At 68.7% G+C, this 54226-nt stretch carries 55 protein-coding genes, 1 tRNA gene and 1 pseudogene; 20 read left to right on the top strand and 37 right to left on the bottom strand.

What is annotated here, in order from left to right; translation table 11 throughout:
- Positions 1–125 precede the first annotated feature (125 nt).
- The gene (locus tag FED44_RS36985) at positions 126–443 is read right to left on the bottom strand and encodes an NAD-dependent epimerase/dehydratase family protein (protein ID WP_244301647.1); all 318 of its coding nucleotides are present in this window, start codon (positions 441–443) and stop codon (positions 126–128) included.
- An 87-nt stretch (positions 444–530) separates the two neighbouring features.
- Here FED44_RS36985 and FED44_RS00805 point away from each other — a divergent pair, with 87 nt between their 5' ends.
- Complete coding sequence (locus tag FED44_RS00805) at positions 531–983, top strand: MarR family winged helix-turn-helix transcriptional regulator (protein WP_138459425.1); 453 nt, start codon at positions 531–533, stop codon at positions 981–983.
- 134 nt (positions 984–1117) lie between these two features.
- Here the strand turns inward: FED44_RS00805 and FED44_RS35530 are convergent, their stop codons facing one another.
- The 4 genes from FED44_RS35530 to FED44_RS00785 form a co-directional block, all read right to left on the bottom strand.
- Positions 1118–1309, bottom strand: coding sequence for a hypothetical protein (locus tag FED44_RS35530; RefSeq protein ID WP_167521349.1), 192 nt, complete (start codon positions 1307–1309; stop codon positions 1118–1120).
- Positions 1310–1376: 67 nt separating this feature from the next.
- Positions 1377–2405: a glycosyltransferase family 4 protein gene (locus tag FED44_RS00795; RefSeq protein WP_167521348.1), complete on the bottom strand. Its 1029-nt coding sequence runs from the start codon at positions 2403–2405 to the stop codon at positions 1377–1379.
- A complete protein-coding gene (locus FED44_RS00790; protein ID WP_187406032.1) occupies positions 2380–3816 on the bottom strand; it encodes an O-antigen ligase family protein in 1437 nt (478 codons plus the stop codon). The genes FED44_RS00795 and FED44_RS00790 overlap by 26 nt, the downstream gene beginning before the upstream one ends.
- Positions 3817–3855: 39 nt before the next feature.
- Positions 3856–4776, bottom strand: coding sequence for a YveK family protein (locus FED44_RS00785; protein ID WP_138459422.1), 921 nt, complete (start codon positions 4774–4776; stop codon positions 3856–3858).
- A 250-nt stretch (positions 4777–5026) separates the two neighbouring features.
- Here FED44_RS00785 and FED44_RS00780 point away from each other — a divergent pair, with 250 nt between their 5' ends.
- The 4 genes from FED44_RS00780 (at position 5027) to FED44_RS00765 (ending at position 9098) form a co-directional block, all read left to right on the top strand.
- Positions 5027–5695, top strand: coding sequence for a hypothetical protein (locus FED44_RS00780; RefSeq protein WP_138459421.1), 669 nt, complete (start codon positions 5027–5029; stop codon positions 5693–5695).
- A gap of 11 nt (positions 5696–5706) precedes the next feature.
- Entirely contained in the window at positions 5707–6645 is a 939-nt protein-coding gene (locus tag FED44_RS00775) for a right-handed parallel beta-helix repeat-containing protein (protein ID WP_111700638.1), read from the top strand.
- A 163-nt stretch (positions 6646–6808) separates the two neighbouring features.
- On the top strand, positions 6809–8500 hold the full coding sequence (locus FED44_RS00770; RefSeq protein ID WP_111700639.1) for a DUF4082 domain-containing protein: 1692 nt from the start codon (positions 6809–6811) through the stop codon (positions 8498–8500).
- Position 8501: 1 nt separating this feature from the next.
- Positions 8502–9098 (top strand): dTDP-4-dehydrorhamnose 3,5-epimerase family protein, encoded by a 597-nt coding sequence (locus FED44_RS00765; RefSeq protein WP_138459420.1) that lies wholly within the window; start codon positions 8502–8504, stop codon positions 9096–9098.
- A 28-nt stretch (positions 9099–9126) separates the two neighbouring features.
- Here the strand turns inward: FED44_RS00765 and FED44_RS00760 are convergent, their stop codons facing one another.
- The 4 genes from FED44_RS00760 to FED44_RS38355 form a co-directional block, all read right to left on the bottom strand.
- The gene (locus FED44_RS00760) at positions 9127–10629 is read right to left on the bottom strand and encodes an MBL fold metallo-hydrolase (RefSeq protein WP_138459419.1); all 1503 of its coding nucleotides are present in this window, start codon (positions 10627–10629) and stop codon (positions 9127–9129) included.
- Positions 10630–10808: 179 nt separating this feature from the next.
- Complete coding sequence (locus FED44_RS00755) at positions 10809–11879, bottom strand: 2-oxoacid:ferredoxin oxidoreductase subunit beta (protein ID WP_111700642.1); 1071 nt, start codon at positions 11877–11879, stop codon at positions 10809–10811.
- The gene (locus FED44_RS00750) at positions 11872–13716 is read right to left on the bottom strand and encodes a 2-oxoacid:acceptor oxidoreductase subunit alpha (protein WP_138459418.1); all 1845 of its coding nucleotides are present in this window, start codon (positions 13714–13716) and stop codon (positions 11872–11874) included. Before FED44_RS00750 ends, FED44_RS00755 begins: the two co-directional genes overlap by 8 nt.
- Before the next feature lie 196 nt (positions 13717–13912).
- Positions 13913–13996, bottom strand: a complete 84-nt coding sequence (locus FED44_RS38355) for a putative leader peptide (protein ID WP_368856965.1) — start codon at positions 13994–13996, stop codon at positions 13913–13915.
- Between the two features lie 218 nt (positions 13997–14214).
- On the opposite strand from FED44_RS38355, the gene FED44_RS00745 reads away from it, so the two are divergent.
- The gene (locus FED44_RS00745; protein WP_222867891.1) at positions 14215–14712 is read left to right on the top strand and encodes an NADH-quinone oxidoreductase subunit B; all 498 of its coding nucleotides are present in this window, start codon (positions 14215–14217) and stop codon (positions 14710–14712) included.
- Positions 14709–15233: an NADH-quinone oxidoreductase subunit C gene (locus tag FED44_RS00740; RefSeq protein WP_138459417.1), complete on the top strand. Its 525-nt coding sequence runs from the start codon at positions 14709–14711 to the stop codon at positions 15231–15233. Before FED44_RS00745 ends, FED44_RS00740 begins: the two co-directional genes overlap by 4 nt.
- Positions 15234–15658: 425 nt before the next feature.
- On the opposite strand, the gene FED44_RS00735 is transcribed toward FED44_RS00740, so the two are convergent.
- From FED44_RS00735 to FED44_RS00725, 3 genes are all read right to left on the bottom strand, one after another.
- Entirely contained in the window at positions 15659–17641 is a 1983-nt protein-coding gene (locus FED44_RS00735) for a hypothetical protein (RefSeq protein WP_138459416.1), read from the bottom strand.
- A 37-nt stretch (positions 17642–17678) separates the two neighbouring features.
- The gene (locus FED44_RS00730) at positions 17679–17939 is read right to left on the bottom strand and encodes a hypothetical protein (RefSeq protein ID WP_133305991.1); all 261 of its coding nucleotides are present in this window, start codon (positions 17937–17939) and stop codon (positions 17679–17681) included.
- A 111-nt stretch (positions 17940–18050) separates the two neighbouring features.
- On the bottom strand, positions 18051–18791 hold the full coding sequence (locus FED44_RS00725) for a ComEA family DNA-binding protein (protein WP_208758775.1): 741 nt from the start codon (positions 18789–18791) through the stop codon (positions 18051–18053).
- A 164-nt stretch (positions 18792–18955) separates the two neighbouring features.
- Here FED44_RS00725 and FED44_RS36980 point away from each other — a divergent pair, with 164 nt between their 5' ends.
- Positions 18956–19873 carry a 4Fe-4S binding protein gene (locus tag FED44_RS36980; RefSeq protein ID WP_244301646.1) on the top strand — a complete coding sequence of 306 codons (918 nt, stop codon included), beginning with the start codon at positions 18956–18958 and terminating at the stop codon, positions 19871–19873.
- A 90-nt stretch (positions 19874–19963) separates the two neighbouring features.
- A complete protein-coding gene (locus FED44_RS00715) occupies positions 19964–20827 on the top strand; it encodes a M48 family metalloprotease (RefSeq protein WP_138459415.1) in 864 nt (287 codons plus the stop codon).
- A gap of 36 nt (positions 20828–20863) precedes the next feature.
- Here the strand turns inward: FED44_RS00715 and FED44_RS00710 are convergent, their stop codons facing one another.
- Positions 20864–21439, bottom strand: a complete 576-nt coding sequence (locus FED44_RS00710) for a pyridoxamine 5'-phosphate oxidase family protein (protein ID WP_138459414.1) — start codon at positions 21437–21439, stop codon at positions 20864–20866.
- 319 nt (positions 21440–21758) lie between these two features.
- Between FED44_RS00710 and FED44_RS00705 the strand changes: the two genes are divergently transcribed.
- From FED44_RS00705 to FED44_RS37945, 5 genes are read left to right on the top strand one after another with little or no spacing between them, the layout of a single operon-like run.
- Complete coding sequence (locus FED44_RS00705) at positions 21759–23411, top strand: ABC transporter substrate-binding protein (protein WP_138459413.1); 1653 nt, start codon at positions 21759–21761, stop codon at positions 23409–23411.
- Positions 23408–24367, top strand: a complete 960-nt coding sequence (locus FED44_RS00700; RefSeq protein WP_138459412.1) for an ABC transporter permease — start codon at positions 23408–23410, stop codon at positions 24365–24367. The genes FED44_RS00705 and FED44_RS00700 overlap by 4 nt, the downstream gene beginning before the upstream one ends.
- Positions 24364–25203 (top strand): ABC transporter permease, encoded by an 840-nt coding sequence (locus FED44_RS00695; RefSeq protein WP_138459411.1) that lies wholly within the window; start codon positions 24364–24366, stop codon positions 25201–25203. The genes FED44_RS00700 and FED44_RS00695 overlap by 4 nt, the downstream gene beginning before the upstream one ends.
- Complete coding sequence (locus tag FED44_RS36975) at positions 25200–26948, top strand: ABC transporter ATP-binding protein (protein WP_138459410.1); 1749 nt, start codon at positions 25200–25202, stop codon at positions 26946–26948. Before FED44_RS00695 ends, FED44_RS36975 begins: the two co-directional genes overlap by 4 nt.
- A gap of 8 nt (positions 26949–26956) precedes the next feature.
- A complete protein-coding gene (locus FED44_RS37945) occupies positions 26957–28018 on the top strand; it encodes a peptidase C39 family protein (protein WP_138459409.1) in 1062 nt (353 codons plus the stop codon).
- A gap of 4 nt (positions 28019–28022) precedes the next feature.
- Here FED44_RS37945 and FED44_RS00680 read toward each other — a convergent pair whose 3' ends face one another.
- From FED44_RS00680 to FED44_RS00640, 9 genes are all read right to left on the bottom strand, one after another.
- Positions 28023–28562, bottom strand: coding sequence for a helix-turn-helix domain-containing protein (locus FED44_RS00680; protein ID WP_161628125.1), 540 nt, complete (start codon positions 28560–28562; stop codon positions 28023–28025).
- A gap of 58 nt (positions 28563–28620) precedes the next feature.
- Positions 28621–29361, bottom strand: coding sequence for an amino acid ABC transporter ATP-binding protein (locus FED44_RS00675; RefSeq protein WP_138459407.1), 741 nt, complete (start codon positions 29359–29361; stop codon positions 28621–28623).
- Positions 29358–30197, bottom strand: coding sequence for an amino acid ABC transporter permease (locus tag FED44_RS00670; RefSeq protein ID WP_138459406.1), 840 nt, complete (start codon positions 30195–30197; stop codon positions 29358–29360). Before FED44_RS00670 ends, FED44_RS00675 begins: the two co-directional genes overlap by 4 nt.
- Positions 30194–31114 carry an ABC transporter substrate-binding protein gene (locus tag FED44_RS00665; RefSeq protein WP_111697996.1) on the bottom strand — a complete coding sequence of 307 codons (921 nt, stop codon included), beginning with the start codon at positions 31112–31114 and terminating at the stop codon, positions 30194–30196. The genes FED44_RS00670 and FED44_RS00665 overlap by 4 nt, the downstream gene beginning before the upstream one ends.
- Before the next feature lie 109 nt (positions 31115–31223).
- On the bottom strand, positions 31224–31736 hold the full coding sequence (locus FED44_RS00660) for a MarR family winged helix-turn-helix transcriptional regulator (protein ID WP_111697995.1): 513 nt from the start codon (positions 31734–31736) through the stop codon (positions 31224–31226).
- 33 nt (positions 31737–31769) lie between these two features.
- Positions 31770–32591 (bottom strand): YceI family protein, encoded by an 822-nt coding sequence (locus tag FED44_RS00655; RefSeq protein WP_138459405.1) that lies wholly within the window; start codon positions 32589–32591, stop codon positions 31770–31772.
- Positions 32588–35185 (bottom strand): MFS transporter, encoded by a 2598-nt coding sequence (locus FED44_RS00650; protein WP_138459404.1) that lies wholly within the window; start codon positions 35183–35185, stop codon positions 32588–32590. Before FED44_RS00650 ends, FED44_RS00655 begins: the two co-directional genes overlap by 4 nt.
- Before the next feature lie 162 nt (positions 35186–35347).
- Positions 35348–35839, bottom strand: coding sequence for a YajQ family cyclic di-GMP-binding protein (locus FED44_RS00645; RefSeq protein ID WP_111697993.1), 492 nt, complete (start codon positions 35837–35839; stop codon positions 35348–35350).
- A gap of 54 nt (positions 35840–35893) precedes the next feature.
- Positions 35894–36379 (bottom strand): GNAT family N-acetyltransferase, encoded by a 486-nt coding sequence (locus FED44_RS00640; protein ID WP_244301645.1) that lies wholly within the window; start codon positions 36377–36379, stop codon positions 35894–35896.
- A 147-nt stretch (positions 36380–36526) separates the two neighbouring features.
- Between FED44_RS00640 and FED44_RS00635 the strand changes: the two genes are divergently transcribed.
- A tRNA-Tyr gene (locus FED44_RS00635) sits at positions 36527–36611 on the top strand.
- A 268-nt stretch (positions 36612–36879) separates the two neighbouring features.
- Here FED44_RS00635 and FED44_RS00630 read toward each other — a convergent pair.
- The 9 genes from FED44_RS00630 to FED44_RS00590 form a co-directional block, all read right to left on the bottom strand.
- The gene (locus tag FED44_RS00630; protein ID WP_138459403.1) at positions 36880–37881 is read right to left on the bottom strand and encodes a hypothetical protein; all 1002 of its coding nucleotides are present in this window, start codon (positions 37879–37881) and stop codon (positions 36880–36882) included.
- A 281-nt stretch (positions 37882–38162) separates the two neighbouring features.
- Positions 38163–39509 carry a tyrosine-type recombinase/integrase gene (locus FED44_RS00625; protein WP_341868631.1) on the bottom strand — a complete coding sequence of 449 codons (1347 nt, stop codon included), beginning with the start codon at positions 39507–39509 and terminating at the stop codon, positions 38163–38165.
- Positions 39510–39523: 14 nt separating this feature from the next.
- Positions 39524–39715, bottom strand: a complete 192-nt coding sequence (locus tag FED44_RS00620) for a helix-turn-helix transcriptional regulator (RefSeq protein WP_187406101.1) — start codon at positions 39713–39715, stop codon at positions 39524–39526.
- A complete protein-coding gene (locus FED44_RS00615) occupies positions 39712–41286 on the bottom strand; it encodes a helitron helicase-like domain-containing protein (RefSeq protein ID WP_244301644.1) in 1575 nt (524 codons plus the stop codon). The genes FED44_RS00620 and FED44_RS00615 overlap by 4 nt, the downstream gene beginning before the upstream one ends.
- Positions 41287–41324: 38 nt before the next feature.
- Entirely contained in the window at positions 41325–41516 is a 192-nt protein-coding gene (locus FED44_RS00610) for a hypothetical protein (protein ID WP_138459400.1), read from the bottom strand.
- A complete protein-coding gene (locus FED44_RS00605) occupies positions 41513–42934 on the bottom strand; it encodes an FtsK/SpoIIIE domain-containing protein (RefSeq protein ID WP_138459399.1) in 1422 nt (473 codons plus the stop codon). The genes FED44_RS00610 and FED44_RS00605 overlap by 4 nt, the downstream gene beginning before the upstream one ends.
- A gap of 87 nt (positions 42935–43021) precedes the next feature.
- Positions 43022–43348 (bottom strand): hypothetical protein, encoded by a 327-nt coding sequence (locus FED44_RS00600; protein ID WP_138459398.1) that lies wholly within the window; start codon positions 43346–43348, stop codon positions 43022–43024.
- The gene (locus FED44_RS00595; protein ID WP_138459397.1) at positions 43345–43623 is read right to left on the bottom strand and encodes a hypothetical protein; all 279 of its coding nucleotides are present in this window, start codon (positions 43621–43623) and stop codon (positions 43345–43347) included. Before FED44_RS00595 ends, FED44_RS00600 begins: the two co-directional genes overlap by 4 nt.
- Positions 43620–44012, bottom strand: coding sequence for a plasmid replication, integration and excision activator (locus tag FED44_RS00590; RefSeq protein ID WP_244301643.1), 393 nt, complete (start codon positions 44010–44012; stop codon positions 43620–43622). The genes FED44_RS00595 and FED44_RS00590 overlap by 4 nt, the downstream gene beginning before the upstream one ends.
- Positions 44013–44168: 156 nt before the next feature.
- Here FED44_RS00590 and FED44_RS00585 point away from each other — a divergent pair, with 156 nt between their 5' ends.
- Complete coding sequence (locus FED44_RS00585; protein ID WP_167521347.1) at positions 44169–44744, top strand: Imm21 family immunity protein; 576 nt, start codon at positions 44169–44171, stop codon at positions 44742–44744.
- On the opposite strand, the gene FED44_RS00580 is transcribed toward FED44_RS00585, so the two are convergent.
- The 3 genes from FED44_RS00580 to FED44_RS00570 form a co-directional block, all read right to left on the bottom strand.
- Positions 44732–45463 carry a GntR family transcriptional regulator gene (locus FED44_RS00580; RefSeq protein ID WP_138459394.1) on the bottom strand — a complete coding sequence of 244 codons (732 nt, stop codon included), beginning with the start codon at positions 45461–45463 and terminating at the stop codon, positions 44732–44734. The genes FED44_RS00585 and FED44_RS00580 overlap by 13 nt on opposite strands.
- A gap of 98 nt (positions 45464–45561) precedes the next feature.
- A complete protein-coding gene (locus FED44_RS00575) occupies positions 45562–45756 on the bottom strand; it encodes a hypothetical protein (RefSeq protein ID WP_138459393.1) in 195 nt (64 codons plus the stop codon).
- A 122-nt stretch (positions 45757–45878) separates the two neighbouring features.
- Positions 45879–46238: a hypothetical protein gene (locus FED44_RS00570; protein ID WP_138459392.1), complete on the bottom strand. Its 360-nt coding sequence runs from the start codon at positions 46236–46238 to the stop codon at positions 45879–45881.
- 171 nt (positions 46239–46409) lie between these two features.
- Here FED44_RS00570 and FED44_RS38350 point away from each other — a divergent pair.
- The 3 genes and pseudogenes from FED44_RS38350 (at position 46410) to FED44_RS00555 (ending at position 50611) form a co-directional block, all read left to right on the top strand.
- Positions 46410–47443, top strand: a pseudogene (locus tag FED44_RS38350) (DUF5919 domain-containing protein).
- A complete protein-coding gene (locus FED44_RS00560) occupies positions 47440–48252 on the top strand; it encodes an inositol monophosphatase family protein (protein ID WP_138459391.1) in 813 nt (270 codons plus the stop codon). Before FED44_RS38350 ends, FED44_RS00560 begins: the two are co-directional and overlap by 4 nt.
- A gap of 64 nt (positions 48253–48316) precedes the next feature.
- Positions 48317–50611: an nSTAND3 domain-containing NTPase gene (locus FED44_RS00555; protein WP_167521346.1), complete on the top strand. Its 2295-nt coding sequence runs from the start codon at positions 48317–48319 to the stop codon at positions 50609–50611.
- Between the two features lie 160 nt (positions 50612–50771).
- On the opposite strand, the gene FED44_RS35525 is transcribed toward FED44_RS00555, so the two are convergent.
- Complete coding sequence (locus FED44_RS35525; RefSeq protein ID WP_167521345.1) at positions 50772–50930, bottom strand: hypothetical protein; 159 nt, start codon at positions 50928–50930, stop codon at positions 50772–50774.
- A 1116-nt stretch (positions 50931–52046) separates the two neighbouring features.
- Positions 52047–52940 (bottom strand): RNA polymerase sigma factor SigJ, encoded by an 894-nt coding sequence (sigJ, locus tag FED44_RS00545; protein ID WP_244301642.1) that lies wholly within the window; start codon positions 52938–52940, stop codon positions 52047–52049.
- Positions 52941–53048: 108 nt separating this feature from the next.
- Here sigJ and FED44_RS00540 point away from each other — a divergent pair, with 108 nt between their 5' ends.
- Positions 53049–53411, top strand: coding sequence for a hypothetical protein (locus tag FED44_RS00540; RefSeq protein WP_138459388.1), 363 nt, complete (start codon positions 53049–53051; stop codon positions 53409–53411).
- A gap of 79 nt (positions 53412–53490) precedes the next feature.
- Here the strand turns inward: FED44_RS00540 and FED44_RS00535 are convergent, their stop codons facing one another.
- Complete coding sequence (locus FED44_RS00535) at positions 53491–54123, bottom strand: AAA family ATPase (RefSeq protein ID WP_138459387.1); 633 nt, start codon at positions 54121–54123, stop codon at positions 53491–53493.
- Positions 54124–54226 lie beyond the last annotated feature (103 nt).

Raw genomic sequence — 54226 nt, 5'->3', positions numbered from 1 at the left:
TGGCGAGCCACGTCGGCCCGGGGGAGTCGGCCCGGCCGAGTTCGGCGAGATCGCCGGGCACGGGTTCGGCTCCAGCGGCGCGTACCCGCTGGATGCTCGGGCCCGATCTGGCCAGTGCCATGACCTCATGTCCTTCGGCGACGAGGCGGTGGACGAGGGTTCCGCGTCGGCCCGGGGGAGTCGGCCCGGCCGAGTTCGGCGAGATCGCCGGGCACGGGTTCGGCTCCAGCGGCGCGTACCCGCTGGATGCTCGGGCCCGATCTGGCCAGTGCCATGACCTCATGTCCTTCGGCGACGAGGCGGTGGACGAGGGTTCCGCCGACGAAACCGCTGCCGCCGGTGATGAAGATCTTCACTTTTCGACTCCTGGTGATTGAGAACGCACCCGTCGTGCGCACCTGGTTTCGATGTGGCTCGGCATGCGACCCGGGCCGCTCCACCATATGCATCGACACCAAATAGTAAGATATCAATGCATCGATGCCTATGTAACCTCCCGTACGATGGGTGCGTCAAGTGGGAGGTGGGCCATGCCACACGCGAACAAGGGCCTGACCGCGGCACAGGTCGCCGACGAGTTCAGCCGTACAGCGAAGGTCCTCGTACGTCACTTCAATGAGCGTCTGGGCGAGCACGGGGTGTCGACGCCGAGGTCCCGCCTGGTAGTGGAGGTGGCGCGTTCGCAGCCCGTCCGGCTCACAGAACTCGCTCTCGCGGTCGGCATCGCGCAGGGGACCGCCTCCACCCTGGTCGAAGCGCTCGTCCGCGACGGACTGCTCGAACGCCAGACCAGCGCGGACGACCGCCGGTCCGTACTCCTTCGAGTGACGGAGCAAGGGGCCGCACTGGCTCAGGACTGGACGGCTGGCTATGAGCTGGCGGCCGAAGAGCTGTTCAGGCCCCTCACCCCCGAGCAACTGTCGACGCTGGTCGACATACTGCGGACGCTCAGCGCCGGCGAGGCGTCGGCCGCCGGCGACTGAAGAAGGCATTACCGGCGCGTGGACTGCCGGAGCGTCGCTCGCCAGTGATGAAGCCGCATGATCGGGCATTGCGCGGCCACGACCGGCATCGTCCCGTTCATGACCCTCGTTGAGAAGGTCATGACCGCCGAACCCTACGCCTCCGCCAAGCGGGTGTTCTGGGTGGTCGACAACGGCTCCTCCCACCGCGGCAAGGCAGCGAGCGGCGTTACAACGAGACCGCACGGCCCTTCAGATGGAAGTTCACCCCGGCCGACCTCGAGGACCTGACAGCCCGGATCGAGCGACACGAACAGAAAGAGCATCACTCCCAGCAGCAGGATCACTGCGAGCATCGGCCTGGCGTGCTCGACGTCGCTGCGTAACCCCCGAAGGATTTACGGACGTGACCACTTAGGCGGCGGTGACGACTTCGAGCGCCTGCCGGGCGGCCCGGTCCCAGCTGAACCACTCCACGGTCGCGGCGGCGTCCTTCCGGCACCGGGCGTAGAGCCCGTCGTCGTCCAGGATCCCGGCGATCGTCTCCGCCAGCTCGGCCGGGTCGTCGCCGCGGACCAGGCCGCCGTTCTCACCCGGGCGGATGATCTCCGGCATGGCGAAGGCGTCGCGGCCCACGCACGGGACGCCCCGGGCGAGGGCCTCGGCGAAGACGATCCCGAAGGCCTCCAGATGTGACGGCATGACGAACAGGTCGTGCTCGTCCCACAGCGCGGCGACCTCGGCGGGGGGCAGCTGCCCGAGGAACCGGACGCCCTCCGGCGGCTCGCCGGGCAACGGCCAGGCGGGGGGTCCCGCCACGGTGAGGGTGAGGGACGGGTCGAAGTCGCGGCGCAGCAGCCGGGTGGCCGCGACCACCAGCGCTCCCGCCTTGCGCCGGAAATCACCGCCCACGAACAGCAGACGTCGCCGGGGCCGTTCCCGTTCGGGCAGGGGACGGGAGGGGTCGCCTGCGGACGTGATGCCCGGATGCACGACGTGCACCTTCCCCGCGGGCAGCCCGGTCACCTCCACGAGCGTCCGGGCGAACCAGGAGCTCATCGCCAGCACCCCCGTCGCGCGCGCGTAGATGTCGAGCTGGCGCTCGCGCCTGCGGCGCATCATGCCGGGCGAGATGTTGGGCAGCACGGCGTGCGGGTTGTCCGGGTCGTGCACGCTGAGCAGCGCGTCGTAGCTCAGGTCCTGGTAGAGGAAGAAAGGCGCCGGCAGCGGCGCGATGTCCTGGATCTGCAGGACCGCCTCGCAGTCCGAGCCCCGCAGCGAGCGCAGCAGCGCCCTGCGGCAGTACTCGTCGGTGATCCTCGAGTACTTCCACGTCGTGGCCAGCCGGCCGTGGCGGGGCCGTAGGTGGGCGGCGCGCAGGGCGGTGCGGACCGTCTTCGGGATCTCCACACCGAGATCAACCAGGTCGGCTCGTTCGCGCATCGCCGCGCGCAGGTTCCAAGGAGTGTACGACCAGGTCCTGCGGGGATCCTCGTCCCACAAGCAGGCGAAGCCAACGCGGGGATACGGCGACATACGCGCCTCCATACGGGTCGGTGATGCGCCACAGCGCGCCCGCGCAGCCGATCAGCAGGAAGGCGGAGCTGACGGCGACGGGGAAGGAGAAGGCGTCGAACGTGCCGCACGTCACCGCGAACACCGCGATGCCCGCCGCGAGGGCCTGGCCGAGATGACGGGTCGGCGCGTCCGCGGACTTGCGCCGCGAGCGGCGTGCGACGGTCCACCCGCACACGAAGATGAGCAGCACGGCCGACAGCCCGAACGCGCCCGTCTCCACCAGCGTCGCGAGGTACTGGTTGTCCAGGATCCGGTAGACGTGCGGCAGGAAGGTGCCGACACCACGGCCGAACAAGGGGTGCTGGGAGAAGTACTCGGCGACCGCCGCGTAGTCGTCGGTGCGCGCGGTGGCGCTGGAGTCCTCGTTCATCCCGAGGAACATCCGCTTGAACGTCCCCAGCAGGCCGGGCACCGCCACGCCCATGACGCCCGTGAACATCAACAGGGCGACGTAGGCGGCGTGCCGCCACGCTCTCGGCCAGGTGGGCATGAGGACGGCGAACGTGACGGCCATGCCGAGCACCGCGGTCCGGGACACGGTCAGCGGGATGGCCACCGCGAGCGCCGCCACACAGAAACGGTTGGACCAGCGCTTCGCGGCCGGGCCGTACAGCATGTTGTGGAGGGCGAGCGGCAGCGCCATCGCGAGGGTCGCGGAGAACTCGATCGGGTGGATCGTCGTCGAGGTCGGCCGGTTGAAGCCGTCGCGGTTGTACAGCGAGATGAACGTCCCGTTCACCTTGAGCCCGGGAAACGCCAGGTACTGCGACAGGTCGAACGCCGTGGCGAACTGGACGATCCCCACGATGGCCACGAACGTCGCCCCCATGACGAACCTGCGCAGCAGCACGTCGAGGCGCTCGCGGTTCGGGATTCCGTCGGCGGCCAGCAGGGCGATGCCACACCAGCCGATCACGGGCAGCAGCGCCGTGTTGGCCGCCTGCAGCTCATCCGGGGAGATCGGCCGGGTCGTGGCCGCCACGAAGCTGGCCAGGATGGCGCACACGTAGACGAAGATCGAGGTCCTGACCGGCTGCCGCCCCCGCAGCGGCGTGGAGCGCTCCGTGAAGATCGACGCGCAGTACCAGCCGAACGCCACCGCGGCGACGAGGATGGCGGGGGTGCCTGCGGAGCCGAGCGGGCCCACCACGTATCGCGACGGGATCAGCACGAGCGCCACGACCAGCAGGCTGAGCACGGTCACGGCGTCCACGGAGAAGGGCAGCCGCCGACGCGACGCCTCGTCGTCGAGAACCGGCTCGGAAAGGTCGCTCACGCCGTCGACCGCGCCGTTGACCATGCCTTCCGCCGCGCCCTAGGGGTATCTTCTCGTGTTCCGGCCATCGTCGGTCTCCCTCGGCCAGGCCGTGTCGTTCCGGCCGTCGGCGGCGTTCGGGTTCCCGTCGGGATTCGCGCGGGGGGTTCTGCGCGTGCCCCGGGTCCTGCTCCGGCTCGAACCCTGCCCGTCCCTCCTCGGTCGAGCCGGCTCCGGCGGACTCCCGCTCGCCGGCGGGCGGGCGGGGGCGGCCGCCGCGGGCGGCCAGACGTGGACGGCCGTGGGCGCGTCGTCGTCCAGCCGGAGCCGTTTCGGCGCGAGCTCGCCGTTCGGGTCCGGGGCGCGCTTGGGCTGGATCGGCCGGCGCGGGTTCTTGATCGACTCGATGATCAGCGGCGCGCCGACCGTCAGCATGAGACCGACCGCGAGTACTCCCACCAGCGACCGGATCTTCGACGTCGCCACCCGCTCCGGCTTCTTGCTCTTGGTGAGCACCGAGAGCCGGACCTGGGATATGGAGCTGTTGGTCTTCTGGAGGTCGTCGAGCGCGGCGGGGATCCTCTTGAGGATCGCCTCCATGGTCGCCTGCGCCATGGCGGGGTCGCTGTGGGTGACGGTCACCTTGAGCAGGGGGGCGCGGCTGTCGGGCGGGATCTGCGTCTCGTACGTACCGGTGAGACCATGCTGCGCGAGGTCCTGCGCGGTGAGCTCGTCGTCGACCGCGCGGCCGACCAGTTCCGCGGTGATCGACAGGGACCCGTCGAAGGCCAGGTACGGGTTGCCACCGGTGTTCTTCTCGGCGATCTGCCTCGACGTGAGGAACACGACGGTCCCCGAGGACTCGTAGGTCCAGGGCAGCAGAAGGTATCCCGCCGTCACGGCCGCGATCGTGAGCACCAGCAGGGGAATCGTGATCGTCCATCGGCGCGCGAGGACGAACACGGCCTCCATCAGGTCCACCGGACCTCCATCAACTTCCACCCCGCGTGAATAGTCGTGACGCCGGTGTGCTCATGCGGGCGGTACCGGACGGGCCGTCCCTGGACCGCCGGACCGTTCCCAGGTAAACGGACCCACAAAGTGTCCCCTACGACAGGACGTTCCGCCAGCCGGGCCGGGGAAGCGCGCCCTGATTCGCGATGCGCCCCGAGTCGCGTGGTGCAACAATGGCACGTTCAGACGGTCCCTTGCACCCCGCTTGGAGCGTTCCGTGACTATTCGCCACATATTCAGGGCGATTTTCCGGCATCCGCTGGTGGTGCTGTTCGTCATCGTCGCGATCGGCGGCCCCGGATTCTATGTCACGGAACTGGCCCCCGCTTCCTACCAGGCGCACAGCGTGGTTTCCGTGGTGCGGCAGGGTGAGGAGACCAAGTTCACCTCCAGCACGATCGGGACGGCCGAACTGCTGGCGGCGTCCTTCGACGACGACAGGTCCCGGGACGAGGTGGCCAGGGCGGGCGGGCGCGCGGACTACCGGGTCGTGATGGACAACCAGGGCAGCGAGGAGGTGCCGACCCACGACCAGCCGTACATCGTGCTCGACACCTTCGCCCCCGCGGCCGCCGAGGCGGAGAAGGCGATGACCGTGCTGGTCCGGGCGATGCGGGTCAGGCTGGCGTCCTGGCAGATGTCCGCGGGCGCCGACGACGACTACTACCTTCTCCGATTGAAGAACGTGGCGAGCACCCGGAAGGCCGTCGAGGTGCCCAGGCACACCAAACAGGCCGCCGCCGTCCTCGCTCTGCTGGTAGTCATGGTCGTGGTGAAGAGCGCCGTGGTGGCGGACCGGGTGCTCGCCTCCCGGCGAAGCTGGCTCCGGTTGCGCAGAGCGCCGGCGGCGGCACCGCCGCCGCGGGCTCCCGTACCGTCACGATGAAGGGACAACGTATGGCACCGGCAGGGTGGGGGAGGCTGGTCGCGGCCCTTCTCGCGGGCGCCGTCGTCGGCGGAGCGGTCGTGTGGCTGGTGGCCGTGCCGCGTCCCGGCGAGCGGGAGAGCCTGCACGTGCGTGCGACGGCCACGCCGTCCTCCCGCGCCTCCGGCGCAATCGACGCGTCCCGGTGGCCGAACGCGAAGACGACGGGGGTCGGCGACATCCAGCTGATCCCCAATCCGGTCCTCCGGGTGACCACCCCGGGCGAGGTGATCGACGGCTACGAGGTCCACGGAGACATCAGCGTCGAGGCCGACGACGTCGTCATCCGCCGCACCCGGGTCGTCAGCGACTCCCACCAGGGCTGGGGGATCATCCAGCGGCAGGGCGTCGGCGGCCTGGTGATAGAGGACAGCGAGATCGTCAGCACGCCGGGGCACAAGATCGACCAAGCGGTGCTCAACTTCGGCGGCATGCTGACCGTCCGCCGTACGAACATCTCCGGCACCGCCGACGGCGTCGTCACCTCGCACGGCCTCATCGAGGGCAACTTCATCCACGACCCGTCGCCGGGCAAGGACGACCACGTCGACCTGATCCAGGCGGGGAGCGGTCCCGCGGCCGGCCTGAAGCTGATCATCAGGAACAACACCCTGTTCAACCAGCAGGAGCAGACCTCGGCCGTGGGCCTGTTCCAGGACTTCGGCGCCCCGCACGACGTCCTGATCGAGGGCAACCTGCTGGGGGGCGGCGGCTACAGCCTCTACGCGGGGCGGGGGGCCGACGACAAACACGCCACCAGCAACATCAAGGTCATCGGAAACGTCTGGACCCGGCAGCTCTTCCCCAAGGGTGGCCGATGGGGACCGGTCAACGCCTGGGAGTCCGCCGGGCGCGGTAACGAGTGGCGGGACAACGTCTGGCTCGACACCGGCCGTCCGGTGGAGCCGTGAGGACGGATAATTCCGACACTCGGTTTGTTTAACTGAAAAATAGACGAACTCTGCCATTCTTGTTGTCTCGTCGTGTCGCAGCCGCAACAATGACCGCTTGGGTATATCGCTGAGTCGGCGGAAACGAGGCGCTCGACCGGGCGCGTAGGTCGGAGGCAGAGCGATGGTACGTAGCTCGAGGCGCGCGAGCGGCCGGCGGAGCCGTCTGCCCGGCCTGGTGTCGCTGCTCGCCGCCTGCGCCGTCGGCGGGGTCGCGGTCACCGTGGCCCTCACCAGCCGTTCGCCCGAGACGTCGCTCGGCCCGACGGTTCCCGTCGCCCAGGAGCGGGTCCTGCAGGCCAGCTTCGCGCCGGAGTCGCAGTCGGCCAGGACCCGGCGCGATCCGATGCCGGTCGAGGTCGGCATGCGGTTCGTCCCCCAGGTCGAGGGTCAGGTCGTCGCGCTGCGCTTCCTCAAGGCGCGGGGTGACTCCGGCCGGCACATCGGGAGCCTGTGGAGCGACCGCGGGGCGCTGCTGGCACGCGTCACCTTCCGCTCCGAGACCAGCCGAGGCTGGCAGGAGGCCCGGCTGTCGGCGCCGGTGGCGCTGGAGGCCGGACGCACCTACACGGTCTCCTACAACAGCGGCGCCGGCAGGTACGTGGCGCAGCGCGGGGTGTTCACGCAAGGGCCGCTGGAGGTGGGCCCCCTGGTCGCGCCGGCGGAGCGCAACGGCGTCTTCTCCTACGGCCGGCCGTCCTTCCCCCGGCGTTCCAACCCCGCCGGCTACAACTACTTCGTCGACGTCGTCTTCCGTTACACCACGGTGGTCCCGGATCCGACGGGCGAGGAGGGCGAGCCGCCGGCCTCGGACCCGACAGAGCCCCCCCAGAAGCCCGCGGAGACGCCGGGGGCGCCGGTGACGCCGGCGTACCCGGACGACACGGCGACGACCACGCCTGCGGCGACCCCGACGGTGACCGTGCCCGTCACGCCGCCCGTGACGCCGCGCGTCAGCCCGCGCGCCACCCCGACCACGGGGCCCGGCCGCTCCGCCACTCCCACGGCGACGTCCGAGCCGAGCTCGAAGCCCACCCAGGCTCCGCCGCCGGCGAACGGATTCCCCGACGCCTCCACCACGGGCCCCGCGAAGGGCACGGTGTTCACCCGGATGAAGGGCGGCGAACTCCGGCAGAACGGCGCCGTCTACGACGGCGTGGAGTTCACCGACGCGATCGACGTCTACGCCGACAACGTGACCCTGCGCAACTGCAGGATCATCACCACCGGAGAGTGGGGCGTCCAGCTCAGGAACGGCCACGGCAACCTCGTCGTCGACCACTGTGAGATCGCCGGGGACGGCAGGCGCCAGCTCGCCGTGGCCGTCAAGAACATCGGGGACGGCGACATCACGATCCGCGGCAACGACATCCACGACGCGACGGACGCGATCAACACCGGGCGCGGGACCATCGAGGGCAACTACATCCACGACCTGCGCGCGTTCACTGGCGACCACGTCGACGGCATCCAGACCGAGGGCTCGTCGGGAAGCGCACCGCTGGTGATCAAGAACAACACCATCCTCAACCCCGTCGGACAGACGAGCGCGATCATGCTGGCCACCAGCCTCGGTCCCGTCACCAACGTCCTCATCCAGGGCAACCTGATCGGCGGCGGAGGTTACTGCTTCTACGGCGGCGGTGACAAGGCCGGGTCGAGCAGGAACGTCGTGGTCCGCGACAACGTGTTCAGCCGCTCGCTCTTCTCCAACTGCGGCGCGTACGGCCCGGTGGCGCACTTCGACAGATCGGCGCCCGGCAACGTGTGGCAGAACAACGTGTGGCAGGGCACCCGGACCACGGTCGAACTCTGACATGAGACAACTGCCGATCGCCGGGGCGTACACCTTCACCCCGGCGATCCACGCCGACGACCGGGGCGACTTCCTCGAGTGGTTCAAGGCGGACGGGCTGGCGGAGGCCGTGGGGCACTCCATGCGCCTCGCCCAGGCCAACTGCTCGGTCTCCCGCCGGGGGGTGCTGAGAGGCGTCCACTTCGCCGAGGTGCCGGTCGGCCAGGCGAAGTACGTCACCTGCGTGGCCGGGTCCGTCGTCGACGTGGTCGTGGACCTCAGAACCGGGTCGCCCACCTTCGGCCGCTGGGAGGCCGTCGAACTGGACGACGTCACGAGGAGGGGCGTCTACCTCGCCGAGGGGCTCGGGCACGCCTTCATGGCGACCAGTGAACTGGCCACGGTCGTCTACCTGTGCTCGGAGCCCTACGCGCCCGGGCGCGAGCACGGGGTGCATCCGCTCGACCCCGAGCTCGGCATCGCCTGGCCGGCCGGCCTGGAGCCGATCCTGTCGCCGAAGGACGCCGCCGCCCCCACGCTGTCGGAGGCCATGGCCGCCGGCCTGCTGCCCGCCTACGACGAATGCCTGGCGTACTACGACAAGCTCCGCGCCACGTAGTCGCGGCTCCCGGCGCTCCGGCGAGCCGTCAGGTCAGCGGTTCCACCCGCAGGGGCAGCGTGCCGCCGTCGACGCACTCCCCCGTGGTCGCGTCCCACTTCCAGTGGTGACGGGGGCACTCGACGACGCCGTCGCAGATGACGGCATGGGTGAGGTCCTCGCCCGCGTGCGGGCAGAACCGCTGCATGCGCAGACCGTCACGCTCGATGGTCTCGGTGTTCTGCCGCTCCCGCAGCATCTGCATCGTCTGCACGGGCTGGTTGCCGTACCGCAGCAGGCTCATGAAGGTCAGGTCGAAGACGTCGGGCTCGCGGTGCAGGCCCACCCGCATGGACAGCAGGGCCTCCTCCCAGCCGGTCCGCTCCTCGATCACCGCCCTCATCGTCCTGGGGCACAGCAGGAGCGTGTACTCGGGGTCGTACGGCTCCTCGCCCTCGATCACGAAGTGCTCGGCCAGGTGGCCGAGGCGCACGTCCCACATGCGGCCGTCCGCCACCAGGCGGACGTCCTTGGCGAAGTCGCCCAGGAAGCGCTTGTTCCAGCTCTGCAGCTTGGCGAAGTACGCCTCGATCTCCTCGATGGTCACCGGCTCCGCCGGCTCGTCGTAGAACGCGCCCCACTCGTCGCGGCGCCGCTCCCGATAGGCGGCGAGGTCCTCGGCGGGCGGCGCGTCGCTGTCACGTTCCACCAGCGTGCCGCCGGGCTGGTCGTCCAGCCGTACCACGTCGCCCGGGAAGAGCCGCAGCACCTCGACGCCGGGGCACGCTTCGGCGAACCGGTCCGCCACATCCTCCCACTGCGGGAAGATCGTCGCCTCCCTGTCGTTGTACGCCTCCAGGACCGGATCGAGGAAGCAGGCCGGGCCCGCCGACGGCAGGTAGGCGGCGGCCCCGGTGATCCGTACCTTGCGGTAGAGCGTGTCCAGCAGGTCCCCCCGGACGGCCTCGACCTTCTTCCGCATCACCTCGGGCGGATAGTCGTAGCAGTTCGGGTACCACATCGCGCCCGAGTACTGCGCGGCGAGCAGGTCGACGTCGCCGGGCAGCTCCGACATCGGGGTGTTGCAGTCGTTGAGATCGAGGAAGCGGTAGCCGTCCAGGTCGAGCAGGAGCCCGCTGTCCTCCTTGTGACTGGTGTCGAGGTACATCGTCACGGTGAAGCCGGGTGCGAGCTCGTGGGACTCCTTGTGGCCCAGCGCCACGACGTCGGCGAAGCCCAGCGCGGCGAACCGCTTCACCATGATTCTCGAGCGGTACCGGGGGACGATTACGGTGATCGACCTGTCCAGCATGCGTAACAGGCGCTCGTCGTAATGGTCCTCGTGGGCGTGGGAGACGTAGAGGTAGTCGAAACGACCACTGGTCACCACGTCCAGAAGGTGCCGGTTGTCGGGGTACGGAAACCACGAGTGCAGGAACGCGGGGTAGAACCAGGGATCCATGAGCAGCCGGACGCCCTGGTGCTCGGCGACGAACCCGGCATGGCCCAGATAGCGCAGCCCTGTCCCGGGCGCCCGGCGGTACAGGTCCATCAACAGAGCCCCTCCGTAGCGTCGGCACACTGATCCCACTCGGGCACCGCCCCGCGGCGCGGTTCGAGTATGCCATTCACGGCCCCCGGAAAATGGGGACTTATGGTGATGCCTTCGCCTTCAGAAAAAGCCCCGGCCCCGGTCCTGAAGAACCGGGGCCGTGAGGTCTGTCGGTGGCGTCAGCCGATGGTCCAGGTGTCCCCGCCGTGGAGCAGGTCGGCGAGGCTGCCCTCGCCCTTGTCGGCCGTGGCCGTGGCGAGCTGCTCGTTCAGCAGGTGGTCGTAGGACGGGCGGTCGATCGAGCGGAAGACGCCCATCGGCACGTGCTCGAACGCCGGCTCGTCCAGCCGCGACAGCGCGAACGCGAGCGATGGGTCGGGGTTGTGGGCGTCGTGCACCAGGATCTCCCCGTCGGCCACCTCGGCGCGGCGCACGACCTCGACGCCGCCCGTGGGCGACAGCCGTACGGCCCGCTCGTTCTCGCCGGTGCCGAACACGATCGGCTGACCGTGCTCCAGCCGTACGGTGATCTCGTCCCGGGTGCCCGGGTCCTTCAGCGTGTCGAAGGCCCCGTCGTTGAAGATGTTGCAGTTCTGGTAGATCTCCACCAGCGAGGCCCCGCGGTGCTCGGCGGCCTGGCGCAGCACGCCCTGCAGGTGCTTGCGGTCGCTGTCCATGGTCCGGGCGACGAACCCGGCCTCGGCCCCGAGTGCCAGCGAGATCGGGTTGAACGGCTTGTCCAGCGAGCCCATGGGGGTCGACTTGGTGATCTTGCCGATCTCGGAGGTGGGGGAGTACTGCCCCTTGGTCAGGCCGTAGATCCTGTTGTTGAACAGCAGGATGTTCAGGTTGACGTTGCGGCGCAACGCGTGGATGAGGTGGTTGCCGCCGATCGACAGCGCGTCGCCGTCACCGGTGATGACCCACACCGACAGGTCGGGCCGGGAGGCGGCCAGGCCGGTCGCGATCGCCGGTGCCCGCCCGTGGATCGAGTGGAAACCGTAGGTGTTCAGGTAGTACGGGAAGCGGGATGAGCAGCCGATGCCGGAGACGAACACGATGTTCTCCCGGCGCAGCCCCAGCTCGGGCAGGAAGCTCTGCACCGCGGCGAGGATCGCGTAGTCGCCGCAGCCCGGGCACCAGCGCACCTCCTGGTCGGACTTGAAGTCCTTCAGGGTCTGCTTGGAGTCGGTGCGCGGGATCAGGGCCAGGCCCTTGCCGTTGAGGCCCCCGTTGAAGCTGTCAGACACTCTCGATCACTTCCCCGATGACGGCGGCGAGCTCCTCGGCCTTGAAGGGGAGCCCCCGCACGCGGTTGTAGCTGATCACGTCGACCAGGAAGCGGGCTCGCAGCAGCATGGCGAGCTGCCCGAGGTTGATCTCCGGCAGCAGCACCTTGTCGTAGGAGCGCAGCACCTCGCCGGTGTTGGCGGGCAGCGGGTTCAGGTGACGGAGGTGCGCCTGGGCCACCTTGTGCCCGGCCGCGCGCACCCGCCGGGCAGCCGCCGCGATCGGCCCGTACGTCGAGCCCCACCCGAGCACCAGCACGCGGGCGTCGCCACTGGGATCGTCGACCGTCAGATCGGGCACGTCGATGCCGTCGATCTTGGCCTGGCGCAGCCGGACCATTCTGTCGTGGTTGTCGGGGTCGTAGGAGATGTTGCCGGTGCCGTCGGCCTTCTCGATGCCGCCGATCCGGTGCTCCAGGCCCGCCGTACCCGGCACCGCCCACGGGCGGGCCAGCGTCTCCGGGTCGCGCTTGAACGGCAGGTACGTGCCGTCCTCGCCGTTGGCCTCGGTGGTGAAAGGCGCGGAGATGTCGGGAAGCTCCGACACCTCCGGGATGCGCCAGGGCTCCGAGCCGTTGGCCAGGTAACCGTCCGACAGCAGCATCACGGGCGTGCGGTACTTCACCGCGATGCGCGCCGCCTCCACCGCCATCGTGAAGCAGTCCGACGGCGTGGCCGGGGCCAGAACCGGGACCGGGGACTCGCCGTTGCGGCCGTACATGGCCATCAGCAGGTCGGTCTGCTCGGTCTTGGTCGGCATGCCGGTCGAGGGGCCGGCCCGCTGCACGTCCACGACGATCAGCGGCAGCTCGGTGGTCACCGCGAGGCCCACGGTCTCGGCCTTCAGCGCGACGCCGGGGCCCGAGGTGGTGGTCACGCCGAGCGACCCGCCGAAGGAGGCGCCCAGCGCGGCGGCCACCCCGGCGATCTCGTCCTCGGCCTGGAAGGTGCGGATGCCGAACCGCTTGTGCTTGGACAGCTCGTGCAGGATGTCGGAGGCCGGGGTGATCGGGTAGGAGCCCAGGAACAGCGGCAGCTTCGCCTGCACCGCCCCCGCGATCAGCCCGTACGCCAGGGCCTGGTTGCCGGAGATGTTCCGGTAGACGCCCGGCGTGAGGGTGGCCGGCTTGATCTCGTAGGAGACCGAGAACGACTCCGTCGTCTCGCCGTAGTTCCAGCCCGCCTGGAAGGCTGCGATGTTCGCCTTGGCGATCTCGGGCTTCCGCGCGAACTTGGACTCCAGGAACTTGACCGTGCCCTCGGTCGGCCGGTTGTACATCCACGACAGCAGGCCGAGCGCGAACATGTTCTTGGCCCGCTCGGCGTCCTTCTTCGAGATGTCGAAGCCGTCGAGCGCCCGTACGGTCAGCGAGGTGAGCGGCACCGCGTGGAGCCGCCACTCCTTCAGCGAGTCGTCTTCGAGCGGGTTGCCCGGGTAGCCCACCTTCTGCAGGTTGCGCTTGGTGAACTCGTCGGTGTTGGCGATGATGTCGGCGCCGCGTGGCAGGTCGCCGATGTTCGCCTTCAACGCGGCGGGGTTCATCGCGACGAGCACGTTGGGCGCGTCGCCGGGGGTCAGGATGTCGTGGTCGGCGAAGTGCAGCTGGAAGCTCGACACCCCGGGCAGGGTGCCGGCGGGCGCACGAATCTCCGCCGGGAAGTTGGGAAGCGTCGACAGGTCGTTGCCGAACTGGGCCGTCTCCGCCGTGAACCGGTCACCGGTGAGCTGCATTCCGTCGCCGGAGTCACCCGCGAACCGGATGATCACGCGGTCGAGCTGCTGAACCTGCTTGGTCACAGCTCCTCAGTCCTCCTTGACGCGCCCAGGCCTGTCTGCTTGTGGCACGTTGTCATGTCCATGCTAGATCCATCGGGGTCAGGCTGGTTTCTCCGTAGTGCGCACTTGACGTGCTGTCTACCGGGACTTGCCGGCCCGCCGTCTGCGGGGTGTTTCCACTGGTTGCTCCGGCCGCCGGGGTGGCGCACCGTCAGCCTCATGAACCGTCCGGGCGACACAGGCCCGAGGCGAGCCGGCACAGGTCCACGTGCAAGCGGGCGACGAGCATGGGTCGGGTCACGATCCTCAACTATATGCGGGGGATCGGGCTGAGACCGTCAGCGTTCAGCCCTTGAGATCGTGCCCCCCGATATTCAGGGGTACCCGGTAGGCGGTGAGAGGGGCATTCCGGCTCATCTGCCGTGGTCATGGGCTGTTTCCGGGCCTGACGTGACCGGTCCCTCCGGCGGAGGACAATGGGGGTATGGCGGTGAGCACATGCCCGTGAACGATCTTCCGATGCCGACGGTGGGCCCGATGGCGCGGCCGCTGCCCGAGCCGATGCGGTTCGTGCTGAACTGGGGCCGCCGTTACTCACTGTGGGTGTTCAACTTCGGCCTGGCGTGCTGCGCGATCGAGTTCGTCGCCACCTCCATGAGCAGGCACGACTTCATCCGCCACGGGGTCAGCCCGTTCGCGGACGGCCCGCGCCGCGCCGACCTGCTGATCGTGTCGGGCACGGTCACCGACAAGATGGCCCCGGCCGTGCGGCGGCTGTACGAGCAGATGCCGGACCCCAAGTACGTCATCTCGTTCGGCGCCTGCTCCAACTCGGGCGGGCCGTACTGGGACTCCTACTGCGTGACCAAGGGCGTCGACCAGATCATCCCGGTGGACGTGTACGTCCCGGGCTGCCCGCCGCGTCCCGAGGCCCTGCTGCACGGGATCACGAAGCTGCAGGAGAAGATCGCGGGCGAGGCGGCCGCGGACCCCTCCCTCCCTGGCGCGGAGTCATGAGCGCCCTGCCGGAGCCGTACGGCTCCCGCGTCGGCGACTCCTTCGGCCAGGCCGTGCTCGACGTGGAGCCCGGCGAATGGATCGACGCGCTGAAGGCCGCGCGTTCGGCCGGGTTCGCGTTCTTCGACTGGCTGACCGCCGTGGACGAGCCGCCGGAGGAGTTCTCCGTCGTGGCCCACGTGTTCGACCCCGTCGCGTTCGCGCACCTGCTCGTACGCACCCGAGTGCCACGCGCCGACCCCCGCCTGCCGACCGCGACGGGCGTCTTCCGGGGCGCGAACTGGCACGAGCGCGAGACGTACGAGATGTTCGGCGTGGTGTTCGACGGCCATCCGGACCTGCGCCCGCTGCTGCTGCCGGACGGCTTCGAGGGCCACCCGCTGCGCAAGGACTTCGTGCTGGCCGCCCGGGTCGCCAAGGCGTGGCCGGGGGCCAAGGAACCGGGGGAGTCCGGCCAGGGCTCCCCGAGCCGCCGCAGAACGCTCCCCCCGGGCGTCCCGCCCGGCTGGGGGTCCTCCTGAGGGGACTCCCGCAACCGGCGCGCTCGACGCCGTGCTACTCCCGCGCCGGCTCCTGCCGCGCCGCGCTCCTGCCGCACCTGTGACGGCGGTGCGGCATCAGAACGGGCACCTCCACCCCGGCCACGCCGCCGTCGCCTCGTCCTCCCACGCCTGCAGCGTCTTCCCCTCGTAAACAGTGTCGCGATGGCCGCTCACCCAGACGGTGAAGGAAGCATCCGGGATAACCCGGTCATTCCTGTACCAGGAACGGCCTCGGACCTCTTCCCGCGGCACCTGTCCATGGTCGATGAGGCACTGTGCGACCGCCACGAGCGCAGGTCCTCGGCGCGCGATGTCGCTCTCGTGCTTCTGTCGACCGTCCTGATCGCAGGCCACGAGAACCAGGAGGAGTGCCGCTGCCACCGCGGAGCGTCGCAGGAATCCAGTCATTGCTGCAACCTCATCGCCAGCTGAGCCTCCTTGATCCAGTCCTCGAGCCGCCTCCCCCCGTACCGGGTTTCCGCATGCCTGCTGAGCCAGCTCGTGAACGAGGGATCAGGTCTGAGGCGGCCGTCGGCGAACCACGTCGCGTCCTCGGGAGGGCGGAGCGCGCCGGCGTCGATCAACCCTTGCACGACCGGCAGCTCCACATGAAGGACCTGCTTCCTGAAGCCGGCGGCGTTGTCCTGCAGGGCCTTCCACTTGTGGTCGGTGTCCAGTGCGTCGTCCACCACCGGCCCCCCGACTCCGGTGAGGAACTGCGTCATGACGCCCGGACCCCATGTCTTCTCGAAGCTCAGTGCGCCGAAACCGCCGGTGAACATCGCGAGGAGCAACTGGCCTCGTTCCGCTTCCTCGTCCTGCCGATCGTGTTCGGCGAAGTTCTGGTCCGCCTGGGTGCGCTCCACAAGACCGAAGAGTCCGGCCATCTCGCTGAGGTAGTCGGCGTCGGACGGATCCTTGACGGTCGCGGCCACGGCCGCCGACACTCTGGTATCCATCAGCGCCTTGAACGCAAGGTACTCCTTCGACCCGTGCAGTGCTGCCGGGAAGAACAGCTCCAGCTGAGAGCCGTCGGCGACGGCCACCCATGGGTTGCCGTCGTGGTTCCCGAGCGGGATCACTCCCGACCCGTATGGTCTTCCCGCGCTCATTGCGAAGTCGGGCAGGTAGCGGGCCGCCGCGAAGGCGAGCGAGGCGCGGATCGGGTCGGGAAGAACTCGGTCGGGACTCGCGGTGGCGAAGTCGGCGGTGGCTTGGACGATGTGGACGACGGACCAGGCGGACTCCTCGGCGTCGGCGGAGGTGCCGCGTTCGGCGGAGACGGCGGCCTTGAGGAAGGCCCCCACAGGAGTGGAGAGGTCCACCCGGCCGACGGGGGGAAGCGCGCCTCCCGGATGCACGTACGAGCTGAGGAACCGGCCGGGATCGTAGCCGGGGGTGTGCCAGGAGTCGCTGACCAGCATGCGGGTGTACCTGAGGCCGGTGGCGGGGTCGCCGAGCACGTGGCGGGCCGCGACGCCGTTCTCGGCGGCCCGTCGCAGGACGGCCCCGACGGCGTCGAACTCCGCCATGAGGCGCTGGTGACGGGTGGCGCCGGTGTCGGTCTCCGCCTCGCCGCGGGCGGGAGGCCAGATCGTCTTGCCGGCGGCGCGGGCGTCGAGCATGGTCCGGGTCAGGTCGGCGAGCAGGCGCGGGTCCCACGAACGGCCGTCCGGGCCGTACTTGGCCAGCATGCCGGCCGACCAGGGGTCGGAACCGCGGGTCATGGCGTCGCGGGCCGCGGTGGAGAGGAGGGGACGGCTCTCCTTGCCGGTGCCCACGCGCATCCGGCTCGCGGCGGCCAGCGAGGCGCCGAGCGCCCGCAGGATGCCCACGCTCTCCGCGCTGAACAGGGCCGGTCCGGTGCGGTTGTACAGCGTGCGGGCGGCCTGTACGGCGAGCGGCCCGGCGCCCGCCCAGAAGGCCGCCTGGTAGTCCTTGTCGGCGAGGTGACGTTCCAGGTGCTCGGGCAACATCGACAGGGCGGCGCGGGCCGCCTCGGGGTCCTTGGCCGCGAGGGCGGCGGTCAGCGCCTCGGCGTCACGCCTGCCCTGGTCGCCGCTCCGCCCCGTCGCCTCCCAGTCCAGCCGTACGACCGGGGGACGGGTGAAGACCGGCCCGAGCACGCCCGGGGCCCGGGTCATGACGCTCCACCCCTGTTCCCTGGCCAGTTCGTACGCCCTGGTCGTACGGGCGTCCATGTCGCGGACGTCGTCGAGCGCGGCGGCGATCAGGCGGGAGAGCGAGGCGAAGCTGAGTTCACTGCCCCATTTCTGCATCTTCTGGTGAATCGCGGGGCCCTGCCGGGCGAGCAGGTCGTGGAGATGTTCCAGCCGTTTGGTCAGCTCCTTCAGATTCTCGGGATCGACCCCGACGAATTCCCCCATTGTGTCCCCTCTCCCCGGCGAACTCCGTGACGACGGGTTATGAGGCGGCCCTCCGGCGTTCCGCCTCCTCGACACGGGCGACGAGATGTGGCTGCTCGGTGAGAACGGCGTCGAGCAGCTTGGTGAGCTGGACCTTTCGCGCCTGCCAGCCGGCGGCCCACTGATCGGCCGCCGGGCCCTGCCAGGTGTGGTCGCCGAACATCGGGGGCACGGCGCCGAGCGCATCGAGAATGTCCCGCGCGGCGGCGCCGGCCGCGGCCATGTCCGCTCTGCACTCGGCGATTTCCGGTGCCGTCACTGGTGCCCTCCGGCTGTCGCGGCTGACGAAACGCGCAAGGAGCACTTCGCAGCCTAGAGAAACGCATCTCGAATAACCAGTGATATGTGGCGGCGGCCGGAATCGGGGCGTTTATGAGAGAAAGATGCCGTATTCGGCGAGATCGGCGGTGAGGTGGGGAGGCAGTGACGCGGCGGCGGAGACGTCCTCGGCCGAGACGAAACCGCCCACCTGCTCTCGGACCCGTACGACCTGGTCGGCGAGGGCGAGGGTCATCCCCGGCAGGCTCGCGATGATCGGAGCGGGAGCGCGGTTGAGGTCGACCAGGCCTCCGTCGTCGTACTGCCGGGGCAGGTCGGGCCGCCCGATCCGCAGTTCGCGCGCCATCGCGGGATCCCGCTCGGCCAGTTCCCTCGCCTGCTGCCGCAGCGTGCGCCGGTGCTGCGCGACCGCCAGTGCGTGCTCGTTCAGCGTGGAGGGTTGCGAGGCGAGGCCGAAGACCCGCTTCCTGATCAGGAAGGAATGCAGGGTCCCGCCGAGCCAGGGACCGAGAGCGCCGATCACGATGGCGGCGGTCGCCGGCCACGGGGTGGGGACGTCTTCGTAGACCACGCTGTTGTAGAGCCACGCCGCCGTCAGCGCGGCGTATCCGGCGGCGGACAGGCCGAGCGCGGCGCTGCGCCGCCGGACGGCGGCGTACAGCATCGTGAAGGGCGTGCCCGCTCCGCAGGTGAAGAGCGGGACGAGCGCCCAGAACACGCTGGCGGCGCCGGACGGCGGTTGCGGTGGCGGCGGCGGATAGCCCCCGTAGTAGGGATTCGGTGGTCCCTGTGGTGCGGGAGGGTAGCCTCCCGGTCCCCCATAGCCGTTCATGGTCCAGACGATACGGATTCGTCGCCGTTTGTGCGTGCCCTTCTTCCACCCGTCCTGTGGACAACCCTGGGGACTGGGCTGTGGACGATGTGGAAAACCACGGGGACGGAGCCGTGCGCCCGGCCGCCGTCCACAGTGCGCGATACGGTGCGCGAAAATGAGGTATGGCGTGCGTACCAGGAGAAGGACCGGGCGGGGATCCGGCCGCGATCGCGCGGCAGGCGCCGTACGGGCCGGAGCCGGGGCAGTACCCGGAGGTCCGCCCCGACCTGCCCGCGCGCAGCCGGGGCGTGATCGCTCTGGTGGAGGAGAATTGCACCGTCTGCATGCTCTGCGCGCGCGAGTGCCCTGACTGGTGCATCTACATCGACTCGCACAAGGAGACGGTCCCGGCGCCGGGAGGCGGGCGCCCGCGCGCCCACAACGTGCTCGACCGCTTCGCGATCGACTTCTCGCTGTGCATGTACTGCGGCATCTGCGTCGAGGTGTGCCCGTTCGACGCGCTGTTCTGGTCGCCGGAGTTCGAGTACGCCGAGTACGACGTCCGCGACCTCCTGCACGAGAAGGACAGGCTCGGCGAGTGGGTCGCGACCGTGCCCCCGCCGCCTGGGCACGAGGTCGGCGCCGAGCCGCCGAAGGGGCCGCTCAAGGGGCCGTCGGCGGGCGCGCGCGGGCAGGCGGCCCGGCCGCCGGTCACGGGGCCGGCGAAGGGGCCCGACGAGGGCGCGTCCGTCGCGGAGGAGGCCGCGGGGCGGCCCACGGGACAGGGGACCACGCAGCCCGCAGGCCCGGAGGCGGGCCGGGCGCCGGAGGGCGGCGCGGCGGAGCGCCCCGGCGCTCCCGGGAAGGAACCCGCGCGCGGGACCGAACCCGCGAACGGTCCCCGGAACGGCACCGCGGGCGGTCCCGGGAACGGCGCGTCGCAGGGGTCCGGGAACGGCGCCGCGGGCGGCCCCGGGAACCGCCCCCGGCGCGAGCCGCCGCGCGCCATGCGCGACGTCCGCTCCATCCGGCCGCCCGGCTCACTGCCGAAGAAGTCCCGGCAACCCGGTGAGAAGGGTGGTCCCGAGGGGGAGAGCTGACCTCTCGCACGCCGGAGCACCTCACGGGGAACGTTCGCCCAGGACCTGCGCGTTGGTAGGGCTGGACGCACCCAACCGTGAGGAGGAGGCGTGCACCACAACCGCCTGCGCACCGCGGTCCTGCTGGGGGCGCTGTCCGCGTTCCTCCTGGCGGCCGGGGTCTGGCTGGGGGGCGGCGCCGGTGCTCGGATCGCCGTCGTGGTCGCACTCGCGACCTGCGGCGTCGCCTACTTCACGGCAGACAGGATCGCGCTGTCGGCCCTGCGGGCCCGGCCCGTGGCCGAGGTCGAGCAGCCGCAGCTCTACCGGGTCGTCCGCGAGCTGTGCACGGAGACCCGCAGGCCGATGCCCCGCCTGTACCTGTCGCCGACCATGCAGCCCAACGCGTTCGCGACCGGCCGCAACCCGCGTGACGCCGCCGTGTGCGTCACGCACGGCCTTCTCGGGCTGCTGGACGAGCGCGAGCTCAAGGGGGTGCTCGGCCACGAGCTGTCGCACATCAACAACCGGGACACGCTGATCTCGTCCGTCGCGGGCGCGCTGGCCACGATGATCACCTATTTCGGGTACGTCGGCCTGTTCTCCGGCTTCGGCTCCGGCTCCGGGGACAAGGACGACGGGCCGGGGTTCCTCGGCGCCGTCCTGGTGATGATCCTCGGCCCGGTCGCGGCGACCATGATCCAGATAGCGATCTCGCGGTCCCGGGAGTTCGCCGCCGACGACGCGGGCGTACGGCTGACCGGTGACCCGCTGGCTCTCGCCTCGGCACTCCGCAAGATCGAGATGGAGGCGCGCCGGCTTCCCCTCCCGGAGAACGGCAGGCTCGCCTCCGCCGGCCACATGATGATCGTGAACCCGTTCCGCTGCGCCGGGCTCGGCCGGCTGTTCGCGACGCATCCGCCGGTCGCCGCGCGGATCGCCCGGCTGGAGCGGATGGCCGGTTACCGGCGCTGACGCGGCGCCGAGAGCGCGGCCCGGCGCCGGCGGCGTTCAGGAGTGCTGCCGGACCGGGTCTGTCTCCTCGGGGCCGAGCGCGGGCAGGCCGTCGATGCTCTCCCGGTTGTTCTTGGCGCGGTAGTCCCGCCGCTGCTGGACGTCCTTGCGCCCGGCCCAGTCGTCGAGCAGCGCCCGGTCCTGCTCGTACGCCATGAAGGGCACCGAGTAGCCGCAGGAGTCGGCGATGCGGTCGCAGGACACCACGATGACCGAGCGCACCCCCGGGTGCGGCCCGAAGAGCGTGAGCAGCCCGGCGAAGTCGGCGTCGCCGGGAGTCACCACCCGACCGGTGCCGAAGAGCCGCACGATCTTCGGCGGCCCGGCGAAGGCGCAGAACATCAGCGTGACGCGCCCGTTGTCGCGGATGTGGGCGATGGTCTCGACGCCGCTGCCGTCGAGATCGAGGTACGCGACCGTCGTGTCGTCGATGACCGCGAAGGTGTCCGCGTAGCCCTTGGGCGATACGTTGACGTGGCCACCCTGCTCGGGGGCCGTCGCCACGAAGAAGACGGGTTGTGCGGAGATGAACTCGCGCAGCCGGTCGGTGAGCTTCTCGTAAACCTTGCCCATATCGGCACGATAACCCGGATCACTCGCCGGGCGGCCACCCCGTCCACACGCTGGACTTCACCCGGAAGGAGTTCAGCTTGGCGGTGGCGCCGTGCCAGTGTCGAGGGTGCGCACGACGACGTGGTAGGTCTCGCCGGCCTTCGCCCAGTCCAGGGTCCCAAAGCTTGAGGCCGCCAAGGTGCTGTCACGAATGAGCCACGCAAGATCTCTACACATTTAGTCGGGAAAGGTATGGAAGATCCGGCTTCATGTGGTGTTTACTACTTCTATCCACTTGGGGAGGCTTGGTAGACAAGCCAGGTCACAGGGAAGGCGTGGCATGGCAGAAACGGACGAGCGCGGCGTCCACACCCGCCGGGGATTCCTCAGGACGGCGGTCACCGGCATGACCGTGCTGTCGGCCGCGGCGCTGCTGGAGGCATGCGGCGCGGCGCCGTCCTCACCGGCCGGCTCGAAGGCGTCGAGCGGAAGCGCCGCCGCCGGCGCGGACACCGGCAAGGAGATCGAGGTGCTCCGGGTGTCGCTGCCCGGATCGTTGTCGAACCTGTATCCCGGGCAGGAGTCGGGCATCCTCAACTACTACGTCGCCGGGATCTGCATGGAGGGGCTCGTCGGCGTCGACACCACAGGGAAGATCGTCCCCGCCCTGGCGTCGAGCGTCGAGCGCACGTCGCCGACCACCTACGTCTACCGGCTCCGCCCCGACGCCCGGTTCCACGACGGCACCCCGGTGACCGCCGACGACGTGCTGCACTCGATCGAGATGGCCGGGGACGCGAAGGTCTCGCCCGCCACGGCGGCCTACTGGGCCAACCTGAAGAAGGCCGAGAAGACCGGGGACGCCGAGATCACCCTCACCGCCAAGGCCGCCGACGTGGCGTTCGCCTGGCTCCCGTCGAACGCCGACGCCCTGTGGATCGCCCCCAAGGCCGTGTGGGAGAACGCCAAGAGCGGATTCGGCACCCCGCAGTCGCTCCCCGTCGGGACCGGGCCGTACAAGGTCACGGGATTCGTCCCCGACTCCTACGTCGAGTTCTCCCGAGTGGACACCTGGCACGGAACCCGGCCGAAGATCGCGAAGATCCGGTTCGAGTTCGTGCCGGACGAGAACACCCGCCTGCTGGCGTGGAAGGCCGGCAAGGCCGACGTGGCGCTCAACGTGCCGCTGGCCCAGTCGCGCCAGTGGGAGGGCGCCTCCGGCACCCGGGTCGTCTACGCGCCCGACCGCTCCTACGCCGGGCTGACCTTCAACACGAAGGCCGCGCCGTTCGACGACGTGCACGTCCGCAGGGCGGTCGCCCACGCGGTGAACCGCCGGGCGATCGTCGAGAAGATCCTCCGCGGCCGGGGGCAGGTCGCCACCGCGCTGTCCACGCCCGAGCAGTTCGGCGGGCTCTGGACGCCGCAGGAGGCGGCGCAGCGCCTGGCCGCCGTCCCCCAGTACGCCTACGACCTAGGGAAGGCGAAGCAGGAGCTGGCGCAGTCGAAGGTGCCGAACGGGTTCAGCGCGAGCCTGTCCTACCCGAACACCGGCCCGCACCTGGGGACGGCCGCGCAGGCGTTCGCCGCCGACCTGAAGAAGATCGGCATCACGCTCGAGGTGAAGGAACTGCCGATCGAGCAGTGGCTGGCGGAGCTGAACGGGTTCCCGCCGCTGAGCTACATGTGGTACTTCAACACCACCGGCGACCCCGGCGAGCTGGCGACCTGGTTCCTCGGCGAGGGCAACCCCGCCAAGTACGCCGGCGACACGATCGCCGCCACGATGGCGAAGGCCGCCGCCGAGGCCGACCCGGAGAAGAGGGCCGGACTGCTGATCGAGGCCCAGACCGCACAGGCCGCCGACCTCGCGTACCTGCCGCTGTGGTGGGGCCAGGCGGCGACCGCCTTCGGCAGCGCGATCGGTGTCAAGGACTACACCTCCTACACCCTGCTGGCCGACTGGCCGGGCCAGGTCTACGCGGCTAAGTGAACCGCGCCGTCCTCGCCTTCGCGCTGCGCCGGGCCGCCGCGACGCTCGCACTGCTGCTCGCGCTGTCGCTGCTGGTCTTCGCGCTGCTGTACCTCGCCCCCGGCGACGTCGCCCGCAACCTGCTCGGCACCCGCAACGTCACGCCGGAGGCCCTGGCCCGGATCCGCGAGCTGCACCACCTGGACGAGCCGTTCCTCGCGCAGTACTGGTGGTGGCTGTCCCACGCGGTCACCGGTGACTTCGGCACATCCATCCGCACCGGAGGGCGGGTCGGGCCGCTGCTGCTCGACCGCACCGGCGTCACGGCGGCCACGGCCGGGCTGGCGTTCCTGCTGTCGGTCCTGGCCGGCGTCCCGGCCGGGATCGCCACCGCCGTACGGCGCGGACGGCCGCTCGACCGCGTGATCGTGGCAGCCTCGGTCGTCGGCGTCAGCGCGCCCGGCTTCGCGGTGGGCCTGATCCTGCTGTACGTCTTCGCCCTGGGGTTGGGCTGGTTCCCCGTCTACGGCACCGGCGAGGGGTTCCTCGACGCCCTCTGGCATCTCGTCCTCCCGGCGGTGGCGCTGGCGTTCGGGCTCGGCGCCTTCGTGGTGAAGCTGACCAGGGCGGCGGTCATCCGGGAGCTGGACCAGGACTACGTGACGTTCGCCCGAGGACGCGGCCTGTCCGAGCGACGGGTGCTGCGCCTCGTGCTGCGCAACGCGGCGATCCCCATCGTGACCAGTCTCGGCCTGATGGTGGCCTACCTGTTCGGCGGGACCGTGCTGATCGAGGTCACCTTCGCGCTGCCCGGCCTCGGCTCGCTCATGGAGGAGTCGGTGCTGTTCAAGGACGTCCCCGTGGTGCAGGCGCTGACGCTCGTCGTCGCGCTGGTCGTGTCGGTGACCGCGCTCGCCGTGGACCTGTCGTACCTCGCGATCGATCCGCGCGTGCGGGCCAGGGCGGTGCGCCGATGAAGCCGGTGAAGCGGAGGCTGAAGCGGCGGCCGCCGGTCGTGGCGATCCTGTCCGCCGTCGTGCTCGCGGCCGTCGCGGTGTGCGCGGCGGGCCGGGAACTGCTCGCGCCGCACGCCCTCGACCAGGACGTCTACCTGGGCGTGGTCGGTGCCGGCGTCGAGGGCCACCTGTTCGGCACCGACCAGCTCGGCCGCGACATCCTGCAGCTCTCGCTCGCGGGCGCCCGCTCCGCGCTGGCCGGCCCGATCGTGGTCGCCGTGGGGTCGATGGTGATCGGGGTCCTGCTCGGAACCTTCGCGGGCTACCGGGGCGGGATTGTGGACATGCTGGCAGGCCGCTACGCCGACCTGCTGCTGGCGCTGCCGTCCGTGCTGCTGGCCATCGTGGTCGCCGGGCTCGTGGGGCGCGGCTACTGGATCACGGTCGCCGTGCTCATCGTGCTGTTCTCGCCGTCCGACGTGCGGCTCGTGCGGGGAGCGGTCATGGAGCAGACACCCCGGCCCTACATCGAGTCGGCCAAGATCCTCGGTATCCGGTCGACGCGGATCATGTTCCGGCACATCGCGCCCAACATCGTGCCGATCGTGGTCGCCAACCTCCTGCTCAACGTGGCGTTCGCGCTGGTCGCGCTGTCCTCGCTGTCGTACCTCGGGCTCGGCGTGCCGCCCGGGGCGCCGGACTGGGGACGCCAGCTCGCCGACGGGCGCGCGCTGCTGGGCGACAACCCGCTCGCGGCCGTCGTGCCCGGTGTGCTGATCATCCTCACCGCCACCGCGGTGAACCTGCTCGGCGACTGGCTGTCGGAACTGCTCGACCGCAGGGTGGTCGACCGATGACAGAAGGCGTGGTGATTCCACTGCTCGACGCCCGCGACGTACGGGTGACCTCGGCGGCGGGCATCCTCGTCGCGGGAGTCGACCTGACGGTGGCACCGGGGGAGACCGTGGCGATCGTCGGCGAGTCCGGCTCGGGCAAGTCGATGACCGCCAGGGCGCTGACCGGCCTGCTGCCAGAGGGCGTGCACGCGACCGGACGGCTGGAGCTGTCCGGGCAGGCGTACGACCTGGCCGCGCGCACGACCTGGCAGCGCATCAGGGGATCACGGATCGCGCTGCTGCTCCAGGACCCGTTCACCTCGCTGTCGCCGGTGCACCGTTGCGGCGAGCAGATCGGATGGGCGCTGCCGCGCGCCGGCCACGCCGCCGGGGTCGCCCGCCTGCTGACCGAGGTGGGACTGCCCGCGGAGGTCGCCGGACGCTACCCCTTCCAGCTCTCCGGCGGCATGCGCCAGCGGGTGGCGATCGCGGCCGCGCTGGCCGCCGGCCCGGGCCTGCTGATCGCGGACGAGCCGACCACCGCGCTGGACGTGACCACCCAGCACGAGGTCCTCGAACTCGTCGCCGGGCTGCAGCGGGCGCATCGGATGGGCCTCATCCTGATCACGCACGACCTGCGGCTCGCCCGGGCCAGGGCCGACCGGATCATGGTGATGTACGCCGGGCGGCTCGTCGAGGAGGGCCCGGCGGCCGAGGTGATGGACCGGCCCGCGCACCCCTACACGGCGCGGCTGGCGGCCTGCGACCCGCCCGTCACCCACCGCCTGCCGGCGCTGCCGACGATCCCCGGCTCGGTGCCCAGGCCGTACGCGGTGATCGGCGCCTGCGCCTTCGAGGACCGGTGCGATCTGGCGGTCGAGGCGTGCCGCACGGCCGAGCCGGCGCTGGCGGAGGTCGCCCATGGCCGAGGAAACAGCGGGCACCGGGCGGCGTGCGTGCGGCCCTCGGACGTGCGCCCGGCCGCTGCGCCCCTTCCTGCCGCTCCTTCCGCCGCCGCCGCTCCTCCGGAGGCGGGCGCCTCGCACGCGCTGCTGACCGTACGCGGGCTGACCAAGCGGTTCCCCGGCTCGGCCGCGCCGGCACTCGACGGGGTCGACCTGGAGGTCGCGGCGGGGGAGGCGGTCGCGGTGGTCGGCGAGTCCGGCTCCGGCAAGACCACGCTCGCGCGGTGCGTGGTCGGCCTCGAACGGTCCGACGGAGGAGGCGTCGAGTTCGGCGGCGGGGCCACCGGCCCGAGGCGGGTGCAGTACGTGTTCCAGGATCCGTACTCCGCGCTGAACCCCGGCCTCACCGTCGGCGCCTCGCTGGCCGAGGCGCTCAAGGCGGCCGGTCGGTCCCGGTCGGAGGTGCCCGTCCTGCTCGACCTGGTCGGCCTGCCCGCGGCGTACGCGCGGCGCAGGCCCCGCGCGCTGTCCGGAGGCGAGCGTCAGCGCGTGGCGATCGCACGGGCTCTCGCTCCCGGCGCCGAGGTGCTGGTCTGCGACGAGCCCGTCTCGGCGCTCGACGTATCGGTCCAGGCGCAGGTGCTCAACCTGCTGTCGGACCTGCGCCGCGACCTGGGGCTGACCCTGCTGTTCATCACCCACGACCTGGCCGTCGCGCGGCAGGTCGCCGACCGCGTGTACGTGATGCACCGCGGCCGGGTCGTCGAGACCGGGCCGGTCGGCGGCGTGCTCGACGACCCGGCCCACGAGTACACCCAACGGCTGCTGGCGTCCGTGCCCGCGGCGAGCCGAGCGGAGTGAAGATCCTGATGACCGAACTACGCGTCGACGTGCTGCCCGTGACGGGGGACGTGGCCTCCGTCGCCGACGGACTCGACGCCGTGCCCGCCGACCTGATGCGCCGCTGGCGGCTCACGGGCGGTGTACAGGAGCGCACGCTCGTCACGGCCCGTACGGAGGACGGGATGCTCGCCGGGGCCGCCTTCGAGGTGCACAGGCCGCTCACCGCCTACCGGAAGATCGTGGACGTGTGGGCGTCCGACGACGCGGTCGCCGACACGCTCGTGCGCACCGTCGAGGAGCGCGCCTGGCGGGAGGGCGCGGTGGCGGTCAAGCGGTCGTTCGGGGCGCGGGACGTCGCATGGGAACGCTCGCTGGGCCGGGGCTACCGGGAGGTGCCGGTGCCCACCTGGGCGGGCCCGGTCGTCGGCGCCCCGCAGACCGGCTACGGGCAGGTGTGCTGGCGCGACCGGCCCCCCGCGCGGGCGCTGCCGTACATGCGGCAGACCACCGACTTCACCTGCGGGCCGGTGGCGCTGCAGATGGCCCTTGCCGGGCTGGGGCTGGGGGGCGAGCCCTCCCGGGAGGAGGAGCTGCGGCTGTGGCGCGAGGCGACCACGGTGGCCGGCTGCGACCCCCTGGGCCTCGCGCTCGCCGCCGCCGGCCGGGGCGTCAGGCCGGAGGTGCTGCTGTCCACCGAGGCGCCGACCCTGCTTGAGCTGTGCCGTACGGACGAGGAGCGCGAGTTGCGGCGCTTCATCCAGACGGGGTTCCGCGCCGAGTTGTCCCGCAGGGGCATCGAGGTGGAGACCGTCGCCTTCGACCTCGACCGGCTCCGCGCGGTGGTCGAGGGCGGCGGGGTGGCGCTCGTGCTGATCGAGCAGCTCGGCATGCACGACGAGAGCTGCCCGCACTGGATCGCCGTCCACGGGGTGGACGGCGATGTCTTCCACGTCAACGACCCCTGGACGGACGCCCATCTGGGTGAGACCTACCTCGACGCGCTCGACCTGCCGCTGCCCGCCGCGACGCTGGACCGGCTCGCGTGGTACGGCCGGCCGAGCTACCGGAGCATGATCGCCCTCGGGTAGCGGGTCAGTCGGAGGGCATCGAGACGAGCGTCAGCAGCCGGGCCGGCTCCGCGCCGGTCCGGTAGCCGTGCTCGGCCTCGGCCGAGAACCGCACGGCGTCCCCCGCCTCGAGACGGACCTCGTACGTGGCGACCTCCAGGGTCACCGACCCGGACAGGACGTAGGCGAACTCCTCCGACCCCCGCCCGTGCGGCGCGCTCTCGTGGGCGTGCTCCGGCGGCAGCGGCGTCTCGTACAGGTCGAAGCGCCGCCGGTCGAGGGAGCTGAGCAGGGTGCGCGCCGCGTCGTCGCCGGCGCGGCGCATCACCTGCGGTTCGTACAGCGGCGTCCGGGTGAGATCGGCGAAGGACAGGTCGAGCGCCTCGGCCAGCCCCGCCAGCACCTCGACCGTGGGGTTGGCCAGGCCGCGCTCGATCTGCGACAGCAGCGCCTTGCTGAAGCCGGAGCGGTCCGCCAGGTCGCGGATGCTGAGCCCGCGCGTGTGCCGCGCGTGCCGCACGTTGCTCGCGATCGCCGCCCGCACCTGCTCCGAGAGCGCGCCCACCCCGCCCATCCCCCTTGTCGAAGTACGCCATTGTTCCACGAAGGGGGCGCTCCGGGCGTCAGACGCCGGGGTGCAGCACCCGGCGCAGGAACTCGCGGGTCCGCTCGTGCTGCGGGTCGGCGATGACCTGCTCGGGCGGTCCGTCCTCGACGATCACGCCGCCGTCCATGAACACCACCCGGTCGGCGACCTCGCGGGCGAAGCCCATCTCGTGGGTGACGACCAGCATGGTCATGCCGTCCTCGGCGAGCTGCCGCATGACCGACAGCACGTCGCCGACCAGCTCGGGGTCGAGGGCGGAGGTCGGCTCGTCGAACAGCATCAGCGAGGGGTTCATGGCGAGCGCGCGGGCGATCGCCACACGCTGCTGCTGGCCGCCGGACAGCTGGGGCGGGTAGGCGTCGATCTTCTCCAGCAGGCCGACCTTCTCCAGGTTCTCCCTGGCGACGCTGTCGCACTCGTCCCGGCGCCGCTTGAGCACCCGCTCCTGGGCGATCGTGACGTTGCGCCGCACGGTCAGGTGCGGGAACAGGTTGAACTGCTGGAACACCATGCCGATCCGCCGCCGGGCGGCGTCGATGTCCACTTCCGGGTCGGTCAGGTCGACGCCGTCGACGATCACCTTGCCGGAGGTCGGCTGCTCCAGCAGGTTGACGCAGCGCAGCAGCGTCGACTTCCCCGAGCCGGACGGCCCGATCACGCAGACCACCTGGCCGCTCTCGACGGTGAAGTCGATGCCGCGCAGGACCTCCAGGCTGCCGAACGACTTGTGCAGGTCCTTGATCTCGACGGTGCTCATCGGCCCGCTCCCTGACGCGCTTCCATCCGCCTCGCGACATACCCGAGGGGAATCGTGATCAGCAGGTACGTCAGACCGGTCACGAGGATCGGTGTGGGGTTGGCGTACGTGGAGGACTGGTCGTTGCCGAACTTCGCCAGCTCCACCTGGGCGGCCGTGACGCCGAGGATCAGCACCAGCGAGGAGTCCTTCAGCAGCATGACGAGCTGGTTGGTGAGCGGCGGCAGCACGATCCGGATCGCCTGCGGGATGATGATCGAGATCATCGCCCGCATATGCGGCATGCCGAGCGACCGCGCCGCCTCCATCTGCCCCTTCGGCACCGCCTGGATGCCCGCCCGGAAGTTCTCCGCCATGTACGCCGCAGAGACGACGCCGAGCCCCAGCGCGGCGCTGCCGTACACGCCGCCGGGGAGTTGGAAGCCGGGGAACGCCAGCGGGAGGCTGCCGATCATCAGGAAGATGAGCAGGATCGGCAAACCACGGAAGATCTCGATGTAGGTCACCGACAGCCACCGGTAGGGCGCGACCGAGGACAGCCGCATCAGGGCCAGCACCAGACCCAGGACGAAGCCGAGGGCGAAGCCCGACAGCGTGTAGATCACGGTGTTGCGCAGTGCCACCGTGAACAGGTCGGGCAGGCCCTCGCCGGCGACGTCGAGGTTGAGGAACGACTCGCCGATCGCCTTCCAGTCGGCCAGCGCGGCCAGGACGACGAGGATCACCACCAGCACGGCGTACTGGACGGCCCGGCCGATGCGCTGTTTCCGGCGCGGGCTGAGCCCCTTGCGGGGCTCAGCGGGGGAGGGCGCCTCCTGTTCGCTCACAGCACTCATGATCCTGCGGCGGGCGACTCGGTTCCGGTCGTGGCCGGGCTCTCACCGGTCGTGGCGCCGTCCGAGGCGCCGCCGGTCGCGGCGCCCGGCTCGGTCCCGAACCACTTCTTGTAGATCGCGTTGTAGGTGCCGTCCGACTTCGCGGCGGCGAGAACCTCGTCGATGACCTTCTTGAGCGCCGTGTTGTCCTTCTTCATGCCGATGCCGTACTGCTCACCGGTGTCGAGGCTGGCGACCTGCTCGAACTTGGCCCCGATCTCGGGCTTCTTCAGCCACGTCAGCACGACCGGGAGGTCCTGCACGATGACGTCCGCCTGGCCGGTCTGCAGGCCGAGCAGTTCCTTGGGCGAGTCGGCGAACTCGATCGGCTCGAAGCCCTTGCCCTTGACGTAGTCGAGACCGGTCGTCGACGCCTGCGCGCCGAGCTTGAGGTTCTTGGCCTTGACGTCGTCGAGCGAGGTGACCCCGCTGCCCTTCTTGGCCATAAGCGCCTGGGTGGCGTCGAAGTACGGCTCCGAGAACAGCAGGTTCTGCTTGCGCTCGTCGGTGATCGTCATGCCGGCGGCGGCCACGTCGCACTTGCGGGAGTTGAGCGCGGCGCCGCTCTTGATCGCCGCGAAGTCGATGTCGACGATGTCCTGCGTCACGCCCAGCTTCTTGGCGACCAGGTCGACGATGTCCACGTCGAACCCGACGACCTTGTCGCCCTGGTTGAACTGGAACGGCTCGTACGGGATGTTCGTACAGGTCGTGATCTTGCCGCCGTTGATGAGGGCGACGGTGTTCGGGCCGGCGGGGGCCGTCGCGGCCGAGTCCGAGCCGCCCGACTCGCCCCCGCAGGCGGTCACCAGGAGGACCGTCGCCAGCGCCGCCGCGCCGATGCCCGCCGCTTGCCGATAAGTGGACCAGGGAGCCACGCGGCCTCCTCGCTCTAGTACGTGAACTGTACAGAGGCGCAGTTTAGGGGCACGTTATGACGCTTTTGTCACAGGGTGAGGTCTCCTGGTAACAGCTGGGACTCCGGAGTCAGGGGTGCATGCCCTCGGTCAGTGTGTTGAACCTCTCCAGCATCCCGGCGAGCAGCCGCACGTCCTCCTCCGGCCAGGCGGCGAGCAGCGTACGCAGCTGTCCCTGGCGCGCCGCCCGCGCGTCGTGGAGCCGTCTGTGCCCCTCCTCGGTGAGGGCCAGCAGGTGGGCGCGGCCGTCCTCGGGGTCGGGGCTGCGGACGATCAGCCCGAGCTCCTCCAGCACCTTGAGCTGGCGGCTGATCGTCGCCCGGCCCACCCGCAGATAGGCGGCCAGATCGCTGGAGCGCATGGGCGAGCTCTGGTCGATCCGCACGAGCAGGCCGTACGCGCCGGGGTCCAGCTCGGGATGCACCTTGCGTCCCATCCCGGCGGAGAACGCCTGGGAGCGCCGGAGCAGGATGGCGAGCTGCCGCTCGACCGCGCAGTACGCCTCGTGCGCCTCCTGAACCGTCTCCTGTCCCTCCTGGGTCTCGGCCGCGGGCGGCCGGAGAGAGGTCCCCGTCTCCGTCATGGCCTGCCTCCTCCTGACTGCCTGTGGCAGGGTCTACCCGCGCACCGCCTGAATGTCCAGCTCCACTTTCAGCGTCGCCCCGATCAGTGAGATGCCGGCCTGGACGATATGGTTGTACGTCATCGCGAAGTCCTCCCGGCGCAGCTCGGTGACCGCGCGGAAGGCCGCCCGCAGCCCGCCCCACAGATCCGGGCCGGTGCCGAGGTACGCGAGGTCGAGATCGACCGGGCGGCTCACGCCGCTCAGCGTCAGCACGCCGTGCACCGTCCACCGGTCCGGGCCCGCCGGCGACAGCCCGGTGCTCCGGTACGTGATGACCGGATGCTCCGGGACGTCGAGGAAGTCCGCCGACCGCAGGTGATCATCGCGCATCCCGTTGCCGGTGTCGATGGACGCCGCCACGATCTCGGCGACGACCGACGACTCCTCCGGCGTGGCGCCCATGTCGATCCGGCCGGAGAACTCGGTGAACCGCCCCTGCACGCTGCTCAGGCCGAGGTGCCGGGCCGTGGCCGACACCTTGGAGTGCGCCGGGTCGATCGTCCACACCCCAGGCGGCGGAAGCTCGGTGCCGCCCTGGCGGGCGAGCACGAGTGTGCCGGCCTCCGCCGCCCCCGAGGCGGTCGCGATCGCGGTGGACGCGGCCGGCGCGTACCCGATCGCGGTCGCGACCACCGTGTAGACACCCGGGGCCAGCGGGGCGGTGGCGACCTGCCCGTCGGCGTCCGCCTCCGCCCGCGCGACCTGGCGCCCGGCCGTGTCGGTCACGGTGACGATCGCGTGCTGGACGGCCCAGCCGTCAGGGGTCCGAACCGACGCGTGCAGTCCCCGGGGGACCGTCGTGGACGTGCTCATTCCGGGTGCCCCAGCCACACGTCGTACGGTTCGTCGCCCTGCCCGTCGAGGTTCAGGGAGTTCGCGACGGGCGGGTAACCGGTCGCGACGACGGTGTAGCGGCCGCCGGTGAGGTCGGTGAAGGCGTACTCGCCGTCCTCTCCGGTGGTCACCACGCTCACCACGTTGCCCGCGGCGTCGAGCAGGGTGACCCTGGCGTCCGCCAGCGGCACGCCGTCCCGGACGCGGACCGTGCCGCGCACCCGCGCGCCGGGCAGCAGCACGATGTCCTGCCGGGTCTGCCCGGTGCCGAGCACCTCGATCGGGACCGCCGCCGGGCGGTACGCCGCGCCGCTGACCGTGAGCGTGTAGGTCCCGGCCACCACGCCGGAGAAGGAGAAGCCGCCCTCGGCGTCGGTCGCGCCGGTCGTGACGACCTCGCCGCGCACGTCGGTCACCACGACCATCGCCTCGGCGACCGGCCCGCCGTCGGTGCCGCGTACGGTGCCGACGAGCCGTCCGGAGGCCGCGAGCACCATGTCGAAGTCCACCGGCTGCTCGCCGACGACCAGCGTGGCGACCTGCGGGTCCCGGTCGCCGGCCGACGCGATCAGCACATACGTCCCGCCGCCCGGAGCCGCGAGCGCGTAGCCGCCGTCGTCCCGGGTGACCGTACGGCCGAGCTGGTGGCCGCGCACGTCGATCAGCGTGAGCACGGCGCGGCCCACGGGCACGCCGTCCTGGCCGGTGACGAGCCCGCGGATCTCCACACCGCCCTGACCGCTCCGGCCGCCGCCGGCGCCGTACGCCTCGGTCTCCGCGACGCTCGCGTACGGATGCTCGCGCGTGGCGGTGAGGACGGACGGCTCGGGGGCGAAAGGCTGGGTCTCGAGGTGGTGGGGGACGGCGCCGAAGCCGTTGGGCGAGGTCGTGTCGGTCCCGGTTGTTTCTACGCCGACTGTGACGGGCGTCTGCCGGTCGCGCTGCGCGTGGCGGCCGGGCGCGGAGCCGTTCCTCCCGCGGGCGGGCTCCGTCAGGGCGGGCTCGGGCTCCGCCGGAGCCTCGGCCTGGACGGTGTGCGCGCTGGTCCGCAGCGGGACCTCCTTGATGAACAGCACGGCGATCAGCGCGAGGAAGGCGACCGGCGCGGCGTAGAGGAACAGGTCGCCGATCCCGTGGCCGTACGCGCCCTCCACGGCGGTCCGGATCGGCGCGGGGAGCGCGGAGAGCTTCGGAATCGTGCCGCTCTCGCCGCCGGTGCCGTCGACGCCGATCGCGGCCAGGTTCTCCTGCAGGTAGGTCCGGACGCGGTTCACCATCACGGCGCCCAGCGCGGAGACGCCGATCGCGCCGCCGAGGGAGCGGAAGAACGCGACGACCGCGCTGCCCGCGCCCAGTTCCTCGGCGCGCACCTGGTTCTGCACGGCGAGCACGAGGTTCTGCTGGCTCATGCCGACGCCCACGCCGACGAGGAACATGAAGACGGCGACGAGCCAGTAGTCGGTGTCGTACCGCAGCGTGCCCATGAGCGCGAAGCCGGCGGTGAGGAAGAACGTGCCGGAGACGAGGAAGACCTTCCAGCGTCCGGTGCGGGTGATGATCTGCCCGGAGACGGTGGAGGAGAGCGCGAGACCGAGGATCATCGGCAGCGTCATCAGGCCGGCCACGGTGGGGGTCTCGCCGCGGGCGAGCTGGAAGTACTGGCTGAGGAAGGTCGTGCCGCCGAACATGCCCACGCCGACCAGGACGCTGGCGACCACGGCGAGGCTGATCGTACGGACCCGGAACAGGTGCAGCGGGACGATCGGCTCCCTGGCCTTCGTCTCCACCAGCAGGAACAGCGCGGCGAGCACGAGGGCCCCGCCGACCATCGCGCCGGTCTGCCACGACAGCCAGTCGTACTTGGTGCCCGCGAAGGAGACCCAGACCAGCAGCAGCGAGACCGAGGCCGCGATCAGGACCGAGCCGCCCCAGTCGATGCGCACGTCACGCTTGACCACCGGCAGGTGCAGGGTCTTCTGCAGCACGATCAGCGAGATGATCGCGAACGGCACGCCGACGTAGAAGCACCAGCGCCAGCCGAGCCACGAGGTGTCGACGATCAGGCCGCCGATGAGCGGTCCGCCGATCGTGCCGACGGCGAACACCGCGCCGAGGTAACCCGAGTAGCGGCCCCGCTCCCGCGGCGGGATCATCGCCGCCATGATGACCTGGGCGAGGGCGGTCAGGCCGCCGACGCCGAGGCCCTGCACCACCCGCGCCGCGATCAGCATCGAGGGGTTCTGCGAAAGGCCGGCGATCGCCGAGCCGATCACGTACACGGTCAGCCCGAGCTGGATCAGCAACTTCTTGCTGAACAGGTCGGCGAGCTTGCCCCAGATCGGCGTCGAGACCGTGGTCGCGAGCAGCGTCGCGGTGATCACCCACGTGTACGTCGTCTCGTCCGCGTGCAGTTCCGCCGTGATCGTCGGGAGCGCGTTCGCCACGACGGTGGACGACAGAATCGCGACGAACATCCCCAGCATCAGACCTGAGAGCGCCTCCAGGATCTCCCGGTGCGTCATCGCGGGGGCCGCCGCGCCCGGCGGCGTCTCCCTGGTCATCGCGTTCGCCATCAAACGCCCCTCTGTGCTTGAACTTAGTTTCCCTAAGCAATCATTACATTGATCGTTGCTTGGGGCAACCAAATGGTCATAACCGTGGGGGTGTCCAGACACGACAAAGGCCCTGAACCCGCAGGTCAGGGCCTTAGCGCTGGTTTTCGGCTGTGACCGGTATCACCGGTAGTTGACGAACTGGAGGGCGATGTCGAGGTCCTTGCCCTTGAGCAGGGAGATCACCTCCTGGAGCTCGTCCTTCTTCTTGGAGCTGACCCGGAGCTCCTCGCCCTGGATCTGCGCCTTCACGCCCTTCGGGCCCTCGTCCCGGATCAGCTTGGAGATCTTCTTGGCGTTCTCCTGGTCGATGCCCTCCTTGAGGGCCACCACCAGGCGGTACTCCCGGCCGGACGGCTTCGGCTCACCCGCGTCCAGGATCTTGAGGGACAGGTTGCGCTTGACGATCTTCTCCTTGAAGACGTCGAGGACCGCGTTGGCCCGCTCCTCGCTGTTCGCCTTGATCTCGATGTCCTTCTGCCCCGACCAGGAGATGCTCGCGCCCGTGCCCTTGAAGTCGAAGCGGTGCCCGACCTCCTTGACCGTCTGGTTCAGGGCGTTGTCGACCTCCTGCCGGTCGATCTTGCTCACCACGTCGAAACTGCTGTCGGCCATCGGTGTCCGTGTCCTCTCTCCGTTGCCCTTCGAGATTAGTGGGCCCCGCCGGGATCAGAGGTCTTTCCTCATCACGACGCGGGGCGCCACCTCTATGCCGAGCGCCCGTTCGTGCTCGACCAGCGCGCTGAGTTCCGGCCCCCACTCAGAGGGCTGGATGACGCGGAAGCCGCGTCGCGCGTACCAGGGCGCGTTCCATGGCACGTCCCGGAACGTCGTCAGCGTCACCGCCCTGTTTGTTGTTTGCGGGGCGGCGACAGTCGCGAAGACGGCCTCCAGAAGCCGGGTCCCGATCCCCTGATCGGCATGGCCGGGATGCACGGCGATCTGTTCGAGGTGAGTCAGGCCGTCGACCACCCCGAGCAGGGCGAACCCCACCGGCGGCCGACCGGCCACGATGACACGCGCGGGATCGTCGCACTCCTCGACGACTGTGGTGCCGGGCGGGAAGACGATGCCGAGCGGCGCGCACATCCCGTCCGCCGCTCGCTCGATCTCGGGAAGGGCCGCGAGGTCCGCCGGCTCGGCCTGTCTGATCACCGTCCCACTATGACCGCCGGCCTGCCGCACCCGCTCCTGGGTTTCCGGACCCGCCGCTGTCCAGGAGCGACCCGGACGGAACCCATGTCACGTGCACCCGGGAAGTCCGCTATTCTTCTACCTGTCGCCGCGGCGAGCGGAAGACACGGCAGGTTGCCCGAGTGGCCAAAGGGAGCGGTCTGTAAAACCGTCGGCTCAGCCTACGCAAGTTCGAACCTTGCACCTGCCACCAGCAAAGCAGCAGCTCAGAGGCCCTCCGGGGCCTCTTCTGCTTTCCGGGCCTGTGCAGCCGTAGGCCACCCTGAGCCCCCGTCTGTCGTCGGTCCACCAATATGCGTGCAATGATCTTGGTGGTGTCTTCCCAGGTCGAGGGATGCATTGCGCAGATGGGCCGCGCTGAAGCCAACGAGTGTGTGGCCGAGGCACTGAATGAAGGTCTACGTCTGTAGGGAGGGCGTGGACTGAGCCCTCCACCACGGATGGTCGAGGGCTCAGCTGTTTCAGTGGCGGAAACCTCTGCGCGGGTCTCGGCCAGGAACGTTGCCAAACGTTTCGAAGTACTCCTCGATCCACTCCTCCGAGCGCCAGATCTCGTTGAGGCCCTCTTCAGTAACCTCTGCGCTCATGAGATCAAGGAAGTCATGATCCTGGTACAGGACCTCGGTAAGCCAGCCCCAGTCGTAGTCGAAGCGCGACTGAGGAAGCTGCGCGATCTCCTCGGGATCTATTCCGAGATCGGAATCTTCTGCCAACTCTCTCGCGAAGTCGATGATCCGCCAGAGAGCGATCTCTTCAGAGGTGCATGACGGGAGGGGGAGCCGCCCTAGCGCGAGGTCATTGGCAAGGTCGTCGAATGATCGAGCCATCCTGCGTGCGAAATGCTGATCAGCTGCAACTGCGGGAAGTAGAGGCCAGGTATCGACCTTCGCTCTCGCGGCAAGGCTGGGGTGACCGAGTTCCTCTGCGACCTCATAAGCCTGGTCTGCGTAAATCTCAGCAGCTGTGTGGAGAGCAAGAGCGGTACGAGGGGTCATGTCCGGCTGAAAGCAGTTGTCGCATTCGCCATGCCGGCACCCGTAGCAGTCGATGCAGTCTGTGGCGCACTCCTCTCCACAGTCAGGGCAGGCGGAGAAGCAGTGAGCTGTTGGAAAAGAGGCGAATGCGGGACCTGACTGCTGCAGGATGGCCTCTGCTAGGGCGACCGCAGAAGCCTCCGTCTCCCGAACCTGCTCGAGCAACGGAAGAAGCTGTTCGATCGACGAGCGAACACTGTCCGGTGCGTCGATGAGGAGACGGCGGACTCGTTTGACCGACAGGTATCTCCCAACAAGGACACCGTTCAGCTCGACGGCCACCGAAGTTGCAACCTCCTCCCGCGGGAAGGTGACCAGCGCCTCAAGTACGGGCCCAGACCCGTGATCCATCACCTTGAAGACACGGCTTTTGCTGGGCGTGACCTGTGCCACGAACGCGAGGTGCTGTCCCTGGTTTGCGGTGGGCATGGCAAAGCCTCCCTTTTGTTTGCCACTTGTCCGCCCACGCCGAAGAGGGGCCGACGAGCGGCCTGCATGAAGTTATGAACATGAAGGTGGAGTTCGCTGGTGATCCGGGTGCTTCCACAGATCCCGTAGCAGAGGTCATCTTCCACCCAATCGTCCCTCAGCGCAAGAGATCCAGGTGGCCTAAACACAGAGAGGGCATCACTCACCGTCTCTTTCGAGATCTCTGCGACCCGATGATCGGAATACTGTCAGTTTCAGGACCTATCTGTACGCCTCGTGCGTCACGCCGTCAGGGCGTCATTGATCCTTTGGTTGGCGATCTTCTGTTGGCCGTCGAGGCACTTCGCGTAGACCCGAAGGAGGACGTCAACGCTGTGCCCGGCCCGCTCGGCCACGTCGGGGGCAGAGACGCCCGCGTTGAGCCAGAGGGAGACGGCCGCATGCCGAAGGTCGTAAGGCCGACGAGCTAGGGGAGAGGCGACCTGGGCGGGGGTGAAGGCCAGCTTTCGAGCTTCCTGCCACACCTCCGTGTAGGCCGTCGAGGCGACGACCCCGCCGCGCTCACTGCGGAAGATCCGCCCGTCCGAGCCGACCCCGAACTCTTCAATGTGCTGCCGAAGGATCTTCACCAGGGCCGGAGGGATAGGCACGGGTCGTACGTCGTCCCGGCCCCGGTGCTTGAGCCCGCGTTCCTCGTGTGCGTCGCCGCTGTCGGTCCACTGTGTGTTGACCTCGGGACGGGACACGTCGACGAGGAGGCGGCCCCAGCCGGTTGCCGGAAGATGGCAGTCCTGCTGCCGAAGGGCGACCGTCTCGCCGGGTCGAAGCGCGGCGTAGTACATGCAGGCGAACAGGGCCATGAGTCGCCGGCCCCGGCCGCGCTTGCCCACGTAGGTCACAGCGGTCAACAGCTCCTCGGCCTGCCGCGGATTAACGACCACGCGAGGGTCTACGGTCTCGGTCGTCTTCGGGGGCTTCCACTTGACCTTGTGCAGCGGATTGGACGGCAGCTCTTCCAGCTCAACCGCGTACTCAAGGACCGCATGAAGGACGGCCCGCTTCCGCCTGATGGTGTTCGCGCTGGCGGCCTGACCGTCGAGGCGAAGCGCGAGCGCGTCGAGGGCAAGTCGCACGATCTTCGTCTCGTTCAGGTCGGCCAGGTCGAGAGACGCACTTTCCAGCCATCGGACCGCCCGCGCCATCTCCGGGGACGGCTCCGGCCTCTTGTCTGCCGGGATAAGAGCGCACTTACGCAGGGAGGTCCGTAGGGTCTCGGCATCAGGGCGGCCCGCACGATCCTTGGTCAGAGCGGGGAGCACGGTGGAGAGCGCGTCAGAGATGCTGTCGCGCGTCTTCGCCGCAGCGTGGGGCCACTTCATGTCGATGTAAGCCCGGACGAAGTCGAAGACGGTCCGTGCGCTCTTGGCCTTGATCATTGAGGCCGGTAGGCCGCTCTCGACGTCGAACGGCTCTCCTCGCTTGGCCGCCTGGCGCAGGTCTGAGAGGAAGCTCTCGGCGAGAGCCTTGGTCCGGTAGGTCTTCGAAGACCGCTTGCCGGCCACCTGCCACCGCACGACATAGGACGGCGTCTTGCTCGACTTGTTCCGGTAGGTCTCGAAGAACTTCACGTCATAGGAGGCGTTCACGCAGCCTCCCGCAGGCCCTCAAGCCAGGCGTCGAACTCACTGCGGTAGATGCGGATCTCCCCGTTGGGGAGCTTGAGGCCCTCGGGTGCCTTGCCAGTCTCACGCCACCGGTAGAAGGTCCGGCGGGAGATACCGCCGAGCTCGTCGAGGATCTCGGGGACCGTCATCAGCTTGTCGTCTTTCTTCATGCCGCCCTCCCTTCAGTTGCCGAAAGATCTTGGCCGTCTCCGAGCGCTTGGAGTTGGTTCATGTGGTTGCGCCAGCGCTGGCGTTCGTGGACCGAGCGCAGGAGCCGGACGCCGATCGGGGCCAGGTCGGAATCACCGGGCTTGACCGGCCTCCAGAGGTAGCGGTGGGGGTCGACCGGCTCGTCTTCGACGCCGAGGGCTTCCAGGACCCAGGTGCGGCGGTCCTGCTTGTGCTCGGTCAAGGTCTTGTTCGACCACTTCCGCGAGACCAGGACGCGCCGCCCCGCGTAGCCGAGGTGGTCGGGCTTGTGCGCCTTGCCCTTGCACCGGCCCGGAGCCATCCCCGCTTTGGCGCCCTTCGGCTGCACCCCGTACCGCAGCCAGTTCGGGCACGTCGGCGCGCACGGTTCGAACCGCAACGCCTCCAGCAGCCGTTCCGCGTGAGCCTTCCGGCGCGGGTCATCGGTGCCGAGGGCATCACCGAGGGACTTGGTGAGGTACTTGGACAGGTACCCGATGAGCTGGTCGGCGTCCGGGGTTCCAGCGAGCACGCCTTTGACGTCCATCTGGTCGCCGAAGCGCAGGACATGCAGGGGTTCGGCGTCCTCGTCGGCGTCGAGAGCGTCCAGGGCCTGTTCCCAGGTCGGCAGCACTTCCCCCGTGGCCGGGTCGAGGTAGCCGGCCCCGTCCTCCCGCACCGGCAGACGGTCACCCTCGAAACGGACCGTGTCCGTCGAAGGCCACCACACTTGGTGATAGGTCGCCGCGATGATCTGCCGCAGCTCCGCACGGGGCAGAGTGCCGCGGATCGCCATGTGCAGATGAGGGGCGAGCCGCTTCTGAGGCTCCACGCTGGCGAAGTACTGCACGTCGTATCCGGCGACGCGGCGGAGGTTCTGCACGAAGCGGTCGATGAGCTTGGAGAAGTGCAGCGCGTCGCGGGCCGCCCGGCCGTAGTCGTAGGCGTCCGGGTTCAGCGGCGCCCCCTCCCCCACCCGCCCGTACGACGGGAGGGTGAGGGTGACGAACATCGACGGCCGGTAGACCTTGCCGTCCGAGCCGGTGAAGGTCCGCCCGAGCGTGGTCTTGGTCATCTGCCGTTTAGGCAGGTCCGGGGCGTCCTGCCGCCGCTTGGTCGAGCGCGACCGCTTCCCACTGGTCCGGCCGAGGACGTTGCCCCGCATTCCGGCGGCGTTGATCTCCTCGTTCAGCTCGACGATGGCGGCGTCCAGGTCGGTGGTGTCGCCGCCGGCCTTTTCGGTCTCGTCGCGCCAGGCTTGGACGTCGGCCCGCAGCTCGACGAGGTGCCGCTGATACTCATCCGCGTTGTCGGGGAGGTTCACGGGCTCGTGGTCGAGGTGCCAGCCTTCCCGGCACTGCGCCCGCCGAAGCTGCCGGTTGCGCTTGGCGCACGGCGGGCACTTGCTCTCCAAGGTGGCCCCGCAGGGGACGTCGATGACCTCGGTCTGTCCGGTGAGGATGTCCTGCCGTCGCAGTGGTACCGGGCGGATGCACACCCCGTACTGCTTGGCGATCTCTTCCACGACCTCACGGGCCAGCGGTTGAGCCATCCGAACGGCGCGGGGTGTGGAGCGGTCGTTCGGGTTGGTCACCGGTCACCGTCCCAGAAGCTGACGGGGTCGAGGAGGTCGGCCGGGCCGAGACCGTCAACGATGACCGTGGCCTTCTGGCCGCATTCGTGGCACTCGATGATGCCGCGCACGGGGTCGAGCCACAGCACGTCCAGGGCGCGGCAGCAGGAGCAGTGCAGGCCGTCGAGGATGTGAGCCAGCCGCATCATCGGCCCACCCCCGCGAACTCGGCGACCATCGCGGAGATGTCGGCATCCGAGACGTACGCCGCCCGCACCCGCACCGGATCAGGGGAGGTCTCCAACCGGACGTAGCCGACGCCCGCGCCCAACTCAGGAACCGGTGAGATGTGATCAGCCAGGGCACCCCGGTCGCGAGCACCGTCACCGAGGACCATGTCCACCTGCTCGGACTCATCGAGCCGCAGCGCGATCTTGTCGGGGAACAGGTTGCGGATGTTCATGACCTCCTTGCGCGGGTCCTGCAAGGCCGCCATGACCCCGACGCCCACCGCCCGGCCCTGCGTGGTCAGGGTCGCCAGGGCCGCCGTAATGCGCTGACGGAGTTGTTTGTCGGGCTGGTAGGCGGTCAGGAACGCCACTTCATCGACGAGCACCAGGACGAACGGATCCGCCACGGTCGGCGTGTGCGAGCGCTGGAGGCCGGCGAACCGGTCGGCCCGCTCCTGCATCACCGAGACCGCCTCATCGAGCAGATCGGCGCACTCCTTCGGATCGGCCGCGTACCGGGAGCCGAACAGGGCACGGCCGAAGGACAGCTCCATCCGTTTGGGGTCGAGCGCCCACACCTGCACCAGGCCCGCGCGCATCGCCGGGAGGAGGCCGCGGATGGTCGACCACAGGTAGGAGCCCTTACCGGCTCCGGTCGCGCCCGCGATCAGGACGTGCGTGCCGTGGACCTTGAGCCGCAGCGGTGTGCCGTCCTCGCACCGGCCGATCTCGACCGGCCCCACCGATGCCATCTCAGGGACCGGCACGGCGGGCAGGGGTTCGGCGAGCGGGTCGCGCCGGGGGAAGGTGAGCACGAGCCGCCCGGCCCGAGCTACCGCCACCCGGCAGGAGGGGGAGCCGAAGCCGTGGGCCAGGTGCTCGATACGGTCGGCCCAGTCGGTGACGGCCTGGCCGTTGAGCATCTTCACGCTGACGCGGTCGGCCCAGCCGTCGCACTCCACCCGCACCAGGCGGGGCAGGTAATCGCGGCCCCGGATGTGCCGCCCGAGGCCGGACACGACCATGACCGGTTGCCAGTGCCGCCGGTACACGGCGACGAGCCGCCACCAGGCCAGCAGCGGCCAGCCGACCAGGCGCAGGAACGAGGCCCGATCCAGCAGCAGCCACGACAGGCCCGCCGAGGGCAGGAAACCGGCCATCACCAGGGCCAGGCGCCAGCCGTACAGGGTCCACACGACGCCGAAGGCGACCGGAACGGCGACCGCGACCGGATGCCGCACGACCAGGCGGACCACGCCCGCGACCAGGCGGGACAGCCAGATCACGATGGTGACGATGGCGGGCGTCTTGACGACGGCCGGGCGGAAGACCACGGCCGTGTCCGGGGTGGTGGAGACGAGGTTACGCGCCTCGTCGCCAGGCAGTTTTCGGAACATTAGACTTCGTGTCCTCTCGTGATTTCGCAGTCAGGGAGAGTTGAGGGGCCGCCGGAAGTTGCCGCTTCCTGCGGCCCCGCTTGCATGTCAGGCCGCCGTCTCGCCGAGGGGAAGGGCGAGCTGGTCGGAGTCGGCCGACTGGTCGGCGTGCATGCGCTCGCAGTCGGCCAGGTACCGAGCGGCGGCGTTGAAGATCTGCCGCGCGGTCTCCACGTCGTTCGCGGTGGCCGGTCCGGCCCCGGTCGTGGAGATCGACACGTACGCCTCGTCGGACTCCAGGACCAGGAACGGCCGCCCCGACTCCAGCCGCCGAACGACCGCGCGAAGGGCGGGGGTGTGGAACCCGACGGTCACGCGTGGCCGCTCGTCGGAGGTGATGGCGATGGTGAGGTAGGTGTAGGGGTCTGACGTCATCGGACCGCCACCCCCTCACCGTCCGGGAGGCCGTGGAACATCCGCTCCACCGACCGGGCGAACGAGGCCGCCTCACGCGCCAGGCAGCGGGCGAACTCCACGTCATCGACGGTGACCCGGTCTCCGGCGGAGGTGGTGACGAGCACCTGGACGCCGCCGAAGACCAGCCCGAGGACGGGTGACCGCTGCGGGTAGGGGTGGTTGGCCGCCGATGCGCCCGGCCCGGTCTTGAGGTTGATCGTGCTGACCGGGTGCACGGTACGCCGCCCCGTCATGCCGCGTCCTTCGCCTGAGCGGCAGCACGGCCGCCACCCGAGCGGGGAGCGCGCATTTCCCGCACCCGGATCGAGTAGGCCAGGCGGCCCGCCTGGTTGACGTACGGCGTGACGGTGACCCCGTCGAACTCCACGGGCGTGAACGGCAGGCCCGCCGTGGGGGCCGGCGGCACCGGCTGGACGGGGGCCAGGATCTTGACGGCCACCGTCTTCTGCGCGGGCTTCAGGGTCGGGTCGGCGTCCATCACGGCGACCTGCCAGACGAGTTCCCCCGTCTGCTTGTCCCGCGCCTGGACGAACCGGCCGTTGGTCGACGAGTCGAAGTCCTTGACCTGCTCGACCTCCCCGACGACGTAGCAGCCGTGCGGGAAGACCATGTCGAAGGTCACTGGGATGGGTCCTTGTAGTGCCATAAGACATCTCCCTTCTCTCACTCTCTCGACAACTCGTATTGTCGAGCTGTCTAGAGAGTACCCTCCTCCTCTCGCACTTAACAAGTCGAGTTGCCGAGAATCTCGATGTCTCACCTGCGTACGCTCTGCGGCATGACCGCAAATGACTCGAAGCAGGCGGATTCCGGTGGGCTCACGTGGGTGAGCACGTTGGGCGGCCCGCACATCCTCGTGCCGCGCTCAGCGTTGCCGTACTGGCATGGAGCGCCTGTGGACTATCCCGAGGACGAGGGCGACTACGGCCGCGCCTGCTCTGTGCAGTCGTACATCGGACTGATCGACGTCGGACCGTCCCAAGCGTTGGTCGTGGCGGGCGAACTTGGCGCTACGACCTACCTGCCGGAAAAAAACGTGATCATCCAACGGGTAGGAACGCGATCAGGCGCACGCTACGCGCAGGGGGCGAGCGCCCTCACGAAGGCGGCCGTCGAGATCATCGACGCGGGAACCGTGCCGGAGTACGAAGAGGTGACATGGACGGTAGAAGAGCCGGTGATTCTCTTCGACTCCGTCCATGGACATGAGTACGTCGCATCCGAGGACCATCTGTGGATCGACCTGATACCCGGCCGGTACAAGGTCCGAGCCGCTTACGTCGAGCTCCCAGAAGATCCCATTGTGCTCGTACGGCTGAACCTGTCCGCAGCCGCCGGGCCTCAGAGCGAGTAGGCGTCTTCCAGTTCGTGAAGGTCGCCCGGGAGGACCAGGTCCACGATGAGGGCGGGTCGCCCGCCGCCGTTGTAGACGCTGGCCAGCACGCCGAGGACGGGTGCGGTCTTGCGTAGTTCCAGGAGCTCGGCTTCTTCCTGCGAGGGGTGCCGTGCGCTGAGTCGTTCCGCGACGTGTTCGAGCTTGAGGCCCTTGGTGTGCTGGAGATGCTGCCGGATACCGGCGGTGAGTGGTTCGGGTCGGCTCAGGTCCGTACCTTCGGCCAGTTCCACCGGGCACCAGATGGTGACAAGGTCGACCGGCCGGTCGGCATCGCGGAACAGGACGCGTCGCATCATGACGGGTGACTTCTCGGCGATGCCGAGGAGCTTGGCGACGCTCGCGGGGGCCGGGTGCTCACCGACGCTTACCGGGAACCCGTTCTCGTCGGCTTCCGCCCGGTCGAGTACGGCCCGGCCGGGCCGGGAGGCTTCCTCAGCCGCGGCCGGCGGGGTGGTCTTCACGAAGGAACCCTTACCGTGCTCACGCTCGATCACACCCCGAAGCTGGAGCACTTGGAGAGCACGAACGACGGTGGGCCGGCTGACGTGGAACTCATTGATGAGTTGCGTCTCCGACGGCAGGAGCGAGCCCGGCGGGTAGGTGCCGTCCGCGATACGTCGCCGGATGGCCTGGACAATCTGCGCGTACTTCGGCGGAGCGTACTCTTCGGACGACATGACGACTTCCCTACAACTCGACTTGTCGTCAGCTTAGCTATCCGTCCTGATTCTGTCTGCCCCAAGAAGGCGGGAGGCGCGACGGCGCGGGAGTTTCCTCACTGCCCTGAGGACTCGACCGCGCCGACGCGCCCGTTCACCCGCACCTGACCGGCCAGCAACGCCGTCCAGGTGAGCCGTGCCTCCTCCAGCCGCCACCGGTGCGTCTCAGCGATCACCGGGGCACGCTCGTCCTGAACCGTCCTCCTGATGAACGCGACCCCACCCGACTGGATCAGCTCAAAGAAGGTCACCAGACAATCGCACGTCCAGGCCAGCACCAGTTCCCGCCCGGTGGGCATGGGAGGAAACCAGACGAGTTCCTTAGCGCCCGGCTGGGGGAGCGGCACGTGAGGACTGAAATGCTCCGGGGGCATCATGCGCCGCCGCCCTGGATGTACCGGGAGTAGGAGTGACGGCGCCGCAACTCCTCCCGCAGCAGCGCCACCCGCCGGGCGGTGGTGACGATGTCGTGCGCCGGGGCGAAGGCGAACACCACCCGGCCCCTGGCCGAGCGACGCCCGGTCGACCAGCGGAACCACCGGCCGTTGGTCCACACGAGCAGATCGACCCAGACCGACAGGAACGCCACGCCATGACCGGCATGAACGTCGGTGGCGATGCCGTGCCCGATGGACAGTTCGGCGGACAGCAGCCCGGCCGCCCGCTCAGCGGTCAGCGGCACCTCGGGCGGCAGCGAGACAGAGGCGATCGGGTCGAGCCAGCGGGTAGCCATCGGCCTCACTCCTCCGGCACCGTGCCGGAGCCCTGGCAGCCCAAGCACTCGACCGTGACCCGCTCACCCGCCACGGTCTCGCCGGGAGCCGACTCTTCGGCCGCGACGACACCGCGCCGAGGACTGGCATATTTCCAGCCCCGCCCTCCACACAACCCACACTGACCAGCCATGATCCAACAATTGCCCGGCGGCCTGTCGCGTCTCGACAGCGTGAATGTCCCGCCTGAGCGCGCCGTGTCTCGCTTCGTCTCGTCTTTGTCTCCCCGTGATCCGCCTCGCTGGTTAACCTGGGCCTACAAGGGCTCCCCAACCCCGAGGGCGCGGATGATGACCGAGCAACCGATCATGCTGAAGTCGCTCCTACGCCAGCGCCACTGGCAGACCTACAGCACCTTCTGCCGGGAGTACGACAAGGCCGCCAAGAAGGTGGACCCCACCCTCGCCGGCAAGGGGCCCAGCCGCGCCCAGCTCCACCGCTGGCTGTCCGGCGAACTCAAGGGCCTGCCCTACGCCGACCACTGCCGCGTCCTGGAGGCCATGTTCCCCGGCCTGACCGCCCACCAGTTGTTCTCCGCCGAGACCGCAGCAGCAGCCGTAGCGGCCGTACCGGCACCAAGGAGCACACAGGACAACACGCCCGCGCCTGACCCGTGCGAGGACGCCCGCTTCGCCGACGTGACAGCCGTCTTCAGCAGCCGGTCCGCCTTCGGCGCCGCCTACCCGCCCGCGTCCCTGCTCGACGGCGCCAAGGAGATCAACGCCTGCGGCCTGTCGCTGAACGTGATCTGCCAGAGCTACCCCGACCACCAGCTCACCCGCCTACTGGAGGGTGGCACCCGGATCCGCTGCCTGTTCCTGGACCCCAAGGCGAGGCCATCAAGGCCCGCGAGCGCGAAGAGCACTACACAGACGGCACCCTCCAGACGTTGACGGCGCTCAACATCAGCATGCTCACCCGGCTTCGCGACCGGCTCGACCCCGAGGCCGCGGAACGGCTGGAGATCCACGTCTACGACGAGACGATCCGCTTCAACATCCTGATCGTGGACGGCTCGACCTGCGTCGTACAGCCCTACCTCCCGGCCGCCCGCGGAGTCGACTCACCTACGCTCGTCATCACCGACAACACCGCCGCCGACGGGCTGTTTCCCGTCTTCGACCAGGTCTTCACCTCTATGTGGGAGCGGAGCAAACCCGTATGACCCTTGACGCCCGCGCGCTACTGCCCATAGCTGAGCAGGCCGTCACCATCGCCAGCCACATCATCACCACCAAGCTTCCCGGGGTGGTCACCTCCAAAGGCGACCGCGACATGGCCACCGAAGTGGACTACGCCGCCGAGCACGCCGTACGCGACTTCCTGTCACGAGAGACGCCGGAGATCGGGTTCCTGGGAGAGGAGGAAGGGATCACCAGTGCCGGCGACGGCCTCATGTGGGCGCTCGACCCACTCGACGGCACCGCTAACTTCACCCACGGCATCCCCCTGTGCGGGACCTCGCTTGGTCTGATCGACCACGACCGCTCCATCCTCGGCGTGATCGACCTCCCCTTCCTCAGCACACGCTACGCCGCAGTAGAGACCGCCGGAGCCACCGCCAACGGCCACCCCATCAGCGCCAGCACCACCGACGCCCTGGAGGCCGCCATCGTCTCCGTCGGCGACTACGCCGTAGGCAAGGGCGCCGAGGCCAAGAACCGCGTCCGCCTACCCCTCAACTACCAACTGGCCACACGAGTGCAGCGCGTCCGCATGTTCGGATCAGCCGCCGTCGATCTCGCATGGGTCGCCGATGGCAAGACCGACGCCTGCATCATGTTGTCCAATAACCCCTGGGACACCGCCGCAGGCGTTCTCATCGCCCGCGAAGCCGGAGCCACTGTCACAGACTTCGACGGCACCCCCCACACCGCCAAAGCCCGAGCCACCATCGCCGCAGCCCCCAAAATCCTCGCCGACCTCGTCGAGCTAGTCGCTGGTGCAGAGAGAGCCTCGAACCAGACCTTGTAGCTGTGCACGGCAGGCCAGCAGAGAGCTTTGATCGATAATACGGCAGCGATTAGCAAGGACCGAATTGGACAGGTTTGATATTGGCCGGCTGACGGACTTCGACTTTGAAGCTGTATGCAAAGACCTCTTCGAAGAGCAGCTCGCCGTTCAGCTTGAGTTGTTTGCCCCAGGCAAAGACCAGGGAATCGACCTACGCCATTTCTCTCCCAAAACCAAAGACCTCATGGTCATTCAGTGCAAGCATTGGGATAAAAAGGCTTCAGCCGCTCTCATCCGGCACATGGAGAATGTGGAACTACCTAAGGTCAAAAAGCTACACCCCCAGAGGTACATACTGGCGACATCCGTCGACCTTTCGGTTAACGATACTAACAAGCTATATAGGCTACTTCAGCCACACATGGTGTCGCCTGGCGATATATACGGCCTCCGCGATATAGAGGCAATGCTGCGGACCTCGCCCGCTATAGTCCAGCGTCACCTACGCCTCTGGCTGAGTAGTACCGGCGTCCTTCAGTCGCTGCTGAACAAGAGAACCATAACCAGATCTGCCGACCTAGCCGACGATATAAAACAGGCCGCGCTACTCTATGTGCCAAACGATAGCTACTCGCGCGCCCAGGAGTTATTAGAGAAGAGGCATTACTGCATCATTGCCGGACTCCCGGGTATCGGGAAAACAACACTTGCGAGAATTCTCAGCGGCACCTATGCTGCAACAGGATACGACATATTTGAAATCTCAGAGGATGCAGATGAAATAAACAACCTTTGGGATCCCGACGTACCTCAATTTTTCTACTACGATGATTTCCTTGGTCAAACCACTCTGGCCGATAAGCTGCACAAGAATGAAGATAGTCGACTAGTGAGACTATTTGATCGGATAGAAAGAACTGCGAATAAGCGGCTCGTGCTAACAACCCGTGAATACATCTTGGAACAGGCCCGCCAGAACTACGAGAGGCTCGAAACAGAGGACCTTCATCCTTTGACGTGCGTAGTAGATCTCGGTGATTACACCCCTCTGATCCGAGCTAGGATCCTATACAACCATATTTTCTTTTCTGGGCTGTCTGCCGAGAATAGGGCCCACTTCGCCAATCCGACCACATACTTGCCCATAATTGAACACCCTAATTTCAACCCACGCCTCATCGAGCGCAGTCTCCGCAAATCAATAAGCGACGGGGACCACGGCCATGCTGTCCAAAGAGACCTTCTCGATAATTTAACTCGTCCCAATAGGCTGTGGGAGCATATTGTAAGTCGTCAGCTTGACGCTCTCTCTGTCGATCTGCTCACTGTTCTCTACTCCCTAGACGGAAACAGCTATTTAAGAGATCTCCACAAGGCTCTCTCCGCCTATGTCGGCGCACCCTTGGACAACCGCTCCCTCAGACGCTCACTTTCGGTTCTCGAGTCCACAATGCTCAAAGTAACTCCGACTCCACCCTCGCACCCACAACACCACCGTGGACCACGCATCGAGTTCCATAACCCATCAATTCGAGATTACATGAAAGAATTCATCTCTGAACACGCGGACACGGTAGAGAAGATCCTCCGAGCGGCGCCCTTCTTTGAGCAGATAGTCTCAATTTGGACGATGGCTCACGGGACAAACGGGGAGACGATACGAAGCCATCTCAAGGCAGCAGTAGGCGTGCTGTCCGAGGCTATTGTGCGCACATATGATAGCCCCGCTATCGGACTAGCCACTTATCGTTCAACCGATGGCTTCATAATCAGCCATGAGGCCGACATGGTCCACAGGCTTAGTTTCCTTCTGCAAGTTCTCGAAGAGATAGATAGCAGTAATCTATTGCGGTTCGCTATCGAGCGACTGTCAACCATTGAGCTCTACAGCGCTATCTATGATCCTGCGCATTTAGTAGAGGCGGTACGTACGATTTGGAAATCCCCGATTCCAGAGATATCTCAACATGCCGAGAGAGTCCTAGAGGAGGCAATTGAGTGGCTTCTTGCGGATCTCGGCACTAGAGAAAATATTGAATACGCCCAATCGTGGCTTATTGCACTAGGGGAGATTGTGCCCGAGGAGGTCCACGAAACGATTGAGGAGGCTTTCGAACGAGATGCCCGCGTCTGGCTAGACCTATTTCTATTGCACGGTAAATTCACTACCCGTGACCTGCATGATGTCCGGACGGTGATTAATCGGCTAGAGAACATGTACGGAGAAACGGACGATGTCATGTCCGCGAAGAACGCTTTGCGTCGGGCTGAACGAGAAGCCGCGAAAGACATTCCGCCACCACCTGAGGCGCTTCCGAAAGTTGACAAGAGTGTAACTACCGCGATACGTGAACTCTTCAGCTCGCTACGCGAAACGTGACCGTCTCCATTGCCACTCCACTAGGTAATCTGCCGAATTAATCTTGTAGGAATCAAGGGCGGCGCTCCGCGCCGCCTCGCGGCCCTGCGCCCGCTCGGCGGCCGGGCGTGCGGCCTGGGGGCCGGTCCCGGCCGCCGGCAGCTCAGGCCGCCGCTAGATGCTACTTGCGGCCCCATCGGGAGAGCGCACGGATGACGGCCGGGATGTCCTCGGGCTTGGCCCTGCGGATGGCGTACATCCCGAGGACGAGCCACACGACCAGGAACCCAACGCCGACGACCGCGCCGCTACTGACGAGCCAGGAAACCACTCCAGGCATGACGAACTACACCCCTTGAGGAAGGCGCAGTTCGCACGGATGTGTGAAGCGGGCGGCGCAGTAACGCCCTTCGACCCGAACGAAACAGCTATGGGTAGGAGCATGGACCCTGATAAGCGCGCCATAATCCTACAGAACCCGCCTCCGGCGGGGGCCTCTGGCTCCGGGATGCCGTCGAGCTGGAGAGCCCGGACCATAGGTGGCTGATGTAGAGGCCGCGCATCCCTCCTGCCATCGACCCGGGCAAGCCCAGCAGACCAGCTCCTACGGCTCAAGCCCGTCTGTGACCCTTGGCGTCCAATGACCGAGGAACGGCGGCGGCTTACGTACACGCGAAGACGGGCTTGCCCCTCTGTCGCCGGCCTGCTGCTGCTCCGCAGCGGGTCGACGGCATACGGGATGCGCTGAAGGGGGACGAGCGTGCGGCCCGCACGCGAGAGAAGCCGCCGCGGAGCTACCGGACTCGAACCGGCTCATCCCGTTGCTGGGAGTTAGCGCGAGCGCTAATACGATCTTTCCCATTCGCCTTTGCCCACGACGGCGCTATCAGCCTACGTCCGAGGCTTCACGGCCGCCGTGCAATATGCGTGCAATGATCTTGCCGACCACGGGGCAGCGAGCGGGCTCCGGCGCAGGTCACGAGCATTGCGGGACCTGGAATGGTCACGCGCTGTAAAACCGTCGGCTCAGCCTACGCAAGTTCGAACCTTGCACCTGCCACACCAGCCAAAAGAGGCCCGTCACCAGCACGAACACGGTGGCGGGCCTCTTGCTGTGTGTCCGGCTGTCCACGGCTGGCAACGACGCTCTACGGCTCGTCGCGGCCAATACGCGGCTAAGTGTTCAGCGCTTCGTGGCCTGCAGGATCCGGCGCATGGCCTCGCCTTCCTGCCCGAGCGAGTGGTATCGCAAGCTGGGCGATCTCGGTCGCGCCCGTGAGCACCTCCTGCAGGCCCGAGCCGGGATCGGTGCGCTTGGCGACGACGAGTGTGGGCAGCTCATCAAGGGTGGCCTGGAGCGGCTGGCCGAGCAGTTGGGGGACTGTCTGACTGCGACCGCGGCGAATCGCCGTACAAGCTGTCGATCTTCCTTATAGATGCTTCGAGCGGGGTAAAGTCAGCCTTCTTGCGCCCACGGGCTCAGCTTCTCCGGATTGCGGACCGCCCAGATCCGGGTGACGCGGCCGTCGGCGACATCGAACGAGGCTATGGTCGTGACGACGCCGGCATACTGGGCCACCAGGCCCGGCACACCGTTGACCGACCGCTCCAGGAGTTCGAGCCCCGGAGCCTTGTCGGCGATGGCGACCATGTATTGGGCGATGCGCGCGCCGCCTTCGATCGGGTGCAGGACCGTACCGACCATGCCGCCGCCGTCCGCGATCATCACGGCGGCCGGGTCGAGGAGGTCGACGAGGGCCGCGATGTTCTTTGTCTCCCATGCCTGTTTGACGTGCCGCACCGTGTCGGCCTGCCCGGCCGCCGTCACCGGCGCGTGCGCGACGCCCACCCGCCGCCGGGCGGAGGCCGCCAGCTGCTTGCACGCCGCAGGGGTCCGGCCGAGGACGCCGGCGATCTCGGTGAAGGGGTAACGGAAGACGTCGTGCAGGACGAACGCCACCCGCTCGGCGGGCGTCATCGACTCCAGGACGACGAGGAAGGCCATGGCCACCGATTCGTCCAGGACCATCTGGTCGGCGGGGTCGGTGCCGTGGCCGTGGTCCCACTCGGCGCGGTCGGGCAGCGGCTCGGGCAGCCACGCGCCGACATAGCGTTCACGCCGGGCCCGCGCCGAGCCGAGCACGTCCAGGCAGATGCGGCCGGTCACCGTCGTGAGCCAGGCGCCAGGGGACACGATCTCCTCCCGCCGACTTCGCGGCAGCGCGTACCAGCGTGCGTAGGCCTCCTGTACGGCGTCCTCGGCCTCGGCCAGTGAACCGAGCAACCGGTAGGCGACATTGATCAGTTGACGCCGCTCACCGGCTATCTCATCGGTGCTCGTTCCAGCCATCCCCATGCTCCCGACCGCTCCTCACCTTACCTTTCGCGGGCCCGCGTCGTCGGGCTGGTGAGACCGTATCGATCTACTGCCCCCAGGGGCGGAACAGGGGACCGTGACATGGCCACTCAGGCGACGGCACACAACAGCTTCTCGTTTCTGCGAATCGCGATCACCGTGCAGACCCTGACCATCTTCCTTCAGGCGGTCTCGGCCGGACTGCTGCTGACCTCGTCCTACGGAGAGACGCTGCACAGTGTCGGAGCGCGCGTGATGTACGGGGCGTCGCTGCTGTACGTGCTCGCGGCGGTGCTGGCGTGGAAGCCGGGCGGCGGCTCGCCCCGGCCCGTCTGGCACGCATCCGGTTTCCTTGTCCTCGCCTCCGTTCAGGTCGCGCTCGGCATCGCGCACGTACCGTCGGTCCATCTCCCCCTTGGCGTCCTCATGTTCGGGTTGAGCGTGCTGGCGCTGGTGCGGCGCTGAGGTCCGATACGGAGCACAACGGGATCACTGAGGTCCTGCTCGACCTGCTCGCGCTGGCGCGCACTGCCGAGTCAGCCGGTCAGTCGAGCCGGATGTGCTTGATCCCTGTCCAGGCCCGGCGGAGGCGCCCTCGTAGTGCGTTGTCCGTGTTCGGGCTCAGGGTCAGTCCGGCCGAGGCGGCGATGCGGTCGGCGACCTGCGGGATCGTGAGGTGGTCGGTCCATACATGCTCGGCGAACTCCTCCTCGCGCAGGCGCTCTAGGCAGAGGTCGAGTTTCGCTACGGCGAAGCTCTCCCTGCGCAAAGGGGCGTCCTTTCCTCTGACGAACTGCACAACATGCCCGAAAGCGCGCTCACGTAGCCGTCGCAGTACCGTTTCGCGGTCGGCTAGTAGCGCGAAGTGCCGGACGTCATGGCCGCGCTCCCTGAGCCGGCCGATGGTCTCTTGGAAGTAGGTTGGCTCCACGATCGTCATCGGTGCGATCACCGTGCCGTCCTGCTTGGCGAGGGCCAGGTCCAGCACCTCGTACACGCCTTGCCGCCAGGCCGGAAGGTCTTGGAAATCTCCCCGCAGAAGCGGGGGCATCATCCGACGTAGGCCGAAGCCGACGTGTTCGGGGTCGCAGATGACGCTGCCGGGTAGCCTCCGCTGGATCTCGTGCGCGGTCTGCGTCTTGCCGCCGCCGAAGGGGCCATTGATCCATAAGAGCACGAACAGACCCTACGGAAACTCAGGCCCGGCGTCGTCTTCCCGCGGCGCAGCCCTGTGTGGCGATTCGGATGGGGGACGGCGGTCGGTCGCCAGGAGAGGGACG

The organism is Microbispora triticiradicis (genome assembly GCF_005864065.1).
Classification (GTDB): Bacteria; Actinomycetota; Actinomycetes; order Streptosporangiales; family Streptosporangiaceae; genus Microbispora; species Microbispora triticiradicis.
The sequence above is the reverse complement of the archived record's forward strand: the minus strand, read 5'-3'. Positions and strand labels throughout refer to the sequence as shown.

Excerpts from the sequence above, each read along its gene's own strand:
- FED44_RS36985 (WP_244301647.1), bottom strand. The coding sequence starts at position 443 with ATGGTGGAGCGGCCCGGGTCGCATGCCGAGCCACATCGAAACCAGGTG.
- FED44_RS00805 (WP_138459425.1), top strand. The coding sequence starts at position 531 with ATGCCACACGCGAACAAGGGCCTGACCGCGGCACAGGTCGCCGACGAG.
- FED44_RS00795 (WP_167521348.1), bottom strand. The coding sequence starts at position 2,405 with ATGCGCGAACGAGCCGACCTGGTTGATCTCGGTGTGGAGATCCCGAAG.
- FED44_RS00775 (WP_111700638.1), top strand. The coding sequence starts at position 5,707 with ATGGCACCGGCAGGGTGGGGGAGGCTGGTCGCGGCCCTTCTCGCGGGC.
- FED44_RS00770 (WP_111700639.1), top strand. The coding sequence starts at position 6,809 with ATGGTACGTAGCTCGAGGCGCGCGAGCGGCCGGCGGAGCCGTCTGCCC.
- FED44_RS00765 (WP_138459420.1), top strand. The coding sequence starts at position 8,502 with ATGAGACAACTGCCGATCGCCGGGGCGTACACCTTCACCCCGGCGATC.
- FED44_RS00760 (WP_138459419.1), bottom strand. The coding sequence starts at position 10,629 with ATGGACCTGTACCGCCGGGCGCCCGGGACAGGGCTGCGCTATCTGGGC.
- FED44_RS00745 (WP_222867891.1), top strand. The coding sequence starts at position 14,215 with ATGCCGACGGTGGGCCCGATGGCGCGGCCGCTGCCCGAGCCGATGCGG.
- FED44_RS00740 (WP_138459417.1), top strand. The coding sequence starts at position 14,709 with ATGAGCGCCCTGCCGGAGCCGTACGGCTCCCGCGTCGGCGACTCCTTC.
- FED44_RS00735 (WP_138459416.1), bottom strand. The coding sequence starts at position 17,641 with ATGGGGGAATTCGTCGGGGTCGATCCCGAGAATCTGAAGGAGCTGACC.
- FED44_RS00725 (WP_208758775.1), bottom strand. The coding sequence starts at position 18,791 with ATGAACGGCTATGGGGGACCGGGAGGCTACCCTCCCGCACCACAGGGA.
- FED44_RS36980 (WP_244301646.1), top strand. The coding sequence starts at position 18,956 with ATGGCGTGCGTACCAGGAGAAGGACCGGGCGGGGATCCGGCCGCGATC.
- FED44_RS00710 (WP_138459414.1), bottom strand. The coding sequence starts at position 21,439 with ATGGGCAAGGTTTACGAGAAGCTCACCGACCGGCTGCGCGAGTTCATC.
- FED44_RS00705 (WP_138459413.1), top strand. The coding sequence starts at position 21,759 with ATGGCAGAAACGGACGAGCGCGGCGTCCACACCCGCCGGGGATTCCTC.
- FED44_RS00695 (WP_138459411.1), top strand. The coding sequence starts at position 24,364 with ATGAAGCCGGTGAAGCGGAGGCTGAAGCGGCGGCCGCCGGTCGTGGCG.
- FED44_RS36975 (WP_138459410.1), top strand. The coding sequence starts at position 25,200 with ATGACAGAAGGCGTGGTGATTCCACTGCTCGACGCCCGCGACGTACGG.
- FED44_RS37945 (WP_138459409.1), top strand. The coding sequence starts at position 26,957 with ATGACCGAACTACGCGTCGACGTGCTGCCCGTGACGGGGGACGTGGCC.
- FED44_RS00675 (WP_138459407.1), bottom strand. The coding sequence starts at position 29,361 with ATGAGCACCGTCGAGATCAAGGACCTGCACAAGTCGTTCGGCAGCCTG.
- FED44_RS00670 (WP_138459406.1), bottom strand. The coding sequence starts at position 30,197 with ATGAGTGCTGTGAGCGAACAGGAGGCGCCCTCCCCCGCTGAGCCCCGC.
- FED44_RS00660 (WP_111697995.1), bottom strand. The coding sequence starts at position 31,736 with ATGACGGAGACGGGGACCTCTCTCCGGCCGCCCGCGGCCGAGACCCAG.
- FED44_RS00655 (WP_138459405.1), bottom strand. The coding sequence starts at position 32,591 with ATGAGCACGTCCACGACGGTCCCCCGGGGACTGCACGCGTCGGTTCGG.
- FED44_RS00650 (WP_138459404.1), bottom strand. The coding sequence starts at position 35,185 with ATGGCGAACGCGATGACCAGGGAGACGCCGCCGGGCGCGGCGGCCCCC.
- FED44_RS00645 (WP_111697993.1), bottom strand. The coding sequence starts at position 35,839 with ATGGCCGACAGCAGTTTCGACGTGGTGAGCAAGATCGACCGGCAGGAG.
- FED44_RS00630 (WP_138459403.1), bottom strand. The coding sequence starts at position 37,881 with ATGCCCACCGCAAACCAGGGACAGCACCTCGCGTTCGTGGCACAGGTC.
- FED44_RS00620 (WP_187406101.1), bottom strand. The coding sequence starts at position 39,715 with ATGAAGAAAGACGACAAGCTGATGACGGTCCCCGAGATCCTCGACGAG.
- FED44_RS00615 (WP_244301644.1), bottom strand. The coding sequence starts at position 41,286 with ATGGCTCAACCGCTGGCCCGTGAGGTCGTGGAAGAGATCGCCAAGCAG.
- FED44_RS00610 (WP_138459400.1), bottom strand. The coding sequence starts at position 41,516 with ATGATGCGGCTGGCTCACATCCTCGACGGCCTGCACTGCTCCTGCTGC.
- FED44_RS00605 (WP_138459399.1), bottom strand. The coding sequence starts at position 42,934 with ATGTTCCGAAAACTGCCTGGCGACGAGGCGCGTAACCTCGTCTCCACC.
- FED44_RS00600 (WP_138459398.1), bottom strand. The coding sequence starts at position 43,348 with ATGACGTCAGACCCCTACACCTACCTCACCATCGCCATCACCTCCGAC.
- FED44_RS00595 (WP_138459397.1), bottom strand. The coding sequence starts at position 43,623 with ATGACGGGGCGGCGTACCGTGCACCCGGTCAGCACGATCAACCTCAAG.
- FED44_RS00585 (WP_167521347.1), top strand. The coding sequence starts at position 44,169 with ATGACCGCAAATGACTCGAAGCAGGCGGATTCCGGTGGGCTCACGTGG.
- FED44_RS00580 (WP_138459394.1), bottom strand. The coding sequence starts at position 45,463 with ATGTCGTCCGAAGAGTACGCTCCGCCGAAGTACGCGCAGATTGTCCAG.
- FED44_RS00570 (WP_138459392.1), bottom strand. The coding sequence starts at position 46,238 with ATGGCTACCCGCTGGCTCGACCCGATCGCCTCTGTCTCGCTGCCGCCC.
- FED44_RS00560 (WP_138459391.1), top strand. The coding sequence starts at position 47,440 with ATGACCCTTGACGCCCGCGCGCTACTGCCCATAGCTGAGCAGGCCGTC.
- FED44_RS35525 (WP_167521345.1), bottom strand. The coding sequence starts at position 50,930 with ATGCCTGGAGTGGTTTCCTGGCTCGTCAGTAGCGGCGCGGTCGTCGGC.
- sigJ (WP_244301642.1), bottom strand. The coding sequence starts at position 52,940 with ATGGCTGGAACGAGCACCGATGAGATAGCCGGTGAGCGGCGTCAACTG.
- FED44_RS00540 (WP_138459388.1), top strand. The coding sequence starts at position 53,049 with ATGGCCACTCAGGCGACGGCACACAACAGCTTCTCGTTTCTGCGAATC.